Source organism: Desulfospira joergensenii DSM 10085, assembly GCF_000420085.1.
GTDB classification, from domain to species: Bacteria; Desulfobacterota; Desulfobacteria; order Desulfobacterales; family Desulfobacteraceae; genus Desulfospira; species Desulfospira joergensenii.
The window spans coordinates 54985-112655 of record NZ_ATUG01000002.1; the positions used below are offsets into that span (position 1 = coordinate 54985).

At 51.0% G+C, this 57671-nt stretch carries 48 protein-coding genes (2 of these 48 only partly in view); 24 read left to right on the plus strand and 24 right to left on the minus strand.

Going from position 1 to position 57671, the window contains the following annotated elements:
- The 4 genes in view from tsaA to F608_RS0112570 are tightly spaced (at most 34 nt apart) and all read right to left on the minus strand, a layout consistent with a single transcriptional unit that may run on beyond the window.
- On the minus strand, positions 1–421 hold the 5' portion of the coding sequence (gene tsaA / locus F608_RS0112555; protein ID WP_022665993.1) for a tRNA (N6-threonylcarbamoyladenosine(37)-N6)-methyltransferase TrmO. The gene continues 71 nt to the left of window position 1, outside the view; only the first 421 of its 492 coding nucleotides appear in the window; the start codon lies at positions 419–421; its stop codon lies off the left edge, out of view.
- A 34-nt stretch (positions 422–455) separates the two neighbouring features.
- A complete protein-coding gene (gene cbiD / locus F608_RS0112560; RefSeq protein ID WP_022665994.1) occupies positions 456–1547 on the minus strand; it encodes a cobalt-precorrin-5B (C(1))-methyltransferase CbiD in 1092 nt (363 codons plus the stop codon).
- A gap of 8 nt (positions 1548–1555) precedes the next feature.
- A complete protein-coding gene (locus F608_RS0112565; RefSeq protein WP_022665995.1) occupies positions 1556–2971 on the minus strand; it encodes a cobyrinic acid a,c-diamide synthase CobB in 1416 nt (471 codons plus the stop codon).
- Positions 2968–3597, minus strand: a complete 630-nt coding sequence (locus F608_RS0112570; protein WP_022665996.1) for a precorrin-8X methylmutase — start codon at positions 3595–3597, stop codon at positions 2968–2970. Before F608_RS0112570 ends, F608_RS0112565 begins: the two co-directional genes overlap by 4 nt.
- Positions 3598–3896: 299 nt before the next feature.
- Here F608_RS0112570 and F608_RS0112575 point away from each other — a divergent pair, with 299 nt between their 5' ends.
- Positions 3897–4589: an alpha/beta fold hydrolase gene (locus F608_RS0112575; protein ID WP_022665997.1), complete on the plus strand. Its 693-nt coding sequence runs from the start codon at positions 3897–3899 to the stop codon at positions 4587–4589.
- 166 nt (positions 4590–4755) lie between these two features.
- Positions 4756–5184 carry a hypothetical protein gene (locus tag F608_RS0112580; RefSeq protein WP_022665998.1) on the plus strand — a complete coding sequence of 143 codons (429 nt, stop codon included), beginning with the start codon at positions 4756–4758 and terminating at the stop codon, positions 5182–5184.
- A gap of 69 nt (positions 5185–5253) precedes the next feature.
- Here F608_RS0112580 and F608_RS0112585 read toward each other — a convergent pair whose 3' ends face one another.
- Together F608_RS0112585 and F608_RS0112590 are read right to left on the minus strand one after the other, a co-directional pair.
- Positions 5254–7200: an ATP-binding response regulator gene (locus tag F608_RS0112585; RefSeq protein ID WP_022665999.1), complete on the minus strand. Its 1947-nt coding sequence runs from the start codon at positions 7198–7200 to the stop codon at positions 5254–5256.
- Complete coding sequence (locus F608_RS0112590; RefSeq protein ID WP_022666000.1) at positions 7197–11132, minus strand: transporter substrate-binding domain-containing protein; 3936 nt, start codon at positions 11130–11132, stop codon at positions 7197–7199. The genes F608_RS0112585 and F608_RS0112590 overlap by 4 nt, the downstream gene beginning before the upstream one ends.
- Before the next feature lie 248 nt (positions 11133–11380).
- Between F608_RS0112590 and F608_RS0112595 the strand changes: the two genes are divergently transcribed.
- Positions 11381–12580 carry an aminotransferase class I/II-fold pyridoxal phosphate-dependent enzyme gene (locus F608_RS0112595; protein ID WP_022666001.1) on the plus strand — a complete coding sequence of 400 codons (1200 nt, stop codon included), beginning with the start codon at positions 11381–11383 and terminating at the stop codon, positions 12578–12580.
- Positions 12581–12591: 11 nt separating this feature from the next.
- Here the strand turns inward: F608_RS0112595 and F608_RS0112600 are convergent, their stop codons facing one another.
- The 5 genes from F608_RS0112600 to rdgC form a co-directional block, all read right to left on the minus strand.
- The gene (locus F608_RS0112600; protein ID WP_022666002.1) at positions 12592–13251 is read right to left on the minus strand and encodes a cytidylate kinase-like family protein; all 660 of its coding nucleotides are present in this window, start codon (positions 13249–13251) and stop codon (positions 12592–12594) included.
- Positions 13252–13516: 265 nt separating this feature from the next.
- Complete coding sequence (gene gyrB / locus F608_RS0112605) at positions 13517–15934, minus strand: DNA topoisomerase (ATP-hydrolyzing) subunit B (RefSeq protein WP_022666003.1); 2418 nt, start codon at positions 15932–15934, stop codon at positions 13517–13519.
- Positions 15931–17055 carry a DNA polymerase III subunit beta gene (gene dnaN / locus F608_RS0112610; RefSeq protein ID WP_022666004.1) on the minus strand — a complete coding sequence of 375 codons (1125 nt, stop codon included), beginning with the start codon at positions 17053–17055 and terminating at the stop codon, positions 15931–15933. The genes gyrB and dnaN overlap by 4 nt, the downstream gene beginning before the upstream one ends.
- A 294-nt stretch (positions 17056–17349) precedes the next feature.
- The gene (locus F608_RS0112620) at positions 17350–17901 is read right to left on the minus strand and encodes a hypothetical protein (protein ID WP_022666006.1); all 552 of its coding nucleotides are present in this window, start codon (positions 17899–17901) and stop codon (positions 17350–17352) included.
- Positions 17902–17904: 3 nt separating this feature from the next.
- Positions 17905–18519 (minus strand): recombination-associated protein RdgC, encoded by a 615-nt coding sequence (gene rdgC, locus F608_RS0112625; protein WP_022666007.1) that lies wholly within the window; start codon positions 18517–18519, stop codon positions 17905–17907.
- Positions 18520–18817: 298 nt separating this feature from the next.
- Here rdgC and nifJ point away from each other — a divergent pair, with 298 nt between their 5' ends.
- The 4 genes from nifJ to F608_RS31730 all read left to right on the plus strand — a co-directional run bounded on the left by nifJ (position 18818) and on the right by F608_RS31730 (position 26087).
- The gene (nifJ, locus tag F608_RS0112630; protein ID WP_022666008.1) at positions 18818–22336 is read left to right on the plus strand and encodes a pyruvate:ferredoxin (flavodoxin) oxidoreductase; all 3519 of its coding nucleotides are present in this window, start codon (positions 18818–18820) and stop codon (positions 22334–22336) included.
- An 80-nt stretch (positions 22337–22416) separates the two neighbouring features.
- Entirely contained in the window at positions 22417–22893 is a 477-nt protein-coding gene (locus F608_RS0112635) for a MaoC/PaaZ C-terminal domain-containing protein (protein WP_022666009.1), read from the plus strand.
- Positions 22894–22975: 82 nt separating this feature from the next.
- On the plus strand, positions 22976–23587 hold the full coding sequence (locus F608_RS0112640; protein WP_022666010.1) for a helix-turn-helix domain-containing protein: 612 nt from the start codon (positions 22976–22978) through the stop codon (positions 23585–23587).
- A gap of 73 nt (positions 23588–23660) precedes the next feature.
- Complete coding sequence (locus F608_RS31730) at positions 23661–26087, plus strand: radical SAM protein (RefSeq protein WP_022666011.1); 2427 nt, start codon at positions 23661–23663, stop codon at positions 26085–26087.
- 90 nt (positions 26088–26177) lie between these two features.
- Here the strand turns inward: F608_RS31730 and F608_RS0112650 are convergent, their stop codons facing one another.
- A complete protein-coding gene (locus F608_RS0112650) occupies positions 26178–26678 on the minus strand; it encodes a rubrerythrin family protein (protein WP_022666012.1) in 501 nt (166 codons plus the stop codon).
- 47 nt (positions 26679–26725) lie between these two features.
- On the minus strand, positions 26726–27139 hold the full coding sequence (locus tag F608_RS0112655) for a Fur family transcriptional regulator (RefSeq protein ID WP_244154288.1): 414 nt from the start codon (positions 27137–27139) through the stop codon (positions 26726–26728).
- 395 nt (positions 27140–27534) lie between these two features.
- Here F608_RS0112655 and F608_RS0112660 point away from each other — a divergent pair, with 395 nt between their 5' ends.
- Entirely contained in the window at positions 27535–28293 is a 759-nt protein-coding gene (locus F608_RS0112660; protein ID WP_022666014.1) for a class I SAM-dependent methyltransferase, read from the plus strand.
- A gap of 117 nt (positions 28294–28410) precedes the next feature.
- On the opposite strand, the gene F608_RS0112665 is transcribed toward F608_RS0112660, so the two are convergent.
- The 5 genes from F608_RS0112665 to F608_RS0112685 are packed head-to-tail and all read right to left on the minus strand — an operon-like array spanning position 28411 to position 33596.
- Positions 28411–28938, minus strand: coding sequence for a hypothetical protein (locus F608_RS0112665; RefSeq protein ID WP_022666015.1), 528 nt, complete (start codon positions 28936–28938; stop codon positions 28411–28413).
- Between the two features lie 36 nt (positions 28939–28974).
- Positions 28975–31095 carry a TonB-dependent receptor plug domain-containing protein gene (locus F608_RS0112670; protein ID WP_022666016.1) on the minus strand — a complete coding sequence of 707 codons (2121 nt, stop codon included), beginning with the start codon at positions 31093–31095 and terminating at the stop codon, positions 28975–28977.
- Between the two features lie 54 nt (positions 31096–31149).
- Entirely contained in the window at positions 31150–31491 is a 342-nt protein-coding gene (locus tag F608_RS0112675; RefSeq protein WP_022666017.1) for an iron hydrogenase small subunit, read from the minus strand.
- On the minus strand, positions 31488–32756 hold the full coding sequence (locus tag F608_RS31735) for a [FeFe] hydrogenase, group A (RefSeq protein WP_022666018.1): 1269 nt from the start codon (positions 32754–32756) through the stop codon (positions 31488–31490). The genes F608_RS0112675 and F608_RS31735 overlap by 4 nt, the downstream gene beginning before the upstream one ends.
- A 48-nt stretch (positions 32757–32804) precedes the next feature.
- Positions 32805–33596, minus strand: coding sequence for a hypothetical protein (locus F608_RS0112685; RefSeq protein ID WP_022666019.1), 792 nt, complete (start codon positions 33594–33596; stop codon positions 32805–32807).
- Between the two features lie 784 nt (positions 33597–34380).
- Here F608_RS0112685 and F608_RS0112690 point away from each other — a divergent pair.
- Together F608_RS0112690 and F608_RS0112695 are read left to right on the plus strand one after the other, a co-directional pair.
- A complete protein-coding gene (locus F608_RS0112690; protein ID WP_425248198.1) occupies positions 34381–34806 on the plus strand; it encodes a DUF3842 family protein in 426 nt (141 codons plus the stop codon).
- Positions 34799–34990 carry a CooT family nickel-binding protein gene (locus tag F608_RS0112695; RefSeq protein ID WP_022666021.1) on the plus strand — a complete coding sequence of 64 codons (192 nt, stop codon included), beginning with the start codon at positions 34799–34801 and terminating at the stop codon, positions 34988–34990. The genes F608_RS0112690 and F608_RS0112695 overlap by 8 nt, the downstream gene beginning before the upstream one ends.
- 128 nt (positions 34991–35118) lie before the next feature.
- On the opposite strand, the gene F608_RS0112700 is transcribed toward F608_RS0112695, so the two are convergent.
- A complete protein-coding gene (locus F608_RS0112700; protein ID WP_022666022.1) occupies positions 35119–36639 on the minus strand; it encodes a sigma-54 interaction domain-containing protein in 1521 nt (506 codons plus the stop codon).
- A gap of 163 nt (positions 36640–36802) precedes the next feature.
- Between F608_RS0112700 and F608_RS0112705 the strand changes: the two genes are divergently transcribed.
- Positions 36803–38011 carry a GAF domain-containing protein gene (locus tag F608_RS0112705; protein ID WP_022666023.1) on the plus strand — a complete coding sequence of 403 codons (1209 nt, stop codon included), beginning with the start codon at positions 36803–36805 and terminating at the stop codon, positions 38009–38011.
- A gap of 76 nt (positions 38012–38087) precedes the next feature.
- On the opposite strand, the gene F608_RS0112710 is transcribed toward F608_RS0112705, so the two are convergent.
- Positions 38088–38399 (minus strand): hypothetical protein, encoded by a 312-nt coding sequence (locus F608_RS0112710; RefSeq protein ID WP_027362706.1) that lies wholly within the window; start codon positions 38397–38399, stop codon positions 38088–38090.
- A gap of 295 nt (positions 38400–38694) precedes the next feature.
- On the opposite strand from F608_RS0112710, the gene cobU reads away from it, so the two are divergent.
- The 10 genes from cobU (at position 38695) to F608_RS0112770 (ending at position 50339) form a co-directional block, all read left to right on the plus strand.
- Complete coding sequence (cobU, locus tag F608_RS0112725; RefSeq protein WP_022666027.1) at positions 38695–39228, plus strand: bifunctional adenosylcobinamide kinase/adenosylcobinamide-phosphate guanylyltransferase; 534 nt, start codon at positions 38695–38697, stop codon at positions 39226–39228.
- A gap of 13 nt (positions 39229–39241) precedes the next feature.
- Complete coding sequence (locus tag F608_RS0112730; protein ID WP_022666028.1) at positions 39242–40186, plus strand: radical SAM protein; 945 nt, start codon at positions 39242–39244, stop codon at positions 40184–40186.
- A gap of 1 nt (position 40187) precedes the next feature.
- Positions 40188–40943 (plus strand): adenosylcobinamide-GDP ribazoletransferase, encoded by a 756-nt coding sequence (locus F608_RS0112735; RefSeq protein WP_022666029.1) that lies wholly within the window; start codon positions 40188–40190, stop codon positions 40941–40943.
- Positions 40944–40968: 25 nt separating this feature from the next.
- Complete coding sequence (locus F608_RS0112740) at positions 40969–42051, plus strand: pyridoxal phosphate-dependent aminotransferase (protein WP_022666030.1); 1083 nt, start codon at positions 40969–40971, stop codon at positions 42049–42051.
- A complete protein-coding gene (gene cbiB, locus F608_RS0112745; protein ID WP_022666031.1) occupies positions 42044–43012 on the plus strand; it encodes an adenosylcobinamide-phosphate synthase CbiB in 969 nt (322 codons plus the stop codon). Before F608_RS0112740 ends, cbiB begins: the two co-directional genes overlap by 8 nt.
- Positions 43009–43842, plus strand: a complete 834-nt coding sequence (cbiR, locus tag F608_RS31740) for a cobamide remodeling phosphodiesterase CbiR (protein ID WP_022666032.1) — start codon at positions 43009–43011, stop codon at positions 43840–43842. The genes cbiB and cbiR overlap by 4 nt, the downstream gene beginning before the upstream one ends.
- Positions 43843–43904: 62 nt before the next feature.
- Entirely contained in the window at positions 43905–44969 is a 1065-nt protein-coding gene (ispG, locus tag F608_RS0112755) for a flavodoxin-dependent (E)-4-hydroxy-3-methylbut-2-enyl-diphosphate synthase (RefSeq protein ID WP_022666033.1), read from the plus strand.
- A 26-nt stretch (positions 44970–44995) separates the two neighbouring features.
- Entirely contained in the window at positions 44996–46507 is a 1512-nt protein-coding gene (gene proS / locus F608_RS0112760; RefSeq protein WP_022666034.1) for a proline--tRNA ligase, read from the plus strand.
- A gap of 58 nt (positions 46508–46565) precedes the next feature.
- On the plus strand, positions 46566–48716 hold the full coding sequence (locus tag F608_RS0112765) for a RelA/SpoT family protein (RefSeq protein ID WP_022666035.1): 2151 nt from the start codon (positions 46566–46568) through the stop codon (positions 48714–48716).
- 303 nt (positions 48717–49019) lie between these two features.
- Positions 49020–50339 (plus strand): PhoH family protein, encoded by a 1320-nt coding sequence (locus F608_RS0112770; RefSeq protein ID WP_022666036.1) that lies wholly within the window; start codon positions 49020–49022, stop codon positions 50337–50339.
- Between the two features lie 72 nt (positions 50340–50411).
- Here F608_RS0112770 and rpmB read toward each other — a convergent pair whose 3' ends face one another.
- The 4 genes from rpmB to trxA all read right to left on the minus strand — a co-directional run bounded on the left by rpmB (position 50412) and on the right by trxA (position 52643).
- Positions 50412–50606 carry a 50S ribosomal protein L28 gene (gene rpmB, locus F608_RS0112775; RefSeq protein ID WP_022666037.1) on the minus strand — a complete coding sequence of 65 codons (195 nt, stop codon included), beginning with the start codon at positions 50604–50606 and terminating at the stop codon, positions 50412–50414.
- A gap of 90 nt (positions 50607–50696) precedes the next feature.
- Positions 50697–51374 (minus strand): outer membrane protein assembly factor BamD, encoded by a 678-nt coding sequence (locus F608_RS31745; RefSeq protein ID WP_244154289.1) that lies wholly within the window; start codon positions 51372–51374, stop codon positions 50697–50699.
- A gap of 15 nt (positions 51375–51389) precedes the next feature.
- Positions 51390–52304, minus strand: coding sequence for a thioredoxin-disulfide reductase (gene trxB / locus F608_RS0112785; protein WP_022666039.1), 915 nt, complete (start codon positions 52302–52304; stop codon positions 51390–51392).
- 12 nt (positions 52305–52316) lie between these two features.
- The gene (gene trxA, locus F608_RS0112790; RefSeq protein WP_022666040.1) at positions 52317–52643 is read right to left on the minus strand and encodes a thioredoxin; all 327 of its coding nucleotides are present in this window, start codon (positions 52641–52643) and stop codon (positions 52317–52319) included.
- 374 nt (positions 52644–53017) lie between these two features.
- Between trxA and F608_RS0112795 the strand changes: the two genes are divergently transcribed.
- The 3 genes from F608_RS0112795 to F608_RS31750 form a co-directional block, all read left to right on the plus strand.
- Positions 53018–53701 (plus strand): ABC transporter permease, encoded by a 684-nt coding sequence (locus F608_RS0112795; protein WP_022666041.1) that lies wholly within the window; start codon positions 53018–53020, stop codon positions 53699–53701.
- 92 nt (positions 53702–53793) lie between these two features.
- Positions 53794–54534, plus strand: coding sequence for an ABC transporter ATP-binding protein (locus F608_RS0112800; protein ID WP_027362709.1), 741 nt, complete (start codon positions 53794–53796; stop codon positions 54532–54534).
- Between the two features lie 4 nt (positions 54535–54538).
- Positions 54539–57671: the 5' portion of an FtsX-like permease family protein gene (locus F608_RS31750; protein ID WP_051148570.1), read on the plus strand. 1682 nt of this gene lie beyond the right edge of the window; 3133 of the gene's 4815 nt are visible here — the first part of the coding sequence; the start codon lies at positions 54539–54541; the stop codon falls past the right edge of the window.

The following is a 57671-nucleotide window of genomic DNA, read 5'->3' on the forward strand; positions in this document are numbered from 1 at the left end:
ATCCGGAGGCACTGACCTCCTTGGTATCAAACCTGGGCACATAGGGTTTGATATCCAGCAGCGGGGTCTTGTTCAGCACGTCAATCCCCTTTATAAAGATCTTATTCTTTTCCCGGCCCAGGATCTCCACGATGGACAGGCCGATGGGATTGGGCCGCCTGGGCGCCCGGGTGGAGAAGAGTCCCCGCTTTTGGGTATCCAGAAACGGGGTGACCATGAGATCAAATCCCCTGGATTTATTGAAATGGTAGAGCAGAATGATATGGGAAAACCCTTCCAGATCATTCAGCCCCTGTTCGTATTCCTGAAAGACCTCTATAATACCCTTTACATCCTTTGCCCCGGAAGGCTGGATGGGCATGCCTTTTAAATCGTCAAACGGGGTATGGATCGTCCCGATGGGTGAAAAATCAATACTCATAATGAATCTCTCCTGAACTTATAACCTAACATGTTTATGGATTTGAATCAAACGCCACCCGGCCTTCAAAATCGAGAATCACGGCCCGGAACCTTATTCTGCCGCCGGCAAACAGACCGGCGCTTTCCAGCATTTTCGAGCCCACATGGGCGATGAGGCCGGGGTGATCCGGATAGATATGGGAAAAGGCGTGGCGAGCCGTATTGGCCCGGCAGACATCCCCAGCCAGGGATGAATCTTTCGTAATTTTTTCAGTCCAGGAAGCCAGGCGCTTCAGAGTCAGCTCGGACTTGGCCGCATGGGTATGTTCAAACCCCAGGGCCATTTTAACGGCTTTTCCGAAAAAGACCGTATAGATGATCTCTTTGATCTCTTTCTTCACAGCCGCGTCTATGGCGGCCTTGAAAAAATCCCCGGTCTGGATAAAAGCCTCTTCCCCAAACCCCGGAAACATGTCCATGGCAAATCGTTCGCTCCGCCTTCCCGTGGTAAAAACCAGGGTATGGATATCTCTTGCCGCGGCCACGGCGATGCCGGCCCGGATGGTGGCGATATAGGCCTCGTGGGACAGGGGGGTGACAATGCCGGTGGTTCCGAGAATGGAGATTCCCCCCAGAATTCCCAGCCGGGCGTTCAGGGTTTTTTTGGCCAGCTCCTCTCCCTTTGGAACAAACACTTCTATTTCCACCCCTTTGGACGGGCCGCCGGAATACCCCTCCAATACCGCGTGGACGGCCCGGAAGATCATCTCTCGGGGCCCGGGATTAATGGCCGGCTCTCCCACCCCGAGCTCCAGGCCGGGTTTGGTAACCTTTCCCACTCCTTGGCCCCCGGTGATGGTGATTTTCAGATCTTCGGAATCCTTGAGAAGGACCCGGGCTCCGATCTCGGCTTTATGGGTAATGTCCGGATCATCCCCGGCATCCTTGATGATCACGGCTTCACAGCAGGAGGATGAGATTCTGGAAACCCTTTCCACGGGAACGGTCCGGGTCCCTTTGGTGAGAAAATCAATGACCACGGATTGGGGCGGATTTCCGGAAATCAGGGTTTCCAGGGCCGCTTTTACCGCTGCCGAGGCAGCCGCTCCCGTGGTAAAGCCTTTTTTTAATTTTTTTGAATCCATATCTGAGTTTACCGGTCCCGGACAAATGGTTGCCGGTTCTCTTTAAATACAGAACAGGCCCGGACAAAGGACCGGGCACAGGAGGGATTGGATCCGAAATGGACATGGAGGTAGGAGCCCAGGGTCTGGCCGGTCTGAAACCCTTTCAGGGAAATTTCCCGCCCGGCCCGGGAAGTGACATGGTAGACATTTTTTACCGGCCCGGTGGGTCCGGCCTGATTTTCTCCTTCCTTTAATGAGGAATAGTGAAATTCATGACCCCGGATGATATCCCCTTTCTGTCCGATAAGGGTGTCCTCCTTTAAAACGATTTCCCGGTACCCCAGGGAGCGCAGCCTTTTGGACATCTGAATGGAAAAATCAAAGCATCCGGCCATGGGATACTCCTTTTGTCCGTCCGACACCTCTTTGCTCAGGAACATGAACCCCCCGCATTCGCCGTAGATGGGCATGCCGGCAAGGCTTGCCCGCCGGATCTCATCCATGAGATCTTTTTTAGAAGACAAGTTTTCGGCAAAGATTTCAGGATATCCCCCACCAAAATAGATGCCGTCAATCCCTTCAGGCAGCCGATCCTGTTCCAGGGGGGAAAATTCAAGGATCTCTGCCCCTGCCTCCCGGAGCCGGTCCAGATTGTCCGGGTAGTAAAAGCAGAAGGCCTTGTCCTTTGCCACGCCAATGACCGGCCTTTTTTCCGGGGGATGAAGCCCGGGATCAGGCCTTTGGTCCTGTTCAAGGGAGACCGGCTCAAGATGGTCCAGGAGCTTGTTCATCTCCACATTCTCTTCCACCATGGAGACCAGGGTGGAGAGCACCTCTTGAGAAATCCCCCTTTCCTGGGCCGTGACAAGCCCCAGGTGGCGCTCGGGCATGACAATATTCTCCTTCCTGGGCATGCAGCCCAGAACCGGGGTTTTGCAATGCTGCTCCACGGCTGTTTTCAAATATTCGTAGTGAACCCTGGAGCCGGTACGGCTGAAGATCACCCCGCAGATGTCAAGGTCGGGATCAAAGGTTTCAAATCCCTTGACCATGGCAGCGGCGCTCCTTGCCATGCCTTTGACATCCACAATGAGAAGAACGGGCAGGCCTAGGATTTTGGCCATCTGGGCGGTGGAACCCAATTCAGATGTCCCGTCATATCCGTCAAACAGACCCATCACCCCTTCCACCACGGCAATATCCGCATCCCGGGCAGCTTTGGCAAAAAGGGTTTGATTGTACTCCTGGGTCAGCATCCATGAGTCCAGGTTGACACTGTCCCGGCCAGCGATCTTTGTATGATGGCCCGGATCGATAAAATCCGGCCCCACCTTAAAGGGGGCTACCTTTATCCCCTTGGAAGCCAGCCAGGCCAGGAGAGCCAGGGTGACCGTGGTTTTGCCGGATCCCGATCCTGCTGCGGCAATCACAAACCCTTTCATCCTTCCGCCTTCAGCCTTTTATCCGCTTCTATGGCCAGGGCATTGACAATACTGGCCGCCACATTGGAGCCGCCCTTCCTGCCCTTGTTGGTGATATAGGGGATGTCCATCTCCATGAGTTCGTCCTTGGATTCGGCGGCATTGACAAAGCCCACGGGAAAACCGATGACCAGGGCCGGGGAGGCGTTTCCCTCCCGGATCAATTCCATGAGGCGGAGAAGGGCCGTGGGGGCGTTTCCCACCACGTATATACCCCCGGACAGCTCATCACAGGCCATGTCCACAGCAGCCAGGGCCCGGGTGGTCCCGGTCTCTTTTGCCTTTTTTGCCACTTCCGGGTCGGCAATGAGACAGCGGACCTGCCCGCCGAACTGGGTGATCTCTTTTTTCCGGATACCCACCCGGGCCATATTGGTGTCCGTGAAGATCTGTTTTCCTTGGCGGATGGCCTTGATGCCTTTTTCAACGGCATTTCCGTTAAACCGGACGGATTTTATATACTCAAAATCCGCAGAGGTGTGGATCATCCTCCTGACAATGGGCCATTTTTCATCATCAAATCCATGGTCCCCGGCTTCATCTTGAATAATTTTGAAACTGAGGTCTTCTATTTCCTGGGGTTTCATCTGATTTCCCTGTCTGTTTAAAGAATTGGTAAAACTGAGGGCCAAGGTACCATTTTTAAAAAGGGTTTTGCAAATTCAATTTGAACCGGACAGGAATATATTATATCTTTAATTTTACAACGGTTTTCCAGCCCGGATTTTTCCTGACTCGAGTTTTACCCATCTATAAATTGACGGGCATGCAGCTCTAATCGTTTGTCCCAAATGTCCGGGTTTTTTTGTCCGTTTTTCCGTAATACCGGACACGTTTATCTGTTCAGAACAAGGATACGGCTTCAACCAAAAACAAAGGAGGAATCATGGAACAGCCGATCACCCCAACCCGTCTTTCATTTTTGTATTCATGGGTTTGTCTTGTTTTGGCCCTGTGGGTTTTTGTGCCCGGTGCATTTTCCCGGCAGGCCTCATATGAAATGCCGTCTGATATTGATCCTTCAGCCAGGTACTTGTTTTTTCTCCATAATTATTATGTTGAAAAGAACGGGCCCGGCGGTGACTGCAGATACCAGGATATTCTCAGGGCCTTTGAAGAAAAAGGCTTTACCGTCATCAGCGAACTTCGCTCCGGAAAAATTATTCCCTGCACCTATGCCGCCGTTGTGACGGCACGGGTAAAAACCCTTTTGGAATCCAATGTCCCTCCCCGGAACATTGTTGTGGCAGGACACTCCAAAGGAGGAGTCATCGGTCTGTGTATGGCCTCCCAACTGGAGAATTCCAAAATCCAGTATGTGATCATGGCCGGCTGTGAAATCGCCTCTGTTAAAAAATACAAGATGTACCCGGATTTTAGAAAACTCAAGGGACGGATCCTCTCCATCTATGCCGAATCCGACAAGATTGCCGGAAGCTGTAACCAGGCCTTTTCACACGCCGCCAAAGGATTGTCCAATACAGAAATAAAATTAAAAAGCAATGCCGGACACCGGCTGTTTTTCACACCGGATGACATCTGGCTTTCTCCAATGTTTGAATGGATCAAAAGGAATTGATACCGGGCAATCCCTGAACCTTGGGGATGGGTCTGCATACTTTTTAAAATCCCTTGAGCGGATCTTCTCTCTTTGTTTTAGTTTATTTTTAATTCTTTTTTAGGAGGCCTTTGCTAGGATGGTTTTATAGAAAATTCTCCTCTAACCCAATTGCCGGAGATGTATCATGATACCCGCAGCCAAAAAAGGCAGGGTCCTTACCCTGGCGTTCATGCTTTTTGCCATCAGTGTTCCGCTTTTTGTGAGCCTTTATTTTTCCGATCCCAGTACAAATTCTTTGTTTCAAGGTGTACGGCAACGAAAAGCGGGTACGGATTTCACTAAAAAGTCCAAGGAGGTAAACGGCCAGATTTTCCTCTTAAAAGACAGTCTTTTTACCATTAAAAACCTGAGACTGACCTTTAAAGGGATAAAAAAACAGGTGATATACATGGAGGTTTACCTGCTGGAGCTTGACCCCCAGACCGCTTATCCGTACACTCTATCAACAGCAGAAGCCAGGGCGGGAGTCCGCCTGGGAGATTATAAACTCCGGCTCATATCGGCAAATAAAAATCTATTAAAGATCAAAGTGGAGGATCTATACGGGACTTAGAGGAAGACCCGGTTCAAGCCCCGGGCTGGAACCCGGGGTTAAGATGTTCAACCTGCTTTCAACCCTTTTCTATTCTTTCCCCTTGAAAATCGATTTCAGGGCGGCGGCCATCTGGGAAGGCGAGGCCGGCTTCTGGAGAACCGAACAGACGCCTTGTTTTTTGGCGCTTTCCTGGGCAAGTACTGCGCCAAAGCCCGTGGACAGGATAACGGGCAGGTCCGGACGAATCTCCAACACCTTTCTGACCAGTTGAATGCCGTTCAGCCCGGGCATGGTAAGATCCGTGATCATACAATGAAATTCTTCCGGATTCCGGGTGATCAGTTCCAGGGCCTGAAAACCGTCTTCAACAGCGGTGGGGCAATAGCCGAGAACGGTAAGAAGTTCCGTAACCATTTCACGGTAAAGGTCATCATCATCCACAACCAGAACGGTTTGGCTCTTCCCGTAGACCATTTCTTCGGATTCGGGCTGAAAAGACCGGACGTCTTCATCCAGACAGGGAAGATAGACCTTGAAGCAGGTTCCCTGATTTTCCCGGCTCTGGACAACAATGTTTCCGCCATGGCCTTTTATGATTCCCTGGGCAAGGGAAAGTCCCAGGCCGGTTCCCTGGTCCATGGGCTTGGTGGTAAAATAGGGTTCAAATATGCGCTCCAGAAAAGGGGCCTTGATCCCGGTCCCGGTATCATGAACTTCCAGAAGATTGTATTCCCCGGGGCTCAGGGAAAGCTCTCTTATCTGTGAATCTTCAAAAAGGGCCAGGGGATTGAGCTTTACGGTCAAAACCCCCTTTTCTCCCATGGCGTGAAAGGAATTGGCACACAGGTTCATGACCACCTGATGGATCTGTGTGGGATCGGCCAGAACCGGCTTACAGGCTTGAATTTCTGTTTTGATCTCAATGGATGCCGGGCAGGAAGCCTTGAGCAGGTTCAGGGCCTCCTCGACAATGGGATCAATTCTTACGGCTGTTTTCTCCTGTTCGGTCTGGCGGCAGGAGGTCAGTATGTGTTTGATCAGGTCTTTTGCTCTCAAGGCCGCTGTTTCAACGGCCTCCAGATGCCCGGAGATAGGGGAGTTGTCCTCCAGTTTCAGGGCGGCCATGTCGGCATGGCCCAGGATCACCCCCAGGATATTGTTGAAATCATGGGCAATTCCTCCGGCCAGGGTACCGATGGCCTGCATGCGCTGGGCCTGTCTGAGCTGGGTCTCCATATTTTTGCGGTTTTCTTCGGCATCCATCCGGTCGGTGATGTCTTCCAGGACTACAATTCCGTACATGGAATCGTCCCGGATATCCCTGGCCGTTGAGATGGTCACCCGGCCCCAGAGCATGTTCCCGTCTTTGGGAAGATATTTTTTTTCCCTGCGGAGTTTTGAAATCCGGCCGGCAAAAAGATCTTTGGATTCGGCCCGGTCTTTTTCCCGGTCATCGGGATGGACCAGATCCGTCAGGTTCAGGCTGTGAAAATCCCCTTCTTCATACCCCAGGATCTGGCAAAAGCTCTGGTTGACCCTTAAAAAGGAACCGTCCGCCCGAATATGGGCCATGCCCACGGCGGCATTTTCAAAGGTCTGGCGGAATCGCTGTTCACTGAATTCGGCTTTTTCCCTTAACAGGTTCTGAAAAGAGGCTGCCTGGAGATGGGTTGTAATCCGGGCTTCCACCTCTTCGATCTGAAAGGGCTTTTCAATATAATCCACCCCGCCTTTTTGAAATCCCAGCACCTTGTTAAAGGACTCGCTCAGGGCGCTGATAAAGATCACGGGAATCCGTTCCAGGTCCGGATCTTTTTTAAGGGCTTCACATACCTGGTATCCGTCCATATTCGGCATGTGAATGTCCAGCAAGACCAGGTCCGGGGAAGATCTGCGGATGCTGGCCAGGGCCTGGGCACCATCCATAGCCACCCGGACATCGTATTTTCCTTCTTCCAGCATTGAACTCAATACCTTGAGGTTGTCCGGATTGTCGTCTGCGATCAGGATGACGGGTTTGTCTGTTATATTCATTCTTCTGGATCTCCTGTTGATTTTCCATGGCCCGGAAACAACCGCCCCAGAGCACTAAAATCATATCGGTCTGCCAATGTTTTTAACGAAGCAGAAAGTTGAGAATCATGGCTTCGGATCTGCTCGATTATCTGGTGGACGGTTTTCACGTGACCGAGCTCCAGTGCATTGACCATCCCATCGTAAACGGACTGGGGAATCTTTTCAAGTTTTTCATGGAGGTCAGGGTCATTGGATCCTGAATCGGCATCTGAAGGATCGGACAGGGCGGCATAGGTAAACCTGACCGCGTCCGAGGCCTCCATGAGCCCGAAGAGTTCAGGCTCCCTGAAGGGCTTGCCCAGAAAACGGTCTGCCCCTGCGCTGAGGACGGCCTCCTTGTCCTGCTCCAGGACGCTTGCTGTAACAGCGATGATCAGGGGCCTGTCTCCCTGGGGAAGGGTCCGGATCTTTTGAATGGCCCCAAGACCTCCCAGGCCGGGCATGACAATATCCATTAAAATGATCTGGGGAGCCCAGGATACAAAAATCTCAACGGCCTGTTCCCCGGATTCCGCCTCTTTAACGAGAAAACCGGTCCGTTCCAGCATCTGGCGGAGAAGATCCCGGTTCACGGGCCTGTCATCCGCAACCAGGACCCGGACCTCAGTTCCGGCATCAAGGCCGGCCACCTGTATTTGGGGGCGGGCCGCCTGAACAAGGGCGCCATCCCCCGGGGCTACCGTACAGAAAAAGGTGAATACGGCTCCCTTTTCCTTCCCGTTTTTAACCTGGATATCCCCGGACATCCGGCGGGCATATTCCCGGGAAATGGCCAGTCCCAGGCCGGTTCCCCCTTCCGGATTTTCAGCCGGGGCCTGTTCGAAACTTTCAAAAATCTTGTCCAGATAGGATTCCGGGATCCCGGGACCGGTGTCTTCCAGTTCAAACATGAGCCGGATTTTATCCCCGGCCCGGCCGCTGTTTTCATCCATGTTTTCAGAGGATACAAAAAGCCGGATTCCGCCGGTCCGGGTAAATTTAACGGCATTTCCCAGCAGATTGATCAGAATCTGTCTAATTTTTCCTTCGTCCGCATAAACGTAGCGGACCAGATCCGTCGCAAAATCCAGGTTCAGGGAAAGCCCCTTTTCCCGGGCCGGGATCCTGAAAATCATCTCAAGATCTCCCAGTAAATGATGCAGGTCAAACACCGCAGGTGAAAACTCGTGCTTCCCGGCCTCAATCCTCGATATTTCCAGTATATCGTTGATGATGCCCAAAAGATGTTCTCCGCTCCGGTTAATGGCCTCAAGTCCTTTTTTCTCTTTTCCGGTAAGGCCGGCGGTCCGTTTCAGTAACTGGGAATACCCCAGGATGGCATTCATGGGGGTCCGGATCTCATGGCTCATATTTGCCAGGAAAACGCTTTTGGATCGGTTGGCCTTTTCCGCCTCCTGCTTGGCCAGGATGAGTTGTTTTTCCGTCTCTTTTCTCTGGAAAACCTCGGAGTTCAACCGCCTGATCCAGTAAAGGAACAATAAAAAGAGGAAAATGACCGGGATAAAAACCTTGAAAAATAATGCGAAATCCGTTCCATGCTCGTATTGAACGGAGATCCATTTCTGGTAGATGATATTTTTTTCAGATTCCGGCAGGGCAGTAAAGAACTTTTCAATGATATCCCGTAAGGGGGCCATATCTTTTCTCACGGCCATGGATACTTTGAGGGTGTAGGGGCTTTTTCCCGCAACTTTTATGGAGGTGGTTTTTCGTTTCCCCAAATAGTATCCTGTGGTCAGGATGCTTCCCATGAAGGCTGAAACCCCCTTTTTTTCCAGAAGTCCCAGACCCTGTTCGATGTTCCTGGCCGTAATAATCTCCATGGCAGGGTACTCCTTTTTCAGAAATTCTTCCACGGCATATCCCTTGACGACCCCTATTTTTTTATTTTTTAACTCGCTAACATCCCCTATATAGGGCATATCCTGGCGGGTAAAAATCACAATGGGGATATCCATGTAGGGCTGGGTAAATATGAGGTTTTCTTTTCGGGCCCGGGTCTCCGTGGCAGCGGAAAGAAGGTCCAGTTCCTTGGTTTTAAACAAAGAAAAGGCCTTTTCCCATGTATCTGATTCCTGGAATACAAAGCGGATGCCCAGATACTTCTCCATTAAACCCAGATATTCAACTGAGATTCCGGACCATATTCCCTTTTTGTTTTTAAATTCCACCGGCGCCCATCCGGGATCGGCGCAGACCCGGATCACCGGGTGATTCTTTAACCACTCCTTTTCCCCGGCCGATAGAAATGTTTTAAATTGAAGGGGCCTTGAATCCGAGGCAATGGGAAGCCATTTATTGAGAAGGGCCGTTTTTTGTTCCGTGGGAAAAGATTTCAATGCCTTGGAAAGGATCTTTTCCAGTATGGGCCAGTCTTTCCGGACCCCCATGGACAATCCGGTTTTTTGTTCCGTGTACTGGCCCGCCACCCGGAGATTGCTGATGCCGTTCTGCCGGATATAATAGGTACTGACGCCCAGAACGCCCACATAGGCTTTTGCCCGGTTCATGGAAACGGCCATCAGCCCTTCCAGGGGAGTGTCCACGGTCACGGGAATAATCTGGGGATTCTTCTTGAGTACCTGCCGGGTATGGACAGATCCTCTGACCAGGGCCACCCGTTTATAGGCCAGGTTAGGGGAACTGAAAATTTCGTCTTCATCGTTCCGGGTCAGTATGGTCAGGGGAGTGGGCAGATATATGTCTGTAAATTTTAAATATTTTTTATTTTCCCGGGTCGGTGTCGTTGCCGGGATCAGCTCCAGGCCGCCGGTTTTTGATTTTTCCAGAATCTGGGCGCGGTTCAGGTCCGGCACCGGGTAAAAGGTAAGTCCGGTGAGCTTTTCCAGCTCTTTCATCATATCCGGAACAAGGCCCCTGAAATTTTTATCCCTGTCCCTAAAACTATAGGGAGCATAATCCGGATCCATACCGCACCGGATCACCGGATGGTTTGAAATCCATTCAAGTTCCCGGGGAGTCAGGATGGTTTCCGGCAGCACCGGCAAGGGAACCATGGTTTCTATGGGAAACCATTTTCTCTGGATCAATTCCCGCTCCCGGGGTGAAATGGATGCCAAGGCCCTGTTGACCAGGTCCCGCAATAGTAAATTCTTTTTTGGAAATGCAAAGGAAAGGGTTTTGGTCTCCTCTGAAACATAGGAGGTTATTTTCAGATTGGACAGGGCATGCCGGCCAATGAGACGGGTGGCAACGGCCATGTTCCCGATAACGGCGTCCAGTTTATCATTGGAAAGGGCGATCAAAGCCTGGCGAAATGTGGGGAAAATGACCGGATTAATTCCGGTTTCCTCCCGGATATAGCCGTAATGGGAGCTGTCTTTCTGGACACCCACCTGCAGCCCTGAAAGATCGTTTATCCCTTTTATATCATCCCCTTTTCTGGATATGATCACCCGGGGAAATGAAAGATAGGGGTGTGAGAAGATAAAATGTTTTTCCCGCTCCCGGGTTCTCCCCATACAGGGAAGCATATCCAGCCGGCCCTGGCGGACCGAGGATACGGCCTCTTCCCAGCTCAGGCCGGTTACGGGGACAAATTTTATCTGAATCCGCTTACCCACCAGGCGGACAAAGTCTGCGGCAGCTCCTGAATATCCCTTTGATTCATCATGGAACTCAAAAGGGGCAAATTCCGGGTCAAATCCGAACCGGATTACGGGGTGGTCCCGGACCCAGTTCTTTTCAGAAGGGGTCAGGTCAATTTTATCTCTACCCTGTCGGGAGTTCAGGCCCGGGTCAGGGGAAATAGATGCTGTCTCTCCCTTTTTTTTGGCTGCGGGACTTGAATGAACCGGGGAATAGCAGGCAAAGAAAAGGCAGGCAAACAGGCATATCACTCGAAAGAAAAATTTTTGTTTTCTTTCCATGGGCTATCCTGGCTGGCAAGCAAATCATTAGTATCAGAAAATGACTCCATCAATTTATCAGATAAAACAGGTTTTTAAAATGCTTTTCTCACACTCTCAAATCACCTAGCGAAAATGCGATATTTCTTACACTTTTTTCATGACAGAAAGTCACCCATCCTGATATTTTACTTTTGCTGTAACAAGAAAATCTGTTATGATTCTTGCCTTACAATTTAATTGCTCGATTATTAGAAAGGAGCCTGGTTTTGGAAGACAAAAATATCATTCGTTTTGCCACCCGGATGGAACAGCTGCCCCCTTACCTATTCGGTATGATAAATAAGATGAAGATGGAGAAACGGCGCAACGGGGATGATGTTATTGACCTTGGCATGGGAAATCCCATGGACCCCACACCGGATGCGGTCATCGACAAACTGGTGGAGGTGGCAAAGGACCCCAAGGCCCACAGGTATCCTGAAAGTTCGGGCATGCCCCACCTGAAACTTGAAATTTCAAAGTATTACAAACGCCACTACGACATCGACCTGGATCCGGACAAGGAGACCTATTTCACCATCGGGTCCAAGGAGGGGATCTCCCACCTCTGCCTGGCCATCATGGGTCCCGGGGATTCTGTTCTGGTTCCGGCCCCGGCCTTTCCCATCCATATTTATGCCGCAGTCATTGCCGGGGCCAATGTCATGAAAATCCCCATTGAGCCGGAAACCAGTTTTCTGGACCGGATCATCAATATCTGTGAATCCTGCTATCCCAAGCCCAAGGTGCTCATGCTCAACTATCCCCACAATCCCACCGGCGTGGTCACGGATAAGAATTTTTTCAGGGAAATAGTGGCCCTGGCCAAGCGATTCAAGTTTATGGTCATTAATGATTTTGCCTATTCAAAAATCACCTTTGACGGGTATGAAGCCCCCAGTTTTCTCCAGGTGGAAGGGGCCAAGGATGTGGGCGTGGAATTCGGATCTTTTTCAAAGTCCTATAACATGGCCGGATGGCGAATTGGATACTGTGTGGGCAACGAACAGATTGTCCAGGCCCTGGGCAAGATTAAGGGATACTTTGACTATGGGATTTTTTCCGCCATCCAGGTGGCCGGCATCATTGCCCTGCGGGACTGTGACCCCACCATTCCGGAACTTGCCAAGGTCTATGAAACCCGGCGGGATGTTCTATGCTCCGGCCTGGAACGGGCCGGGTGGAACGTACAAAAACCCAAGGCCGGCATGTTTGTCTGGGTAAAAATTCCCAAACCCTTTGATAAGATGGGATCCATGCAGTTTGCCGTGGAGATGATGAACAGGGCCAACGTGGCCCTGGCTCCGGGAATCGGTTTCAGCGAAGAGGGAGAAGGATTTCTCAGGCTGGCCCTGGTGGAAAATGAAGAGCGCCTGAAACAGGCCATCCGGCAGATGAGAAAGGCCATGGAGCAGATGGAGGTATGATCATCCTATCCTTACCCGATGGCGCATTGAATGGTCTGAACCGCTTTATCAACAGATAAAGTGCCGGTATTGAGAATCAAATCGTAATTGGAAGGATCATTGGCATCGGAGTTAAAATACCGTTTGACAAAGGCGGTCCTGTTGGCGTCAATGCTGATCATGAGATTCCGGGCATCATCAGGGGATAAATCCCGGGCTTTCTGCAGATACTCCCGCCGCATAGCATCCGGCGCCACAATTCTCACCCTGAGGGTGTTGCATTTTTTCAGGGCGCAATTGCCTCCCCGGCCCAGAATAACGGCATTGCCGTGTTTTCCAATGGTATTGAGAATCCTGAGCAAAAGTTTTGAATATTCATCGGGCCAGAGATGATGCTCATGAACCAGGGCCGATACAATATCGTCCACGATGTTCATGGCTTTTTCATCCAGGGTCTGTAAAAGGGCTTTGCTGTTTTTACTGGTTTCGATCATGGCCTCCAGAATCTCGTGGTGAAACAGGTCAAACCCCAGTTTTTTGGCCAGCTTTTCCGCCACTTCCTGACCCCGGCTCCCGCATTCCCGGGAAATGGTAATCACGTTAATGGCCTGGACCAGGGCCGGAGATTCTTTTTTCCCCAGTTCCCATCGTCTGATCTGTTCGTCGATGATTTGATGAATGGATCGATTCATGATGCCCTCCTTAATTTAAAAGGATGAAGGATAAGGGCTGAAGGATAAACCTTCAGCAATATTTTTTTTCAGCAAAAACTCGTCGGCAACCGGTATAAATTCAGATATATGAATACTATTTATATAATAAATAGTATTCATTATTCAGTCAATAGGATGGTGTTGAGAAGGATTTTACAGGAATAAAGGATTTGATTTAAAAAAAGGAATTTAAATTAAAGGATGAAGGTAAGATGATCTATTTTATCCTTCATCCTTTAATTTTTTAGTAGTCCAGGGAGGAAACCTCCAGGGCATGCTTCTGAATAAAATTTCGCCTGGGTTCCACCTCTTCGCCCATGAGAAGGGTAAAAATTTCGTCTGCTTTTTCACCATCCTCAATATTCACCTTCAGCATATTTCTCTTTTCCGGGTTCATGGTGGTCTCCCAGAGCTGGTCGGCGTTCATTTCCCCCAGACCTTTGTACCTCTGGATATTGATCCCCTTCTTGGCTTCCCCCATGATATATTCGTAAAGAAGGTCTATGGAAAGAAACTCATGTCTGATACCGGCCTCGGACTGTTTGGAAACGATATTAAAGGGAGGTGTGTCAAACTCTTCTATTTTTTCATAGTTTCGGATCATCCTCTGGTAATCGTTGGTGGCCAGGAGTTCCCGGCCTACCCGGACCAGAAAGTTTTTCCCGGTTTTATCGTAAATATCCATCTCAAAGATGTTGAGTTCCTGGTCATAATCAATTTCGCCAGGTGAATATTCCGCCTTTTCAAGTTCCTGGCACAGGGCAACGTAATTGCTTCTCTTTTCCACAAAGAACTTATCTTTTACCCCGTTTTTGATGAGGCAGAGCAGAAGGCCGGTATCAAAATCCCTTTTTTTCAGCTGGTTCACGGCGGAAAAATAGTCGGTCATATCCAAGAGAAGCTGATAAAAACCTTCTTCTTCCATGGGGGCGTCGCTGCCGTTCAGGAAGATATCCTTCTGGGAGGATATCCGCTTTACCAGATGGTCTGAATACTCTTCCTCGTTTTTCAGGTAAACCCCGTTTTTCCTGGATCCCACCCGGAAAAGGGGGGGCTGGGCAATGTAAAGGTATCCCCGGGAGATCAAATCCGGCATCTGACGGTAGAAAAAGGTCAAGAGCAGGGTTCGGATATGGGAACCGTCCACATCGGCATCGGTCATGATCACGACCTTGTGATAGCGGATTTTCTCCACATCGTACTCTTCCCTGCCGGCCCCGGTTCCCAGGACCGTGATGATATTCTTTATTTCATCGCTTCTCAGTATTTTGTCAAACCGGGCTTTTTCCACGTTCAGGATCTTACCCTTGAGGGGGAGAATGGCCTGGAACCGCCTGTCCCTGCCCTGCTTGGCGCTCCCGCCGGCAGAGTCACCCTCCACGAGGAAGAGTTCCCGCTCAGCCGGATCTGCATACTGGCATTCGGCCAGTTTGCCGGGCAGGGTGGAATCCAGAAGAGTCCCTTTTTTCCTGGCAAGCTCCCGGGCCCTTTTGGCGGCATCCCTGGCCCTTGCCGCATCCACGGCTTTGGCGATAATCTTCCTGGCAACGTTGGGGTTTTCTTCCAGAAACTGGCTCATCTTTTCGTTGAGCAGGGATTCCACGATTCCCTTGACTTCGTTGTTGCCCAACTTGGTTTTGGTCTGTCCTTCGAACTGGGGTTCCATGAGCTTGACGGAAATAACCACGGCCAGGCCTTCCCTCATGTCGTCCCCGGAGATCTTGATGTTCTGCATGTTTTTGGGAAGGTTGTTGGATCCCGAGGTCACATAGGAGTTCACGGTCCGGGTCAGGGCTCCTTTAAAGCCGGAAACATGGAATCCGCCTTCAATGGTCCGGATATTATTGGCAAAGGAGTAGAGTTTTTCCTTGAAGGTGTCGTTGTACTGGATGGCCACCTCGATCTGGACATCTTTCTTATCCCCCTGGATGTGGATGGGGTCGTGCAGAGCCGTGCAGGACCGGTTCAGATACTCCACAAAGGATACGATCCCGCCTTCGTAAAAGAAGTCATCCTTTTCCATGGAGCGTTCATCTTCGATGATGATCCGGACCCCCTTGTTCAGGAAGGCCAGTTCCCGCATCCGCCTGGACAGGGTTTCATAGATAAATTCATTTTTATTCATGATTTCAAAATCAGGAATAAATTTGATTTTCGTCCCTTTTTTCACCGTGTCCCCGGCAATAGTCAGGTCGGTAATCTTGTTCCCCTTTGAATAGGTCTGCTGATAGATCTTCCCGTTTTTATAGACTTCCATTTCAAGCTTCTGGGAAAGGGCGTTGACCACGGATATGCCCACGCCGTGAAGGCCGCCGGAGACCTTGTATGAGTCCTTGTTGAACTTGCCCCCGGCATGGAGTTTGGTCATGACCACTTCACAGGCCGGCTTATTTTCCTCCTCATGCATTTCAATGGGGATTCCCCGGCCGTTGTCTTCCACACTGACGCTCATGTCGGGATGGATGGTCACAAGGACCGTATCGCAATGACCGGCCATGGCCTCGTCAATGCTGTTGTCTACAACCTCGTAGACCAGGTGGTGAAGGCCTTCCAGGTCCACATTTCCGATGTACATGGAGGGTCTTTTCCGAACAGCCTCCAGGCCTTCCAGGACCTTGATGCTGCCGGCATTATAATCATTTGTTACGGTATTATCTTTCATGATATGTGCATCGCCATTATTACGCAGATAAGATTATCATCATCAAGGGCCTTGATGATGCAGGGGCTTTTCCCGTCCTTAATATGCAGGGTCACGGTGGGGTCCTGGAAAAGACCCAGGGCGTCCATAAAGTACTTTGGATTAAAGGCGCCTTTGATCTCCTCCCCGGAAAAACCAATCATGAGGCGTTCCTTTGACTCTCCGATTTCCGGGTTGGTGATGGTGACCACCAGTTCATTTTCTTTAAAATGGAGGATCACACTCTTATAATCTTCCGAGGTGAGGATGGATACCCGCCGCATCAGGGTGGAAAACATGTTCTTATCCATTTCAACGGGTTGTATTTCCTGGTAGTTTAAGACCGGCTTATACTCGGGGTACTCCCCGTCCAGGAGTTTGATCATGACGGTTTCGTTGGCCCGCTGGAAAATAAAATGATTATCCTTAATTCCCACCTTTATGGATTCTGAACTGTTTTCAATAAATTTTCCCAGTTCGGAGAACCCCTTTTTCGGAACAAGAATCCCCTTCTCAGGCAGATCAAGGCTTCCATGAAATTCTGCATCAAAGGCGTTAAGCCGTTTGGAATCCGTGGAAACCACCCTGAGTTTTTCTCTGCCTTCCTTATCTTCAATTTTTTCGATGAGGGAACCCAGAACATAGATTCTTTTTTCTTCACCGGAATAATTGACAATGGACGACACCTCGATCATCTTCTTGAGATCTTTGGCAGAAATTTCGATAAAAGGAATGTCTTCAATCAGGGGCGTTTCCGGAAAGTTTTCATAATCAGAAGAGACAATGTGAAACAGGCTGTCGTTTTTTCCGATTTCAACCCACCGGTTCTCCACCTCATTCACATGGATCTCATTGTCAGGATATTCCCGGATGATCTCAAAGAACTTTTTTGAGTTAATGGACAGGATGCCTTCGGTTTCCACCTGTGCCTCGTAGCTGCCCGAGAAAACGGTTTCCAGGTCATTGGCGGTAATAGAGATCTGGGAGCCCATGGCTTTGATAAGGATATCAGAAGTGATGGTTAGATTTGTTTTCCTCCCGGTTATTCCCTGAATCCTGGAAAGGACTTCAAGTATCTCTTTTCTGTCAAACGAAAACTTCATTTAGTTTCCCTTTATTAAGTTTGTATATCCTTGAAACTCTATATCAAATTGCTTTAATTATCAATCTATAAATCCCCTTGTTTATGGTTTAATATATATTTAAAAAATTTAATAATATTAGTAAGGGGTGTTGAAATGTTCAAATCTTTATAAGTCTTTTTTATAAAAGAAGATCTTTTTCTTTAACCGGTTTAAAATCCGGTTGATTTTCAGGATAAAACATCCTGGTTTTGTGCCGATATTTTTCCATGTTTAAAACCCGGGTTGTTTTGAACATGTTTTCATTCAAATCCATCAGGAAAGAATCCAGGTCCTAATCTCTTGAAGTTCCTTGTTTTTCCACTCTTCCGAGATTCTTTTCTCAATAAATTTTAAAAACAGGGTGTCAATAACCTGGGTAAGCTTTGATAATAAAAAGGCTTTTTCAAGAACCATCCCCTCTATCTCGTCTTCTGATCCGGATTTTGCCGTTGCAGGCGGTTTCAGCCCGGTCAGGCCGAAGCTTTCTCCCTTGATGGTAAATTTATAGGCATCCTGGTCCTCCTGGCCCTGGTTCTGGCCCAGGCGGCAGATGAGATTGATCTGGGTCACCACAGCCCCCTTTCTCAGGGCAGTGGTCCCCTCCTCCAGTCCGGCCTGATCCCCCTTGATGGTGATCCTTTCCTTTGACTTGTCTCCCAGGGAGTTTTCAAGAACAATGGAATTTCCGATCTCAAAGGATACCTCCTCCTTGGATGCCATAATTTCGGAGATGTTTTTTTCCGTTTCAATGAGATACCAGATCCAGGTCAGGAACTCATTTCCAAGGAACTTATACTTATTGTACGCAGTTGCAATATCAAGCATGGTTTACCTCTTGAATTTTAAGGGGGAAAGGGTGAGTATTCTATCTTTTTCCTGGGCAGTGAATGAAGATTTTTTTTCCACCAGGGTATAGGGGAAAATCCGGACGGGCTTCAGGTTAAAGGATTTTAAGAATATGGTTTCAAAAAATTCATTCACGGCCTTCTGGGTGGTAAACAGCATCAGGCTCTCCTCTTCATAGTTCCAGAGTACGTCATAGACGTTTGGAACTGAAGGGATCTTATGCATGAGAAGATCGATTACCATCTCCTTGATTTCCGACTTTTCATTTTTTGAAATAAAATCTCTTCCTGATTTTTCCTTTTTTTTCTCAATTTCAATGGCCATATGCTTTTGAACCAGTTTGGCCGGAACCGATTTTTTATCTATCCTGAGGGAAAAGAGGAAAAATGTGCCGAAGATAAAAGAGAACTTCTCAAAGTCGGGGTTGTAGGGGCTTTCAAAGGGAACCCAGCCTGCGGAGATCTCTTCGTACTCGCTCTCTATTTTTGGGATTGCATTCTTGATCAACCCGTTTCTGATGTTGTCCATGACCTGATTTTCAAATTTTCCGTCAATGTGGTAGCGGCTCATGGAATGGGAAGCCGATAAAAAACCCATGGGATCTCCTAAATAAGTATTTATAATTATTATAAATAATAACAATATTATCAATCCGGTCAGTATATCATAATTTTAAATAAAAAAACAGAAACCTTACCAAAGGCAAGAAGAGAATCAGGGATTATAAATTGAAGGATGTAATCATCTTATACTGAATTTTATTTATTTTATTAGTTAAATTTAAATAAAAAATATTGTTTGGGGCCTATCTTTACAATTTGGCCCATTTATTATATTGAGAGAGCGTTATATTGGGATTTAATTGTTCTCATTAATATACAGCGAGGTGAAAAGGATGAAGAAAAGAATGCAGACCATTGACGGAAATACTGCTGCAACCCACGTGGCCTACGCCATGAGCGATGTAGCAACCATATATCCGATTACCCCTTCAAGCCCCCTTGGAGAAATTGCCGATTCATGGGCAGCCAAGGGAAGGAAAAATATATTCGGTCAGGTATTGGAAATCAAACAGATGCAGTCCGAGGCCGGAGCCGCAGGAGCGGTTCACGGATCCCTTTCTGCAGGTGCCCTCACCACGACCTTTACCGCATCCCAGGGGCTTCTGCTGAAGATTCCCAATATGTACAAGATTTCCGGTGAACTTCTCCCTTCGGTTTTTCATGTGACCGCCCGTGCCATATCCGCCCATGCCCTGTCTATTTTCGGGGATCACCAGGATGTAATGGCCGCCCGCCAGACCGGGTTTGCCATGCTCTCATCCTGTTCCGTACAGGAAGCCCAGGACCTGGCCCTGGTGGCTCATCTGGCCACTGTCGACGCCCGGGTTCCCTTTCTTCATTTCTATGACGGGTTCAGAACCTCCCATGAGATCCAGAAGATCGAGATGATTGAATATGAAGACATGGCCAAGCTTTTCAACTACAAAGCCTATCAGGAGTTCAAGGAAAGGGCTGTGAACCCGGAACATCCGGATACAAGAGGAACGGCCCAGAACCCGGATATTTATTTCCAGGGCAGGGAAGCGGCCAATGAGTATTACCTCAAGGTTCCGGCCATTGTTAAAAACTATATGAAAAAGGTCGGCGAACTGACCGGCCGTGAATACAATCCCTTTGATTATGTGGGCGACCCCGAGGCCGACCGGGTGATCGTTGCCATGGGCTCGGCATGCGAGGCCATTGAAGAGTCCATCAAACAGCTCAACTCCCAGGGCGAACGACTGGGCCTGGTAAAGGTCCGTCTGTACAGACCCTTTGACGTACAGGAATTTTTAAATACAATACCTTCCAGCGTGGAAACCATTTCGGTTCTGGACAGAACCAAGGAACCCGGCGCCATTGGGGAACCCCTTTACACGGACGTGTGCACCGCCTTCATGGAGTACGGTGAAGGGCCGAAAATCGTTGGCGGACGGTACGGACTCTCCTCCAAGGAGTTCAATCCCTCCATGGTCAAAGCCGTGTTCGACGACATGAAGTCCATGAGCCCGAAAAATCACTTCACCGTGGGGATCGAGGACGATGTCACCCATACTTCCCTCAAAGTGATCAAGGGATTTGATCCGGCTCCGGAAGGCACCATTTCGGCAAAGTTCTGGGGTCTGGGCTCCGACGGAACCGTGGGCGCCAATCAGTCGGCCATCAAGATCATCGGAGACAATACAGATAAATATGCCCAGGGCTATTTTGCCTATGATTCCAAAAAATCGGGGGGCCTGACCGTATCCCATCTCAGGTTCGGGGACGTGCCCATCCAGTCCACCTATCTGATTGAATCCCCGGATTTCGTGGCCTGCCACAAGTCCAATTACATGGAGATCTACGATGTCCTCAAGGGCATCAAGGAGGGTGGCACCTTTCTGCTCAACTCCGAGTGGTCTGTAAAAGAGATGGAGACCTTTATTCCCGGAGATGTAAGAAAGACCATCTACGATAAAAAACTCAAGTTCTATAATATAGATGCCGTAAAAATTGCCTCTGAAGTCGGTCTGGGCAACCGGATCAACATGATCATGCAGACCTGCTTTTTCAATTTGGCCAATGTCCTGCCCGTGAAGGAGGCCATCACTCTTCTCAAGGAAGACATCAAATTCAAGTTCGGCAAAAAAGGGGACAAGATCGTCAACATGAACATCGAGGCCGTTGACAAGACCCTGGACAACCTGATCAAGATCAAAGTACCCAAATCCTGGAAAACAGGGATCAGGGAAGAAATGGAAATGGAAAAGGCAACGGATTTTGTGGAAAATGTCATGCGCAAGATCAATGCCCAGGGCGGGGACGACCTTCCCGTATCCGTATTCACCCCGGACGGGGTGTTTGAACAGGGGACGGCCCGGTATGAAAAGCGCGGTGTGGCCATCAACGTGCCTGAATGGATCCCTGAAAACTGCATCCAGTGCAACCAGTGTTCCTTTGTCTGTCCCCATGCCGCCATTATTCCCATTATGGCAACAAAAGAAGAGCTGGCCGGAGCCCCCAAGACCTTTACCTCGGTAGAGGCCAAGGGCAAAGGCATGGACGGCCTGAAATTCAGGATGCAGGTCAATCCCCTGGACTGCCAGGGATGCGGCAACTGTGCAGATATCTGCCCGGCCAAGACATGCGCCCTGGAGATGAAACCCCTCTCCTCCCAGGTGGATGTTCAAAAGGTCAACCATAAGTTCTCTTTGAAAATTCCCTTTAAAACCGATCTCATGAAAAGGGATACCCTCAAGGGCAGCCAGTTTTTTCAGCCCCTGCTTGAGTTCTCGGGTGCCTGTGCCGGCTGCGGTGAAACCCCCTATGCCAAACTGATCACCCAGCTCTTCGGCGAGAGAATGACCATTGCCAATGCCACGGGCTGCTCCTCCATCTGGGGCGGTTCTGCACCTTCCACCCCTTACTGCGCAAATGCGGACGGCCATGGACCGGCCTGGGCATCTTCCCTGTTTGAAGATGCGGCAGAGTACGGATACGGTATGATGCTGGCCACAAAGGCCCGGAGAAACAAGCTGGCCGATAAGATATCCCAGGCCCTTAAAACCGATCTGACAGATGAGGTCAAAGAGGCCCTTGAAGGTTGGCTGGCCGGAAAGGATAGTGCCGAGGAATCCGCAAAGTACAGCCTGGCCATGAAACTGGCCCTCAAGGATGAGAAAGAAGGACTGCTCAAAGAGATCTATGACGAAAAAGACGTCTTTGTAAAAAAATCCCACTGGATCTTCGGCGGGGACGGCTGGGCCTATGATATCGGATTCGGCGGCGTGGATCATGTCCTGGCCTCCGGGGACGACGTCAATATACTGGTCATGGACACGGAAGTTTATTCCAACACCGGGGGGCAGTCTTCCAAGGCAACCCCGACAGGGGCCATTGCCAAATATGCGGCCTCGGGAAAAAAGGTCGGTAAAAAAGACCTGGGCCGGATGATGATGAGCTACGGCCATGTCTATGTGGCATCGGTTTCCATGGGTGCCAACAAGAACCAGACCCTAAAGGCCATTGCCGAGGCGGAAGCCTACCCCGGACCCTCCCTGATCATCGCCTATGCCCCCTGCATCAACCAGGGCATCAAAAAGGGTATGGGGAAATCCCAGGAAGAGGGTAAACTGGCCGTTGAATCCGGTTACTGGCCCCTGTACCGGTACAATCCCCAGATGGTAGAGGAGGGGAAGAACCCCTTTACCCTGGACTCCAAGGCTCCGGACGGAAGCCTCCAGGATTTTCTGGGGGGCGAGGTCAGATTTGCCGCCCTTGAAAAGAGCTTTCCCGATGAGTCCAAACGTCTGAGAGCCAAAATAGAAGAGGAAGTCAACAACAAGTATGATATGTTCAAAATGATGGCAGAGTCCGGCAAGGAAGAAAAATAATCGGATATCTTCTGTATCAGATTGACTAATGTAAAAGGGGCTGGTTTTTCCAGCCCCTTTTTGTTTAAAAGGACGGCAAAATGACCCATTCTTTCCGGAAAAAAGCGGTCCAGGGCCTGAAACCCGGGGATTGTTTTGTGTATACCCGGCAATTTTCCAAGGAAGAGTCCTGGGCCTTCGGGGATCTGACCCGGGATTACAACCCGGTTCACTATGATTCCCGGTGGACCGGGGCCAAAGGTTTCAAGGGCCTGATCTGCCACGGGCTTCTGGTGGGCGGGATGATCTGTGAATTCGGCGGACAGGTGGGGTGGCTGGCCACGGGCATGGAGTTCAAGTTTATCCGGCCGGTCTATTTTAACGACAGGATCGAGTGCAGGGTCACCCTCACCCGGATAGAGGAAAACGGCAGGGCCGAAGCTGAAGCCGAGTTTTTCAACCAGGAGGGTATAAGGGTATGCCTGGCGCGGCTGACCGGCCGTCTTCCCCTGGAAGATGAAAAACAGATTCTTTCCCGGATGATGGAAGAGGGGGATCCGACCAACAAGCTCAGTTAAAAAATTTTGCATTGATCGGAAAGTTCCACCATGCTAAACTTTTTTTAATAATTCTAAAAAAACTCCATGGAGCAAGGATAGGATGCCGCCCCGGATAGAAACCAGAGTCAAAGAAGAGGTTGCCGCCCTGAACCTGGGCAATAAAATCAGAAACTTAAGAAAGCACCGGGCCCTGACCCTTCAGGAGGTCTCCAACCTTACCGGACTTTCCAAACCCCTTCTTTCCCAGATTGAAAACAATATTGCCGCCCCGCCCATTGCCACCCTGATCAAGATTTCCACGGCCCTTGGGGTGAAAATTTCCCATTTTTTCCAGGACCATGAAATGGATGATAGGATCGTGGTGGTGAAAAAAGAGGAGCGGTACAGCGTGAAAAGACTCTTCCATCATAAGGACGAGACCCGGATCGGATATCGGTGGGAGTCCCTTGCCTATCCCATGGTGGGCAAGCAGATGGAACCCTTTGTGGTGGAGATCGAGCCCCGGGATGAACAGGATCTGCTGTTCAACGATCATAACGGGGAAGAGTTCCACTTTGTCCTGGACGGGGTTGTGGAGTTCAGGAGCGCCGAACAGACCCACTGCCTGAAAAAAGGGGACAGTATCTATTTTGACTCCAGTATTCCCCATGCCCTCCGCGGTATCGGCGGTGCGGCAAAATCTTTGATCGTTATCTTCTCCCCCCGGGTATAAAATCCCCCCAAAATTAAACCCTATTTTATGGAGCCAAGCTCTTCTGCCTGAACAGAAGAAAGAAAGGATATGTATGAAACCGGGGCAGATTGAGTTTGCCGGCAGAATCATAGAAACAGCGATACTGGAAACGAGGGCCATCTTTTTTTTTAAAACCCATGGAAGCCTGAACCTGCTCGGTCCCGAAATATGGAATCATATCCGTTCAAGCGCTCCGGAACAAAAATTTGGTGCCTTCCGGGCCGCCTGCGGATATAAAGAGGATCCGGCCGGTTTTTTCATCCGGATATCCGGTCTGATACAAAAAAGACATCCCGTTGTCATCCATACAATTAAAGTGCCGGTTGTTTTTTTGACCGCTCTGCTGGAGGTGGTTTATCCTGAAGACCGGTCCATATCCGTTAGATCCATGGATCAGATGGACTCCCTTCTGCCGTGGGGTCCAGGCAGGGAAGACAAAGAAAAAATGGAAAAGATCCTGGATCTCTACCCGGTAAGACTCTCCGATCATGTGATCCGCCAGTCCATGGTCTCAAGGGCTGTGTCCGATCAATACCTTCCCTTTGAAGGGGAACTGGATCCCTGGGGTCTTGCCTCCACCTTTGAAGGCCATTTCAGAAAGGGAATCATGGAGCAGATGTACCGGAACCGGGTGATCTTTCTTCTGGGCATGGAATGCCCGGTCTATTGCCGGTTCTGTTTCAGGAAACATAAAGACCTGCGACGGGAAAAATCCCCGGACAGAAAGGATATCCTCTCGGCCCTGTCCCAAGTGAGAAAAAACAAGGATATCCGGGAGATCCTCATCACCGGGGGAGAGCCTTTTCTTTACCCGGGCAGCCTGGAAGCGGCCCTGGACGGGTTGACGGAAATGGATCATATCCAGGTCATCCGCATTGCCACAAGATCTATTTCCTATTTTCCAAAGCTTTTTTTGAAAAATAAGGGGCGGTTGATCCAATATCTCCAGGAAAAGCATTTGATTGTCAGGGAGAAGGGAAAGCAGCTGGAAATCGGAGTTCATTTTATCCATCCCGATGAGATTTCCATCCAGAGCCTTTCCATCATCACCCGGCTGACCCGGGCCGGGATCCGGGTCTATCTCCAGACCCCGTTTCTAAAGGGGGTGAACAATGAGGGCCCTGTCCTGGCCACCCTGTTCTCCAGGCTCCGCAATGCCGGTGTAAAGATCTACTATATATTTACCCCCTGCCATCCCATCCAGGGAACAAAAAAATTTGAGACCTCCATTTCCGATGCGATTGAGGCATTTCAATACTTACGGGCCCATCTGTCCGACCGGGCCATGCCCAAATTATGCACGGCCACCTCTTTGGGAAAGATCGAATGGGAGACCAGCGGATGGGCCGTGGAGCCGGACTCCGAATTTATCTGGATCCGCACCCCCTATACCCTGGAGTATTTTAAGGGATTTACCCCGGACCAGGACTCTCTTCCCCATGTCCGGGAAAACCGGGAAGGAACACTGGATGTGAGAATGCTGGCCCGGGCCGGGGATCTGGATCTGTTCAGGGGAAAAAGGGGCCTGGCCTCCCTTGCGAAAACCCCGGCCAGAGAAACGGTAGAGCCTTATCCTGAAATACCCGGACCGGATATTTTTGATAGGATTCATGACCCAGGACTGAGCGGGGCTATCCGCCCCGATACATCCATGATCCGGACCCATAAAACCCGGGTGGAAATAGATCTGTCCGGAGATGCCCATGGCTTGGAATATATCCGGTCCCATCCGGAGATCACGGATGTGGTGATCCGGGGAATGGATCTTCAAGACCCGGACCCGGTACTGGACCGGGCAGACAAGCTCGCACAGGGTTTGAAAGAAATAGACTCTATCACCTGTATCCGGATCTGCTGTGCCGGGTTTGCCCGGCATCCGGAAGCCCTGACCCGGAACATTTTGGACCGGATATCCCAATGGGGCCGGTTCAGTCTGGCAGATCCCGTGGGAATTGAAATTGAAACCTGGTTTGTCCGGCCGGAAGAGATTGGAGGGGCCCACGCAGAGGCAGTCCGGGAAATCAGATCCTTGGGCTTGGAGATCTATGCCAACCTTCCCCTGATCTCCGGGGTAAACAACACCCCTTCCATCATGGTTGAAACGGCCCACAACCTTCGGCGGGCCGGCATCGAATTCCACCATCTCTATGCGGCAGGCCTTGATATCCAGAACCGATTTAACCGGACTGATCCCATAGAAACGGAAACCATCATCAATATCGCATCCAAAATCAGGAAGGAATGCTCGGGAAGAGAGATCCCCCTTTATATGATTCAGACCCCCCTGGGAGAGGTGGATTTCGGCCTCTGCTCAAGTTTAATTGAAAAAGAGGGCAGGATCTATGTGGGCCTGGAGCCCTATGATCTTGGGTATTTCAGGGCTACGGCACCCGGTTTAGAATTTTCCGATAATGTGATTGAGGCACCTGACGGGAAATTATATGTGGGAATTCAGGGGCTGGCCCTTTCTTCCGGGTAAAAGGAGAGGCATGGCTATTTTTTAGGTTGGATTCTGTGGATAGATAAAAGAACCGCAGCGGCCCTTGAAAGACCGCAGCGGTTTCTCTGGTTAGCTCACTTCAAAAAACTTGTCTCCGGGAACATTGCAGACCGGGCAGGTATCCGGGGCCTCTCCCTCTACGGTGTTGCCGCAGACCGGACAGACATAGATGGAGGTTCCTTCCAGGTCCTTTCCGCCTTTCACGGCCTCAAGGGCTTTGGAGTAAAGATCATGGTGAACCCCTTCAACCTCCAGGGCGTTCTTAAAGGATGTTTCGGCCTGTTTGTGGCCTTCTTCCTTGGCCTGGGCCAGAAAGGGAGGGTACATTTTATTGAACTCATACCCTTCACCCTCAATGGCCTCTTCCAGGTTTTCCAGGGTGGTCTTGATCCCGCCCATGGCCTTGAGATGGGCGTGGGCATGAATGGTTTCGGCTTCCGCAGCTGCACGGAAAAGCTTGGCCACCTGGGGAAGATTGTCCTGATCCGCTTTCTTGGCAAATGCAAGGTATTTTCTGTTGGCCTGGCTCTCGCCGGCAAATGCTGCCTGAAGGTTGTCTGTGGTTGTCATCTTGATAAAATCTCCTTTGTGTTATGGGTTTTTGGTTTTTTGCATTGTTATGAATCGGAGCAGTCTTTGCAGACGCCCTTTACCGTGACCTGGAAATCATCGGCCCTTCCCATATCCTTGATCTGATCGGGGAGGTTAAGTTCATCCAGTTCCCGGCTGTGAAAATCATATGTGGATCCGCATCGGCTGCAGACAAAATGATGGTGGGGATGGATATTGCCGTCAAACCTTGTCCGCTCCCGGGATACGCCCACGGTGGTGATCAGCCCCAGATCCTTGAGCAGCCACAGGGTCCGGTATACCGTGTCCTGGGACAGGGTGGGCATTCTCTCATGAACCCCCCGGAACACGGATTCCGCATCCGGATGGGCTTTGCTTCCGGCCACCTCCTTAAAGATCTCCATACGCTGGTGGGTCAGTTTAATCCCTGCGTTTTTGCAGACCTCATTAAAGCGGGTCATTTTTTGTTCCATATTTATATTATATGTTTCCATAGGTTGATTCCTAAATAAGAATTAAATCTTAAATAGGAATAAACCATAAAATAATCCAGGCGTCAATACTTATTATTAATTCCTTTTAAATAGATCTTACAAATCGTGGATTTTGTTACCCTGTCAAGAGAATAGTATTCTGCTTGACTATCCCATGATGATTTAATATAGAAAGGAAAATTTGCCAGAAGGCAGATGTTTCAGTCAGATTCTCAAGACCTGCCAAAGCAGCCGGAATTCAGCCTGCCTGCGGCACCCATAAAAAAAATAACCATGAAGGTTCAGGCCGTTAGTGCATGTCGAACCTTTGTGGTTTTTTTTTGGCATGCCGCACAATACGATCGAGACAGGAGGAAAAATCAATGGCAGTCTGCGGCAGGGACAGACTTAAAAACAGAATTGAAAGATACTGGAACTGGAGAAGTGCAAGTTACGAACTGGATCTGGCCAAATCCATCGAGACGGTAAAAAACTGGGAATCCACCATTAAGGGTCTGGTGTCCCATGTTCGGGGAAAAGGTCTTCGGGCCCTTGATGTGGGAACAGGTCCTGGACAATTGGCATTTTACCTTGCCCGGGAAGGGTTTGAGGTTACGGGAATTGATATTTCCCCGGGCATGATCCAGCGTGCCGGCCTGAAAGCCAGAGAATTGGGGCTTGGTGTGGACTTCAAGACCGGGGATGCGGAAAAACTCCCCTATGAAGACAACACCTTTGACGTGGTCGTCACCCGGAACCTTGTGTGGACTCTTCCCAATCCCGAGGTGGCCGTTAAGGAATGGCGCAGGGTTTTAAAACCAGGGGGCCGGATCATTATCTCCGACGGTTATTGGCGCAATACCACCTGGTCCAGAATTCACCATCTGTTGTTAAAAACAATAAAAGGGTTTCTCAAGACCCGCAGTCTTATCCCATGCCGGTTCTTTTCCCATTATGCCTCCCTGATCCATACCCTTCCCCTGTATGAGGGCGTGACCCTGAAGGACGCCGGCCGTCTGATGAAAAAGGCCGGATTCCAGCAGGTTCTTTCCTGTGACATCCGAAAGCATTTCGGGGTTAATCCCTATGGAGAAAGCAGGTATTCACCGCCCCCGTTTTTTATTGTCTACGGGAACAAATAAGAGCCTTTATTTTAAATTTTTTTAATCGGATTGCCTAAGAAAAAGCAAAAATGGAAAAAATAGATATGTGGCTATGTGAGTTGTGATTTCCCGGGTCTTTTCTGAAATTTCAGGTACTCAGTTTTCATACCAATATTTTTTAAATTCCTTGGACGCGTTCCGGGCGGGACAGGGTGCCTGGGAAAGACGCATGTGCCAAATCTCCCGGTGGATCCGCCAGACAGCCCTGGTCACCGCCCCCTGCACAAGGTTAGAAATCCCGTAGGTTTCGGTGTGAAGGGGGTTGATCCAGATAAACACCAGGCGGCCGGGAAACCCTTCGGCCAGTTTCGTCTGGGCCAGGGCCAGGGCTACTCCCCGGATCTCAGGAAAGCATTTGGCCATCCACTCCAGATTCCGGTCAAAGACAGCTTGATCCCAGATATGGAGGGTGCCCGGCCTCCCGGAAAGATCGAGAGCCCCGGTGATAACGGCCAGGTCCACACCCAGAAGATAACCTGCGGCAAACCGGGTGTCGCAGCCCAGGTAGGCAAAATCGACATCCTTACCGGAAACGGTTTCAGCCATCTTTTCCAGGACAGCGCATCCGGCGCCCATATCCCCTTTCAATACATCTCCCAACCCCATGATCATGATTTTTTTCATTGCTTCCTCCAGACAGGTTCGGTATCGGTACCGGGGCTAGAATTGAACCTTATAATGGCAGAACAGGCTGATGCCGGCTTCCTTCAGTTCCAAACCCCGGGATGTGGCCAGGAAATTGCTGTAATCCTCGTTCAAGAGGTTGGCTACACCGAAACTCAGTTCATGATCCAGGGTTAGGGCCCGGAATCGGCAGCCGGCGCTGAGATCCAGGGTCTGCCAGCTTTCGGACCCGGTTTGACCGGAAGGCACCCGGTCCTGGGCTGCGGCCCACTCATGGGTCAGCTCGCCCCACCATCCCTTTGCCGCCTTTCCGGATTGTTCCTCCCACACCAGAGAGACCCGGGTATTCAGGGGAGATATATAGGGCAGGGCTTCACCCGTGGTTTGGTTGTCCCCCCGGGTCCATGCCAGGCTGGTCCGGGCCCTGAGCCCGGAAATGATACGCCATTCCCCGGAAAGCTCGCTGCCGTATATCCTGGCCCGGTCTATATTCTCCATTTCAATCCGGGTTGCGCTGACCTGATGTTCCGTGATCATGTCCCGGAGGCGGTTGCAATAGAGTGCGCCTGTAATCCTCAAGTTCCGGGAAATGTAATGGACACCGGTCTCGAAAAAAAGGGACTGTTCCGGTTCCAGGTCCGGGTTGCCGTAAAGGCTGACTCCGCTTCCCAGGCTCACGTACTTGAACCGGTCCATGAGATCCGGAGGACGGAAACTGGTTGCGGCAACGCCTGTGGCAGACCATCGGGGGCCCACCTGCCAGGTCAGGCCGATCTGGCCCTGGAAACTGGCGTCCTCTTCAATTTCGCCCTCCCGGACCCGGGTGATGCGTATCGCCGGGGACGGGGGAGAGATCCAATTGTAAAGATCGTCGCTCTTGACCCGTGTGGCATCCAGGCGTCCGCCCAGATTCAGTTCCAGGCGATCGGAAACAGGCCAGGTATCCTCGACAAAGATTCCTCCCACGGCTTGGGCAACCTTGCCCAGGCTGGAGTCGATTCCCGTAAGGCCGCTTTTGAGGGTTTTGATCCGTTCCGTGTCATCGATCTTCCACTGCCAGACTTCAAAACCCACAACAGGGGCGTGATCCCCTAAGGATAGATGGTTGGTCCAATTCAGGCCCAGGGTGGCATGGTCTGCCCCGGGTTCTGCCGATACCAGGGCCGCTGAGGAGGGGAAGGCGTCCAGCCGGACCTTCCGTTCCACCTCCTGGAAGAAAAGCCTGAGCCGGGATCGGGTCAGGACGCTGCCTTCCGGTGTCAGGGTCTGGGTGACGGATCCCAGGATGCGTCGGGTAAGGGGATATGTGGCGTCGGGGCCTTCGCTCAAAGCCAGCCCCTTTCCCGGGATACCGATATTCCGTCCCTCCATGACCTGAATGTTGATTTCGGTCTCGTTTTCAGCGTTCCATTGGCAGCCGGTACCGAACCGTCCGTAGACATCCCTGTACTGGCTGTTGTGAAGGAGGGTTTCCCCTGCGCTTTTCCGTTCGGCATAATCCCGGTACCCTCCGGAGCCCAAGAACCAGGCATCGGGGCTTTCGTACAGCTCCGTTCCGTAGACCCCGTATCCCTCCGGGTTGGACATGGCCTGTGCCCTTATCTCTCCCCTTGTCCGGGCAGTTCCGGTATATTCCCCTTTCCGGGTGATTACATTGACCACCCCGCCCATGGCCCCCCATCCGTAAAGGGCGGAGATGGGTCCCTTGAGCACCTCGATACGGCCAATGTCCTCGGGATTGAGCAGGCCGAACCGGGCGTTGATGTCCGTGGCCGTATTGATTCTGCAGCCGTCGATGAGGAAAAGGACGCTGTTCCGGCTCAGCCCTCTGATGTTGATGTCCGAGCCCCAGGGAGAGTCTGTGGTTTTTTCCACCCCTGGAATGAAACGGGTGATGTCTGTCAGGCTTACCGGACGGGTCCGGTCAATCTCATCCATGGTCACCACACCCACACTGCCCGGAGTCTGGGAGGCGAAACCGGGTGTTCCCCGGGCCGTAACCACCACAGGGTCAAGATCCGTGGCTGAGGTTTCGGTCGATTCCGGAGTCAGGCCCATGGCCTGGGGGAGATAAAGGGCGAGAACAAAAGTGATCACGCTGAAAAGGATCCGGAAGCATGTGGGGACAGTGCGGAGTGAAAAGAGGACCGGCGTCATGTTGAAATTTTCCTATTGACCGCCGGCCCTGACAGGACCGGCGGTTTTTCCGGGTTACAGGCTCAGTTGAAAGCCCTTTTCTTTTAATGCTTTTATCCGTTCGCTTCGGTCCACATAATGGGTATGAAGCAAATGGTGGGACATGTGGCCGCCGGGCCCGTCATGCAGAAATCCGTGTTTGGGGTCATAGAGCTTTTGAACCATGGGATTGTCCTGGGACTTCCGGATCTTGTATATTTTGGTATCTGCCTGGTACACCGATTTTTGACGGGTACCCACAAAATCGATTTCAGCAGCCCCGGCCATGGGGATCAGGGGTGCACCGATGGCCGCGTATCCTGCTGCTAGGCTGACAGTTTTAATGAAGCCGCGTCTTGAGACATGTATCTTTTTCATATAATCTCTCCCTTCTGAATAGCGGATCCGGTCCGCCGGGTCATGGCAAGTCTGATCTTGCGGGCAAGTGAAGCCGTCCGCACTTCCGGGTCCACGGGCTGACCACCGCCGTTGACGCATCCGCCCGGACAGGTCATGATCTCGATAAAGTGATAGTCCGCCATTTTGGCCCGGACCTCATCACAGAGTTTGGCGGCATTTGTCAGGCCGCTGGCCACTGCCACTTTAACCGTCCCAAAATTGGGCACATCGATTTCGGCCGTATTGATGCCCTCACGGGTACGGACCAGCTTGATGGCCGGGTCCTTCAGGGTTTTGCCGGATAATTTTTCATAGGCCAGCCGCAAGGCCGCCTCCATGACTCCGCCGCTGTTGCCGAAGATGGTGGCTGCACCCGTGGACTGACCCAGGATGGGATCCGGCTTCCGGTCCGGCAGGGTTTCAAAATTGATACCGGCCCGTTTGATCATATAGGCCAGTTCCCGGGTGTCGATGGTGGCGTCGATGTCCCTGAACCCGGAGTCGGCCATTTCCTGGCGGAGGCCCTCGTACTTTTTGGCGATACAAGGCATGATGGATACCGTGTAGATTTTTTCCGGCCGGCAGTGGGTTTCATGGGCACCATAGGTCTTGGCCAGGGGGCCGAGCATGGCGATGGGGGACTTGCAGGTGGAGACATGGGGCAGGAGATCCGGATAGAAAGACTCCACAAATTTAATCCAGCCGGGACAGCAGGACGTGAACTGGGGAAGGGGTTTTTCCTTGTCAGGCTTTGCAATCCTTTCGATCAGTTCTGTTCCTTCCTCCATGATGGTGACGTCTGCGGTGAACTCGTTGTCCCAGACATAGTCGAATCCAAGTGCCTTAAGAGCAGCATGCATCTTGCCGCCGGCATAGGTTCCCACCGGGCGGAGGAAACATTCGGCCAAACCATAGCGCACTGAAGGTGCTGGCATGGATACCACTATGGTATCCGGGTCTTTGAGCTTTTCAAAGATTTCATTCACATAGCTGACGCCTTCGTAAATGGCGCCGTAGGGACAGTTGATAAGGCATTGGCCGCAGTTCATACAGGCAGCCGGATTCAGTACCTGTCGGATGCCTTCATCGTTGATCGGCTGAATGGCCCCGGTGGCACAGTGGTTCTCACACTCCCCGCATGCCTGGCATTTGGTGGCATCTACCTGGACAAAAAAGATAGTATCCGGATCCGAGCCTAGAGGGGGCGCATTTTTTACGTACATGACATTTTCCATTTCCTGCATAAGCGTTTACTCCTTTTGTTAAAGGTTGTTGAGGTTTTCAACTGCGCGTCAGGCAGCTATTTTTTTGGCAAGAGGTCGAAAAACCCTATCCATGGTGCTGTAAAGCTGTCTGGATTCATCCTCGGAACCCGTGAATCCGGACCAGCACTCCCAGACCTGATCTTTTGACTGAAACCCTCCCCAATCGTGCATTTTGAACAGATCCGTTTCTCCGTGGTCAAAAATATGGAGAAACAGGGCCAAGAGACGGATTACCCGAGCCTCGTCAGATTCCCCTCCCAATTCCCGGTAGGTTTGAATGAGGTGATCCCTGACCGCTGGATAGAGATAAGTCCTGAAATCCTGAAGAGTTCGGGGCAGGCCGGCCATAATCCAGTCATGGTTTTTATGAACCAGTTCGCTGCGCAACCGGGACTTGTGATCCACAATGGAAGCCTGAATTTTTCGTTCAAGATCCTCTGTAGAGGAATTGCTTTCCTGGGGAAGATAGCTCTCGCGCCACTCGTTCAGGTTCTTTAGGGTTTTTCTGCAGGTCTCTTTATCGGGAAAAGCCTTTTCCAACCCACCTGTGACTGGCTCAAGGGCACGGTCAAGGTCCAGGAATCGCTCCTCAACGGCAAATCCCCAGGTCCGGCCGGATTTTTTATCCGTAGTTCGGGTTTCCACAAGCCAGGCGCATTGAAGTTTAACCCGGCCGCATGGATTTCCCAGAACTCTGAAGCCAAAATGTTTCGTGACAAAGGGCCGGGTTTTGAACAGCCCCCGGGAATGGAGATCAAAAATGCAGGGGACCCGGTACTTGGGCTGGTAGATGATAAAAAAATCGTTTGGAATTTTCATGGGCATCCTTTCCCCATGCGCCGGCCCCGGCTTTAAGACTCTTTAACCGGTATTTTTGTCCGGTCGGGAGTCAGAGGGACCAAACGCGACAAAGGGGTATGGCAGGCAGAAAATAAGGGGCTGCGTCAAAGGAAAGCCACCCATGATTGACACCTTCAGATGATGGTGTTAAAGAAAAGGATAGGCTCTCCGTTCTGCCCATGAGGGTGCGACACGGGGCTTGCCCGGGGAAGGCGGCACGGGATATTTGAGCGGACAGTTGTGCTGCCTTCCCTGTTTCTTATTTCATACCTGTAAAGTTAATATTTTACAGCATCCTCCTTTTCGGAAAATAAAAAAGCCAAGAGATCCTGCTTCACATCAGGCCTTCTTGGCTTATATACATATAACTTATGAAAAAATCGCAAATATAATGGTGCAATTTCAATCACACCAGCTTGAGTGTTGTTCTTACTTCAATGATTCTGTCATTGTCAAGCCTTAACTGATGTCTTCTTTTTTTATAAAGATTGTGGCGGATACTTCTGGCCGGAGTTCGGGCTACCCAATCATTTTTTTAAAACAGCACGGCATACAAGATACCCACATCGGCGAGGCTAAAAGCTAAAGACGGGTTTCCCCATGGGCTCGATCTTTGGATTGACATGCAACTCCGGATCTGGCATAAAATTAACTCATCAGATACCAAGAAGGTATTCTTTTCTAATTCGATAGCGGAATCAAAAACGGCCAAGAAGGTTGGTGGAAGTGTAACCTTTATGGCTTTTTTTATGGGAAAGGTGTTATGCCGATGGTATCTGTTTGTGTTATTGATGGTCAGGGCGGCGGAATTGGCGCAACGCTTATTAAGTATGTAAAGACAATCTTCGGTGAGTCTCTGGAAGTGATTGCCCTGGGCACCAATGCCATTGCAACTGCCCAGATGATTAAAGCCGGTGCCAATCGGGGTGCCAGTGGTGAAAGCGCGATCTGTTATACGGCGCCCAGGGTTGATTTCATCCTTGGGCCCATAGCCGTGACCTGGGCCAACGCCATGCTTGGCGAGGTGACGCCCAAGATCGCAGAGGCAGTAATTTCCAGCCCGGCTGTTAAGATCCTTCTCCCCTTTTCCAAGGAGCGGGTCAAAATAGTCGGTATCGTTAAAGAACCGCTGCCTCATTTGGGACAGGAAGCGTTGGAAAAATTAAAGGAGATGATACCCCATGTGTGAAGCAAATGCGTATATAGTTCAGGACAATGAAGAACAACTGCTGCTCGAGTCTGTCGATATTGTGGAGCCTGAAGGGCCGGATTCCTGGCGCATCGTGGATATATTTGGTGATCAGAAAATCATCAAGGCCCGTATTAAAGGGATGAATCTGGTCGACCATAAAATCTTGTTTGAAAGGGAATGAAGATTAACCGATCTCCCGTAAAAGAGTGCTGCGGACTTTGATCGGAGACATGATATTCATCAAATATCCTTGATGTTCCCCATTTATTGAAAGAATTTATCTCTTGTACTAAGAATCCAGGATTCTGCCTAGCGGTAATCTTTATAGTTGATGTTGTACCGGGCCGCCTTGTAGGAGAATTTTCTCACCGTGATGTTGATGAGTTTGGCCGCCTTTTTGATGTTTCCCCGGGTGTTTTTCAGGGAGTCCATGAGGATCTCTTTTTCCAGGTTGCCCACGGCCTCTTCCAGGGAGAGGGGCAGGGTCTTGGACTTGGTGCCGGTCTGGAGGGTGGCGGGCAGGTGATAGGAGTGGACGGCCCCTTCATTGCAGAGGATCACGGCCCGTTCAATGCAGTTTTCCAGCTCCCGGACATTTCCGGGCCAGTGGTACTCCATCATCATGTCAATGGCCGGGGTGGTGATCCGCTTGATCTCTTTTCCATGCTCTTTTCTGTATTTTTCCAGGAAATGGTCGGCCAGAAGGATGATGTCGGTTTTGCGCATGCGCAGGGAGGGAATGTAGATGGGAAAGACATTGAGCCTGAAGTAGAGGTCGTCCCTGAACTTTCCCTGCTGGACCATCTCCTCCAGGTTGGCGTTGGTGGCTGCCACGATCCTGACATCGGTTTTGATGGGTTTATAGGAACCCACCCGCTCAAATTCCTTTTCCTGGAGCACCCTTAAAAGCTTGACCTGGGCGGAAAGATCCATGTTTCCGATCTCATCCAGGAAAATGGTGCCCGTGTCGGCCATCTCAAACTTCCCTTTTTTCTGGTGGGAGGCCCCGGTAAAGGCGCCTTTCTCATGGCCGAACAACTCGCTTTCAATGAGGTTTTCCGGGATGGCCGCGCAGTTGATCTTGATAAAGGGCTTGTGATGCCGGGCCGAGTTGTAGTGGATGGAGTTGGCCACCAGCTCTTTTCCCGTTCCGCTTTCCCCCCGGATCAGGACCGTGGCCGAAGAGGACGAGACCTGGGAGATCATCTGGAGGACCTCCCGCATCTTGTTTGAATTTCCGATGATATTGGTAAAGCTGTACCGGTTTTCAAGCTCGGACTTGAGCCTTAGGTTTTCGGTCTTAAGCTGTTCCTTTTCCACCCGGATCGTCTCGATGTTGATCACATGGTGGGCCACCATGGCCGCCACCACGGACAAGAGTTTTTCTCCCTGTTTTAAGGGCTGTTTTCCTTCAAAGGGGCGGTCCGCACTAATGGCGCCCACCACCCGGTTTTCCTTTTTGATGGGAACGCAGATAAAGGAGTATTCCTGGCCTTCGGTAATTTTTCTGGAATGGGTCTTGTCAAGAAAAAGGGGTTCCTTGCTGATCCTGGGAACCACGGCCGGTTTTCCCGATTCAATGACCTGGCCGATGACCCCTTCCCCGGGCAGGTATTTGATCTGTTTGGTGGTTTCCTCTGAAATACCGTGGGCAATCTCGATCCGGATCTCCCCGGTTTCCGAGTTGGTCAGGAAGATGATCCCCCTGACCAGGCTCAGGGATTCGGACAATACGCTCAAGACCTTGAACAGGGATTTTTTCATGTCCATGTGCTGGTTCAGGGCTTCACTGATTTCATATAAAAGGGAGAGTTCTTCAATGGATTTCATAAACGGTCTTCCGTGGGCTGTTTAGCGGCAACCTCTATATTGTTATTTATTGCTACTCATTTAATAAAACACTTGTTATACTATTTGTCTATACCCTGTTCATGCATTATGGCATAAAAACAGAGTATTCAACAAGGAATAATGATTTAGGGGAAAGTAAAATATGAAAGATGAGCCCTGGAAACCCCTGCCAGAAAGGGATCACTATGAGAGCCTGGGGATTCTTTTGGAAATATCCGAGGCCCTGGTCAGCACCCGCAACCTGGATGAATTGTACAGGGCCATTCACGCTTCTCTGGGAAAAATTTTTCCGGTGAATAATTTTTGTATTTCCCTTTTCAATGAAGACCGGGACACCCTCACCTTTGCCTACCGCGTGGACGAAAAAGAAAAATGTCCGCCCGACATTCCCCATTTAAGCCGGACCGCTTCACTTACCGGAGAGGTGATCCAATCCTGTCAGCCCATAATCTTTTATGAAAAAGACATCATTGAATTTGCCCGGCAGCGGAAGAGTGAGGTCATCGGCCAGGTCAGCAAGGTCTGGCTGGGCGCGCCTCTGATCATCAGGGACCGGGTGATCGGGGCCATGGTGATTCAGGACTACCACTCTGCCGATACCTATCAGCCCAGGGATCTGGAGCTTCTGGATTCGGTTTCCCGGTATGTGGCCCTGGCCATTGAGAGAAAAGAATCTGAAGAGAAGATCAATCGCCAGAGCCTGGTGCTGGAAAAGATTCTGGAGTCGTCCCCCGTGGGGATTGCCCTGGTCGAGGACCGGGTATTTAAATGGGTAAACCAGGAAATGGTCAGGATGTTCCGGTATGAATCCAAACAGGATTTTCAGGACAAAAGCTCCAGGATGATCTACAAAAACCTTGAAGATTATGAACTGGCCGGGGATATCATCCATAAAGAGTTGACCAGCCACGGGATTTCAGACTATGAGATTGAAGTGGTCAGAAAAGACAAGACCACATTCCCGGCCAATATCCGCCTCAACAGCTCGGACACCAAGGATCCCATGAACTGGACCATTGCCATTGTCACGGATATTTCCCAGAGAAGGGCCAGTGAAAAGGAGACGGCTGAAAAAGAGAGGCTCCAGGGGGTTCTTGAAATGGCAGGAGCGGTCTGCCATGAGATCAACCAGCCCCTTCAGGCCATTATCGGTTTTTCAGATCTGCTTTTATTGGGAACAGAGGATGAGGAAACCGTGGACAGGGGCTTAAACGCCATAAAAAGCCAGGCCGACCGGCTGGGAAGAATTACCCAAAAGCTTTCCAATATCACCCGGTATAAGACGGTGGAGTATCCGGGCAATAAAACCATTGTAGACATATGGAATGCCGGAAGTGAAAGCAATAATTAAACCCCAACGCGGCATAAAAATTTAAGAAAAAGATGAAAACCTTTCTGATTTTTGCAAGGTTGGGGCAAAGAAAAGATCATGCAGGAGGGGCTTCGGATTCCGGGTCATCCTCGGGCTCGGGTTCTGGTTTGGCTTTGACGGCCAGGGCATCCAGATGGCTTTCAACATGGGCCCTCAGGTTCCGGTCAGGGTCGAGTTGTTCCGAATAATAGTTGAGAACCCACCAGAGGCGGTTGAGTTTTTCCTTGTCTTCCTTCCACCAGGAGATAGATTCGATAATAGAGTCCGGCGTTTCCAGTTCAGAGTTGATTTCAATATAAAAATCGTAACACATCTTGCGGGTTACGGGTTTCAAATTTAGAATCTTAACAGTACTGCGACTGATCACACCTGCCTCCTAAAAAAATTAAATATGAAAGAAGCCGGAACTGCACCGGAATAGTTCTTCCTGAACCATTCTATATCCAGGATTTTCATGTCTTGTTCTGACTCTCGGTCATTGGGTATAGTCCTACATGAATCAATATAACTTGTAAACATAATAATTCTTTCCAAATCGTTTGGATTCATGGAAAGTTCCGGGTATGTCCCGGAAAAAGTTTTAAAATTTTCAGTTGCGGTGCAAAGGTTGATCCGTTATTCTTGGTCTGCTTTATAACGGAATCATAACAAAGGACAGTCTTTTGGACCATAAAATTACCCTGGTTATCGGAGGATGCAGAAGCGGGAAGTCGGGTTTTGCCCTGGATGAGGCCAATGGGATCGGTGGACCGGAAAAGATCTTTTTGGCCACCTCGGTTCCCAGGGATCCGGAAATGGACAGGCGGGTGGCCAAACACCAGGCTGAGAGGGGAAAGGACTGGCAGACCGTTGAGGAGCCCGTGGATATTCATGAAGTCATTGAAACCCGTTCTGAAAAAGCAGACGTCATCCTGGTGGACTGCCTGACCCTCTGGACCTCCAATCTTATGGTCCAGGAAGAAGATGAATCAAAGATCTTTGAATATACGGAGAAACTGGTTAAGGCCTTGAAAAAAAGCCAGTGCCCTGTTTTCCTGGTGGCCAATGAAGTCGGAACCGGGATCGTCCCGGACAACGCCCTTGCCCGGCAGTTCAGGGACCTTGCCGGTTTTGTGAACCAGAGAATCGCCGGGGCGGCAGACCGGGTGGTTCTGACCGTGGCAGGGATCGGCGTCCAGATTAAGCCTAAAGAGTAGATATGGAAGCTTCATGAGTTATAAACATATTTTCGGTCCGGTCCCTTCCCGGCGGTTGGGGCTCTCCCTGGGGGTGGACCTGGTCTTTCACAAGGTCTGCAGCCTGGACTGTATCTATTGCGAATGCGGTCAAACCACGGATTTGACTTTGGAGCGCCGGGAGTATGTTCCCTTTGAAGCGGTTCAAAAAGAACTGGATCATTATTTTGAAAACCATCCTGATCCGGATTATGTGACCTTTTCCGGTTCCGGAGAGCCAACCCTGAACATCAGCATCGGCCGGGTAATCGACCATATCAAAGAAAAGAAACCCAATACCCGGGTGGCCGTACTGACCAACGCCACCCTGCTGGGGGATCCAGGAGTCAGAAAGGACCTGTCCCGGGCCGATCTTGTGATTCCCTCCCTGGACGGAGTGAGCCAAAAGACCTATAGAAAGATAAACCGCCCCGGCAGGGGACCCGGCGTGGATGAACTGATCCGGGGTCTTAAGACCTTTGCCCGGTCCTTTACGGGAAAGATCTGGCTGGAGGTGTTTATCCTGCCCGGGATCAATGATTCAAGGCAGGAGCTTGAAAGACTTGGGGAGATCATCCGGGAGATCCGGCCGGACCGGGTCCAGCTCAATACCCTGGACAGGCCCGGCACCCTGGCCGGTCTTGAACCGGCATCAAAAGAGGAATTGGAGCGGGTTGCCCGGATCCTGGATGCCGGGAATATCGAAATCATCGCCAGGGTAAAAGACCTGAAATCAGGGCATGGGAATTTGGATCAGGATATGGAAGCCATGGTGGTGGAGACCATCCATAGAAGGCCCTGTACGGTTCAGGACCTTGGAACGGCATTGAACCTGGATATCGGGGAGCTTGAGATTCTGTTGAAACGGCTGGTCATGGAAGGCCGGATCGAATCAACGCTCCAGCAGCGCGGAATGTTCTATCAGACCCGAAAAGAGTAATATGAAATCAAATTTTTTATCCGGCCTACGATCGGCTCTTCTGTTTATCACCATCCTTCCGGCGGGAAAAGATGTTGCCTGGTCCCCCATGGCCATGATCCGGTTTTTTCCGGTGGTGGGGATGATCTTGGGGGGACTCCTGATCCTTGCGGATCTCCTGGTTTCCCGGCTGTGGGCTCCGCCCGTGGCCGCGCTTTTGGACGTGGTTTTTCTTTTGGCCGTGACCGGGGCCTTTCATATGGACGGCCTGGGAGATGCGGCCGACGGGATATTCAGCCACCGGCCCAGGGAAAGGGCCCTTGAAATCATGAAAGACAGCCGCATCGGAATGATGGGGCTGGTGGCCGTAGGGGCTGTTCTGGCCCTGAAGCTTGCCGGCATCTATTCCCTGAAGACCACCCTGGCCCCCTTTCAAATCATAGTCCTGCTGCTGATCGTCCCGGCATATTCAAGGGCTTCCATGATTTTCGGCATCCGGTTTTTAAATTACGGCAGAAAAGGGACAGGCACGGGACTGGATCTGTTTGAACGGGCCATCGGCCTGAAAGACTTTTTTTATTGCCTGATTCCCCTGTTGTTCTCTCTGTTCCTGGGAGTTAGGGGACTGGTTTTAAATCTTTTTTTTATCATCGGTCTGGTATTGATACTGGGCTTTTACAAAAAAAAGATGAACTGCATCACCGGGGATATGCTGGGTGCCATGACCGAGGTCATGGAGGCGTTGCTTTTTCTGGGCGCCGGAGCTGCATTCAACTGAGACTTCAATAATAAGGAAACGAGCTATGATTATCGGTCACGGAGGCAACAAGCAGGAGCTGGCCCAAAAACTGGGATGCCCTGTCCAAGAGATCATTGACATGAGTTCCAATCTGAATCCCCTGGGACCGCCCCCTGAGATTTCAAACATGATCGAGAACAACCTTGGGACCCTTCTTTCCCTGCCCGAGCCCGATGCCCTGACCATGAGAAAGGGCTTTGCAAGATTCCATGCCATTGATCCGGACCAGGTCATGGCCGGCAACGGCACCACCTGGTTCATCTATGCCGTTCCCATGGCCCTGAACAGCAAAAAAGTCCTGATCTGCGGTCCCACATATTCGGATTACAAAGATGCCTGCGCCATGCACGGGATCGAGTACACCCATGCCCTGGCCCGAAGCGAACAGGGATTTCAGCCCGATATGGATGAAATTTCCGATCTGGCCGGGCAGGCTGACCTGGTCTTTTTCTGCAACCCCAACAACCCCACCGGAGCCCTGGTATCCAGGGATAGGATCGAGTTTCTGCTCAAGCGCCATCCTGGGACCTGTTTTGTGATTGACGAGTCCTATCTTCCCTTTGCAGACCTCGCAGATGAGATCTCCCTGGTTTCCCGGACCCGGTATTCCAATCTTCTGGTTCTTTCCTCCATGTCCAAGATCTTTCGAATCCCGGGGTTGCGGACCGGCTTCTTAAGCGGGGACAGGGCCCTGATCGAAAAGCTCTTCCGCTATTACCAGCCCTGGAGTGTGAATTCCCTGGCCCAGAGCGTCATCTCCAGGGTCTTTGACCAGCCTGAATTTATCCTTTCCTTTTATGAAGCCACACGAGAGTTTACCTTCAGGGAAAAACAAATCTTTACGGACGCCGTAAAAGAATGCCCGGGGCTTAAGATCTATCCCGGTTCCACCTATTTTATCCTGGCCGAGCTTCAAGGCTTCACAGCCCCGGAATTCTGTGCCAGGGTGGGCCAGGACAAGATCCTGATCCGGGACTGCACCAACTTTTACGGGTTGACCCGGCAGTTTGTCCGGTTTTCCCTTAAGACCCGGGAGATCAATACAAAACTGGCTGTGAGCATAAAAAAGGTGATTCAAAATGGCTGAACACTCCGGATACCCGGCCATCCTTTTGATTGCCTTTGTCCTGGACGCCCTGGCCGGGGACCCCAGATGGCTGCCCCACCCGGTGGTCTGGATGGGCAGGGCCATCTCCTTTTTTGAAAAAAAATTCAGGGCTGCTTTTACCAACCTCTTTTTATCCGGTCTGGTCTTTGCCCTTTTTCTCATCGCTGTGGTATGGGTTGTCTCTCTGGGAGTGGTGAAGCTGGCCCTTGCCGTTCATCCCGTGGTAGGAATAATTGTCCAGGGGGTACTTCTTTTTTATTGTTTTTCCGTTAAAAGTCTTGTTACGGCCGCCCATGATGTGGCCATTCCCCTTATGGCCGGGGATCTTCCGGAGGCCAGGAACAAAGTGGCCATGATCGTGGGCCGGGAGACCCAGACCCTGGACCGGGAAGCCGTGACCCGGGCCGCTATTGAGACGGTGGCGGAGAACTTTGTGGACGGTTTTTTATCCCCCCTGTTTTTCTTTCTTCTGCTGGGGGTTCCCGGAGCCCTGGCCTATAAGATGATCAATACCTTGGACTCCATGGTGGGATATAAGAATGATGCCTATATATTGTTCGGCAGGGCTTCGGCCCGGATAGACGACATGGCCAATTATATTCCGGCCCGGTTCTCCATGTTCGTGATCTCCGGGGCTGCATTTATCCTCTCTCCCAAAAGGGGAGTAACGGCCCTGAAGACCGCCTTTGAAGAAGCCCGGAATCACAAGAGCCCCAATGCCGGGTTTCCCGAGGCCGCCTTTGCCGGGGCCCTGGCCATGAGGATGGGCGGTCCCAATGTATACCACGGGCAGATGGTGGATAAACCCTATATCGGAGCCCGGTTCCCGGATCCGTCCGTATCAAAGATCAGGATGGCCTGTGAGCTGATGATGCTTTCCGCCCTGGTCGCTGTGGTTGTCGCCCTGGCAGTTATTTTTCTAATCGGGTGGGCGGTATGAAAGCCGAAAGTCAAAAGCCGAAAGCCGGAAGCAAGGGGGAAAAACCCGGAAAGCCCTTCCGCCTTGGAACCACTTCTTTTATCTTTCCGGATTACATCCTTCCCAACGTGAAAAAACTGGGCCCCGTCTTTGATGAGATTGAGATCCTGGTTTTTGAAAGCTTGCCCGAAGAGGTGCTGCCCTCCAGGGCGGAAGTGACCGAGCTGGCCCTTCTTGGCCGGGATCTGGACCTGACCTATAATATTCATCTTCCCGTGGACGTCAGCCTTACCGCCCCGGCCCGGCCGGACCGGGAAAGGGCTGCACAGACCCTGCTCAGGTTGATGGAGAGGCTTGAGCCCCTTTCCCCCACCACCCATACCCTTCACCTGGAAAGGCCCGAAGGGGGAGGTCCGGACTGGGAAGACCGGGCCATGGACGGCATGGATCTTTTCATTCCCAGGCTCGACCGTCCGGAAGCCGTATCCGTTGAAACCCTGGATTATTCCCCGGTCCTTCTGGATCCTTTTTTGGAGAAGTATCCGATCCGTCTATGCATGGATGCAGGCCACCATTTCAAGTACGGCCACGATCTTGAAAGGACATTTGAGACCTACCCTGCCCGGCTGGCCGTGATCCACCTCCACGGGGTGGATTTTTCAGGGCCCAGACCCAAAGATCACATCGGCCTGGACCGGCTGCCCCGGGAGTTGTTTGCCCGGACGGTCCGGATCCTGGAAAGATACTCCGGAACCGTTTCCCTGGAAGTGTTTAACCTTGAAAACCTGAACCGGTCCCTGGAAGTACTTTCTTCCGTTTTCAAGGGCATTCCATGTAAATTATTTGAATAAGCACCCCTTGATGTGGTATTTTATTCATATGTATTTATCAAAATAGAGCAGGAAATTCCCCAATGTCTTTGGTTAAAGAGAGAAGAAAAACCCGGCAGATCAAGGTCGGAAGCGTAGGGGTGGGCTCGGACTCAATTGTGTCGGTCCAGTCCATGACCAACACCTATACCCGGGATGTCGAGTCAACGGTTCATCAGATCCATGGACTTACCCGGGCCGGATGCGACATCATCCGGGTGGCGGTTCCGGATATGGAGGATGCCCGGGCTATCCAGGAAATCAAGGACCGGATCAATATCCCTTTGATCGCAGATATTCACTTTGACTTCCGGCTGGCCATTGCCTCTGCCGAAGCCGGTGCCGACGCCCTCAGGATCAATCCGGGCAATATCGGGGATGAAAAAAAAATCAAAAAAGTGGTCGACTGCGCCAGGGCCCATTCTTTGCCCATCCGGGTGGGGGTCAATGCCGGTTCCCTTGAAAAACAGATCGAAAAAAAACATGGGACCACGGCCGAGGGAATGGTCGAGAGTGCTCTTTCCAATATCCGCATTCTTGAAGATCTGGGGTTTTATGATATCAAGGTCTCCCTCAAGGCCTCGGATGTGGAGCGCACGGTACGGGCTTACGAGATGCTGGCCCCGAAGACCGATGTGCCGTTTCATGTGGGGGTGACCGAGGCCGGCGGGCTTTTTGCCGGTATTACCAAATCTGCCTTAGGCATCGGCATGATTCTGTCCAAGGGCATTGGGGATACCATCCGGGTTTCCCTGACCCGGGATCCCGTGGAAGAGATCCGGACCGGATACGAGATTTTACGGGCCTTAGGGCTCCGCAGCCGGGGACCGGAACTGATCTCCTGCCCCACCTGCGGCCGGTGCCGGATCAATCTCTTTAAAATCGCAGAGGATGCAGAAAAAGCTTTACTTGAGCGCTCCCAAGAGATTAAAGTTGCTATCATGGGGTGTGTTGTGAACGGGCCCGGTGAGGCAAAAGAGGCCGATATCGGCATTGCCGGAGGAGACGGCCGGGGCATCCTGTTTAAGAAGGGAAAGATTGTCAAAAAAGTGGACCAGGACCGGCTTGTTGAAGTTCTGCTGGATGAAATAGACAAAATGGAAAAATAGAATCAAATTGTTTTTGGAGGAAGTGAATGGCAAAAAAGAGTAAGGCGGCAATCTCTCCCACAAGGGAGGAAGATTATCCCCAGTGGTATCAGGAGGTCATCAAGGCATCGGACATGTCTGAAAATTCACCGGTACGCGGCTGCATGGTGATCAAGCCCTGGGGGTTTGCCATATGGGAAAATATCATGAATCAGATGGATGCCATGTTCAAGGAAACCGGGGTGAAAAATGCCTATTTCCCTCTGTTTATTCCCCTAAGCTACCTTGAAAAGGAAGCCGAGCATGTGGAGGGATTTGCCAAGGAATGCGCCGTGGTCACCCACCACAAGCTGGAGCAGGGACCGGACGGTACCCTGATACCGGCCGGGGAACTGGCAGAGCCCCTGATTGTCCGCCCCACCTCTGAAACCATCATCGGCGAGTCCATGTCCCGGTGGACTTCCTCCTACCGGGATCTGCCTATTCTCCTCAACCAATGGGCCAATGTGGTCCGCTGGGAGATGCGGACCCGGATGTTTCTGCGGACCAGTGAATTCTTGTGGCAGGAGGGGCATACGGCCCATGCCACCAAGGAGGAGGCCGAGAAACGAACCCTGGACATGCTCGACCTGTACACGGATTTTGTGGAAAACTGGCTGGCCATGCCCGTGATCAAAGGAGAAAAATCTGAATCCGAACGCTTCCCAGGGGCAGACAACACCACCTGTATTGAGGCCATGATGCAGGACAAAAGGGCTCTCCAGGCCGGGACCTCCCATTTCCTGGGCCAGAATTTTGCCAAAAGTTCCGAAATCAAGTTCCAGAATGAAGAAGGCCAGGAAGAGTACGCCTGGACCACGTCCTGGGGAACCTCCACCCGGATGATCGGCGGTATGATCATGGTTCACTCCGATGATGACGGCCTGGTGGTCCCCCCCCGGGTGGCTCCGGCCCATGTGGTGATCCTTCCCATTGTCAAGAAAGGCTCGGACAATTCCCAAGTCCTGGAAAGCGCAGAGCAACTCAAACAGGCCCTGAACAAGAAAGACTTCCACGGCCGCAGGGTGACCGTGGAGATAGATGACCGGGACATCGGCGGTGCCCGGGGATGGGAATGGGTAAAAAAAGGCATTCCCGTCCGGGTGGAACTGGGACCCAGGGACATTGAAAACAACGCCGTATTCATGGCCCGCAGGGACAAGGCACCCAATGAAAAAGAATCCATGGACCGGGACGGATTCGTGGAAACCATCACTGATATCCTGGATGATATCCAGAAGAATTTCTTCCAGAGGGCCCTGGCCTATCAAAAAGAAAACACCTTTTCCATTGATTCCAAAAAAGAGTTCTACAGCCTCTATCAAAAGGCCGGGGGATACAACAATGGGGCCTTTGTCCATGCCCATTGGTGCGGCTCGGGAGAGTGCGAAGAAAAGATCAAACAGGACCTTTCCGTGACCATCCGGTGCATTCCCTTTGACAGCCCCGAAGAAGAGGGCAGGTGTATCTGCTGTGACAATCCCAGTAAGAAAAGGGTTTTATTTGCCAAAGCCTACTAGCCGGGTTTGGACGGACAATGTTTTTCACCCAGGCAACAACAGGGTAAGATCAGTGTAAATGATCCGAATTACCGATATACTGGATAAGATTTACGAGTACAGTCCGGATGCAGACCCGGACATCATAGACCGGGCCTATATCTATTCGGCCCGGGTCCATGACGGCCAGGTCCGCCTTTCCGGAGAGCCTTATCTTTCACATCCCCTGGAGGTGGCCCACATCCTCGCCGACATGAGGCTGGACCTGGAATCCATTGCCGCGGCCCTTCTCCACGATGTCATTGAAGACACTCCTGCCACCAAAGAGGATATCACGGCCATGTTCGGCCCCGGAGTGGCCCATATCGTGGAGGGGGTGACCAAGCTGTCGGCCCTTCCTTTTTCCACCAAGATCGCCCAGCAGGCCGAATCCTTAAGAAAGATGATCCTGGCCATGGCCGATGATATCCGGGTGATCCTGATCAAGCTGGCCGACCGGGTTCACAATATGCGAACCCTCAAGTACCACAGGAACGCGGATAAACAGGCGGCCATTGCCCAGGAAACCCTGGACATCTATGCCCCCATTGCCGCCCGCCTGGGGATCTTCTGGATGAAGCACGAACTGGAGGAGATCGCCTTTTACTACACCCTGCGGGATGAGTATGAGCGCATCGACGCCCTGGTAAACCGGGCCAGGCATGAAAAAGAAGAGTATATCAAAGAGGTCAGCACCCGGCTCCACTATAAGATGGAGGAGATGGAACTGCCCTGCGAGATCAAGGGACGGTACAAGCAGCACTATTCCATCTACCAGAAGATGATCTCCCAGGACCTGGATTTTGAGGAAATTTATGACGTCATTGCCTTCAGGATCATCATGGATACGGTTCCCCAGTGTTATGCGGCCATGGGGGGAATCCATTCCATGTGGAAGCCCATCTACTATAAGATCAAGGATTATATCGGCAACCCCAAACCCAATATGTACCAGTCCATCCACACCACGGTGATCGGTCCCAGCGGGGAGCGGGTGGAGATCCAGATCCGGACCCATGAAATGGACCGGATTGCCGAATCCGGCATTGCCGCCCACTGGAGTTACAAAGAAGGAACAAAGGTGGAAGAAAACACCGGGGAATTGTTTGCCTGGATCCGGAATCTCGTGGAAAACCAGGAAAATTACAATGACCCGGATGAGTTCCTTGAGAATGTCCGCATTGACCTTTACCCCGATGAAATTTACGTGTTCACCCCCCTGGGGGAGATTAAGACCATGCCCAAGGGGGCCACGCCCGTGGATTTTGCCTATAGCATCCACACCGAGGTGGGAGCCGAATGTACCGGGGCCAAGGTCAATGGGAAACTGGTGCCCCTGGCCCATGAACTTAAAACCGGGGATACCATTGAAATCGTCACCACCAAGGGCCACGCCCCCAGTTCAGACTGGCTCAACTTTGTCAAGACCGTCAAGGCCCGGACAAAGATCCGGGCATGGATCAATGCCCGGGAAAAGGAGAGATCCTTTTCCCTGGGCCGGGAGATGTGCGAGAAGATCTTTAAAAAGAAGAATCAGAATTTCAACAGCCTGGTAAAATCCGGAAAGATCCGGGAGATCGCCGAAGGGTACGGATTTAAAACCGTTGACGACCTCATTGCCCATGTGGGGTTCGGCAAGCTCACCCCCCTCCAGATTTTAAACCGCGCCCTGCCCGATCTGGAAAAAGAAGACAAAGAAGAAAGCCTGCTCCAGAAAATTGTGGGCCGGAGGCGGAAAAAGACGGATACCGGCATCATTGTCAAGGGGCTCAACGATATCCTGGTCAAATTTTCAAAATGCTGCAACCCCCTTCCCGGAGATCCTATTATCGGATATATCACCCAGGGCCAGGGCGTCACCATTCACCGGAAAAACTGTCTCAACGTCATGAAGATGAGCAATGAACGGCAGATAGAGGTCCAGTGGAGCAAGTCCTATTCCGAATCCTATCCGGCCAGCATCAAGATCAAGACCGACGACAGGTTCGGGCTTCTGGCCGACATTGCATCGGTGATTTCAAAGAACAAGTCCAATATTTTAAGTGCAAAGACCGAGACCTCTGAACAGGGGATCGGACTCTTTTATTTTACCATCATGGTTGAGAGCTCGGACCAGCTCAGGAAGATTATGTCCGAAGTGAGGAGGGTGAAAAAAGTCACCGATGTCAAGCGTGTGGTTAGAAATGATTAGTTCCGCTGTTTCCGAAAACATCTGCCGAGTCTCATCATTATATAACAAATCGGTTTTAAAATACTGGATAACTCCGGGAAAATTTATTATGGTAAAATCGGAGTATTTGGATTAGGATCAAAAGAGTTCCATATTACTAACCCTTTTTGGACACCTTATGGGCCCAAAATACTTTTTATCACCCCAAGCCCCAAGAGAGATTCTGCTGCCCGGCGTTTTCCTGCCAAAAACCTCCAACCCCATTATCCGGTATCCGCATATAGTTGTACAATGCGGAAGACCCCCTTATTTGCGGAGATCCCTATGAGAAAAATCTTTATCCTGGATACCAATGTAATCCTCCACGACAGTTCCTGCATTCACCAGTTCAAGGACAATGACATCTATATCCCCATAACCGTCATTGAAGAGCTGGATAAGTTCAAAAAGGGGAACAACGTCATCAATGCCAATGCCCGGGATTTTTTAAGAAACCTGGACGCCCTGTCCAGCGATAAGATGCTCAACGGCGGCGCCCCCATTGAAAACGGAGAAGGAACCATTGCCATTCGTCTCGACATGGAGCTGGATCAGAAGATCAAGGAGAATTTCAATGAAATCACCCCTGATATCAAGATCATGAACATCGCCTATGTCATTGCCAAGCAACACGATTTCAAGAACGTGATCTTTGTGACCAAGGATGTCAACTTAAGGCTTCGGGCCAGGTCCATCGGTCTGAAAACCGAGAATTACAATTCCAAGTATGTTGAAAATTTATCGGATATGTATACGGGCCTGAAAACCATTGAAAACGTGGGGGCAGACGTATTTGAAGATTTGTATGCCAAACCCCATGAAACGGACAAAACGAGGCTGAGCCCGGATCATGAATTTTATATAAATGAAAACATGATTTTAAAGAACGGGTCAAAATCGGCCCTTGCCTGGTTTGACGGGAGTACCGAAACCATCCGCCTGGTCCAGCCCCAGGTCTGTTACGGGGTCAAACCCAGGAACGCGGAGCAGGCCTTTGCCCTGAACGCCATGCTCAATCCGGATATCCCCCTTGTCACGGTTTCGGGCAAGGCCGGAACCGGGAAGACCTTGCTGGCCCTGGCAGCCGCCCTGGCCAGAAAACGGTATTACCGGCAGATCTTTGTGGCCCGGCCCGTGGTCCCCCTGAGCAACAAGGACCTGGGCTATCTGCCCGGGGACGTGGCTTCAAAACTGGATCCCTATATGCAGCCCCTGTACGATAACCTGTCGGTTCTGCAGAGCCATTCCAATGAAGCCAATTCCGAATCAAAGAGAATTCATGAGCTCATTGAAGAGGAAAAAATCGTGATCACCCCGATTTCCTATATCCGTGGCAGGAGCATTGTCAGGGTGTTTTTTATCGTGGATGAGGCCCAGAACCTGACCCCCCATGAGGTAAAGACCATCATTACCCGGGCCGGAGAGGGGACAAAGATCGTTTTTACCGGGGACATCTTCCAGATCGACCACCCGTATCTGGACAGCCAGACCAACGGACTGGCCTTTATTATTGAAAAGATGAAGGGACAGAAGCTTTACGCCCACGTCAACCTTGAAAAGGGGGAAAGGTCTGAACTGGCCGAGCTGGCCTCGAAGATCTTGTAGAAACAGCAAAAGGACCTGTGAAACGTTGCTCACAGGTCCTTTCTGGAAATATGTATCTGCCGTGTACCCTTTTTAAGAGGCTTTGGTGACCTTGCCGGCTTTGATGCAGCTGGTGCACACGTCGATTTTTCGAACACACCCCTCTTTGACAACGGCACGAACCCTCTGGAGATTGGGGTTGAATCTTCTCTTATTCAGGTTGTGGGCATGGCTGACATTATTGCCCACCAGGGGCTTTTTTCCGCAAATTGCGCATTCTTTGGACATTTCAATACTCCCGGAGAAATCTCTCTTTTATTTCATCAAAAATATAACCCGCAATAAGTACACCCATATCCTTTAAAAGTAAAGGAAAAATTAATCTTCTTTCTCTTCTTCTGCTTTGGCCAGTTCCGCTTCCTTTACAAGCTCGGTGCATTCCGGAATTTTTTCCAGGGCTTTTTGGCTCTGGGGGGCCTGGGGGTAAAATTCGACAATGTACTGGTATCGCTTTAAGGCGGCCTTATATTTTTTTGTTTTTAGATAAAAATCAGCCACATAGAGTTCATGGCCTGCAATATTGTTAATGCATTTTTCGATGTTATCCGGGGCGTCCTGGGCATATTCGCTTTGGGGAAACTGCTCCATGAGACGACGGAACTGGGCCATGGCGTTCATTGCCGGGGCGTGGTCCCGGTCAACCGTTCCGATCTGGTTGAACCAGCACAGGCCGGTCTGATGGATCACGTAGGGAACGGCCTCGTTTCTGGGGTGAAGTTTTTCAAAATCTTCATAGGCAAGGACCGCTTCATCATACTCTTCCAGGCGGAAATGGGCGTCCGCGATTTTAAGCTCGGCCAGAATGGCGTATTTGGAAAAGGGATACCAGTCCTTGAGATCCGTATAGGACCGGATGGCGGCCGTGTAATTTTCGTTCATGAATTCAGATGCCCCTTCTGCGGCAAGCTGCTCGGCATTTTTTTCCATCTGACGGGGCCCGTCGTCGTCAAAAAAACCGCAACCGGAAATCAACAGGGCCAGGAATAGGCCAGCCAATACTTTTTTCATAATTTATAAGTTCTCAATATAATGTTCTGCAGAAACAGCGGCAATGGCGGCATCACCAACGGCGGTGGCGATCTGTCGCAAAGGCGTGTCCCTTACGTCTCCCACGGCATAGACCCCGGGTACATTGGTCTGCATATGGGCGTCGGCCATGACGAATCCAAACGCATCGGTTTTGACCTGGTCATTGATAAAGTCTGCATTGGGCTCAATACCGACCCAGATGAAACAGCCGTCTGCCTTCAGGGTTTTTTCCTCATGGGTTTTGACATTTTTCACCCTTACCCCTTCAATGCCGAAAAAGCCCTCAACTCCTGTGGCGATCGTATCCCATACCATTTCTATTTTATCGTTGGCAAAGGCTCTTTCCTGGAGGATCTTGGTGGCCCGAAGTTCGTCCCGGCGGTGAACCAGATAGACCTTTTTGGCAAATTTGGTCAGGAAGATGGCTTCCTGCACCGCCGTATCCCCTCCGCCCACGGCCACCACGGTCTTATCCCGGAAGAACGGGGCATCACATGTGGCACAGAAGGAAATCCCCTTGCCCATGTACTTGTCTTCTCCAATGCCCAGCTTCTTGGGGGAGGCACCCGAGGCGATGATCACGGATTTGGCCGTGATGCTTCTGCCCTTGAGGATGATCTCCTTGGAATCTTCAGACAGGTTCAGGGAACGGACTTCTGCGGTTTCAATTTTCAATCCCAGGCTTTCGGCCTGGATCTTCATCTTTTCGGCCAGATCATACCCCGAAATCCCTTCGGGAAATCCGGGATAGTTCTCCACCCAGTCGGTGACGATGATCTGGCCGCCTGGAACGGCTTTTTCCAGAACCAGGACCTTCATCCGGGCCCTGGCCGCATAGATGCCTGCCGTTAACCCGGCCGGCCCTGAGCCGATAATGACGAGATCGTAATCTGCCATGGCAATTGCTCCTTACACCAGTCCCTGGATGGTCTCCTCGAGTTTTTCCTTGGCCACCATGCCTACGATCTGCTCGGCAATTTCCCCGTCCTTAAAAAAAATCAGGGTGGGAATGGCCTGAACTCCGTATTTGCTCGGGCTGACCGGATTTTCATCCACATTGAGCTTGGCAAAGGTCATCTTGTCGCCGTAGGTGGATTCAAGGGCTTCCACGGTCGGGGCAATGGCCTTACAGGGACCGCACCAGGGTGCCCAGAAATCAACCATTACAGGCTTATCGGATTTTAATATTTTTTCTTCAAATTCGTCATCTTGGATCTCAACAATATTTTCTGCCATGGATTCATCCTAAATTAAGGTTATAATTGCCAGTAAATATAAGGGTATCTTTATTCTTTGTCAAACACTCAGTGAACAGGCGTCGAACACGGTTTCCTATTCATTTTTTTGTCACGGATACTGACATGCCAGGGACCAAAAATCAATAGGGATTGAACCTTCCGGCCTTTTATTGATATACTGAAAGCCGGACTGCAGTCTGTAACAAGCCGGCATATCAAAGATCAGGGGACCGGATGAACCGAAGCGCCGGATCTTCCGATATGGTTTTTCAAGCAGGATCCAGAACCACCACTCGATATTCTTCCAATTGTTCTGGAAAGCCCCTTCGTCTTGGATTCATGGGGACCGGATAAAAGAGATATAGGAAACCAATGCAGCGTTTAATAAGATCAAAAAAACCCGTCCCGGAAAAACAGGTGAAACTCCCCTTTGTAAAGTCCCTTGAAATTGCCCTTAAAAGCATAAGGATCCGGTTTTTCAGGACCTTTATTACGACCATGAGTCTGATTCTGGCCATATCCTTTTATTCCTATATTCAGACCAACGCCATCCTGATTTCGGGTGTGGTCAGCGCCCAGGAAACGGTCGTCCTTCAAAAATTGTCCCAGCAAGGATATGATTTACCGGAACCGGGCACCCCCTATACCACGACCCCCAAGGAGAGGTGGATCTTGTTTTTGTCCCTTCTGGTCTGCATTGTCGGAATTGTAAACACCCAGCTCATGGCCGTGACAGACCGTTTCAGGGAAATCGGAACCATGAAATGCCTGGGGGCCCTGGACCGCTTTGTTTTGAGACTCTTTCTCATAGAGGCCTCCTTGCAGGGACTGGTGGGCTCTCTGATCGGGGTTGTTCTGGGGAGCGCCATTGCCCTGTCCTCTTCTTTTTTTAAATTCGGCAGCCCGATATTTGAACATTTGGATATGGGACTTATGTTTATTACAATGGCCTCAGCCGTAGGGCTGGGTTGTTTCCTCAGCATTCTCGGGGTCCTGTACCCGGCGCTCCTGGCCGCCGGAATGCAGCCGGTGGAAGCCATGCGGGGAAAGGATTGATACAAAAAATCAAAAAAGCATCAACGGGGGCGGCAGGAGTGGAATAGATTCTGTAAAAATCAGTGCGGCGAAAAGAGTTAATGGGTATGGATATGGCTGAACCTAACAATATCGTCCGGGTATCTGGTGTGATCAAGGATTTTTCCCTGGGGAAAAACATTGTCCATGTATTAAAAGGCATTGATCTTGAAATAAAAACCGGAGAATATGTTTCCATCATGGGACCGTCCGGTTCCGGAAAAACCACCCTGTTTAACATGATCGGAGGTCTGGATAAGCCCACGGACGGGGCTGTATTCATCGATGAAATCGATATTTCCCAGCTGGATGCCTATGAACTGGCATGGCTGAGGTGCCGGAAAATCGGCTATATCTTCCAGACCTTTAATATTATCCAGGTCATGACGGCCCTGGAGAACGTCACCCTGCCCATGACCTTTGCCGGTGTCCCGGATGAAGAGGCCCGGGAAAAAGGCATGGCGCTTTTGGAAGTGGTGGGCTTGGAAAAAAGATTTCAGCACAGGCCCTTTGAACTGTCCGGCGGACAGCAGCAGAGGGTTGCCGTGGCCCGGTCCCTGGCCAATGATCCGGCCATTATTCTGGCAGACGAACCCACGGGAAATCTGGATCTGGCAACCGGGGAAGAGATCATCAAACTCCTGAAAATGCTCAGCCGGGAAAAGGGCGTCACCATTATTTCAGCCACCCATGATTTAAAAATGCTCAATGTTTCAGACCGGGTCATCTGGGTCAGTGACGGCCGGGTGGAAAAAATAGAGCGCCGGGACGAACTCTCCATCTCCCTGGGGCAGATCAATGAAAAATGGCGATAGACCCATGTCATTAAAAATAAAAATCTCCCGGATGCTGTCTTGTCTTCTCTTGATTCTCGTCTTCCCCTTGTCAGGCTGGTGCCGGGCCGAATCTTTTCAGAACACCCGGTTTTCGGACCTGATTGAAACCTTTGCCGGGGTTCATGACCGGAGCTCCGGCACCCGGGGGGCGGAACAGTCCGCCGAATTTATCTATTCCCGTTTTAGAGCCCTGGATTTTTCCCATACCGGTTTCCATTCTTTTCAAAATCCGGTTCGCCGAAAAAAACAAACCCAGATGATCATCAACGGGAAGATCTTTGAGATAGACCTTTTTTTGTCCAATGTCATCTCACCGGATACTGTTCCCAAACCCGGAATGACCGGCCGTCTGGTCTATGCGGGCAGGGGGGAGATGAAAGACTTTAATCATAAGGAGATTAAGGGCAGCCTGGTCCTCATGGATCTCGATTCCGGAGGGAATTGGCTGAACGCCCTGGCCCTGGGTGCCCGGGCCGTGATCTACCTTTACGAAGGGGTGCCTGACAAGTTTCTGTTCCAGGACAAGATGGAGTTGTCCCCGGTCAAATTTCCCCGGTTTCTTGTTTCCAAAAAAAATTTCCGCGAATTTTTTTTGGGAACCGCCGGGAAAGTCCTGCCCGATGAAATAGTTACAGCCACCATTATTTCAGAGGTCAAATGGGTTCAATCCCATGCCAGAAACGTTTTCTGCCTGGTCAAGGGAAGGGACAGAGCCCTGGAAGACGAGCTGATCGTTGTGGAGGCGTTCTATGATATCTCTGCTTTTGTTCCGGGAACATCCCCTGGGGCGGATCAGGCCTGTTCCATTGCATCTCTCCTGGATCTTGCCGGGTTTTTAAAAGAGAATCCGCCCGGACGATCCGTCCTTCTGGTGGCCACGGCCGGTCACGGCAACGGCCTGGCCGGCATGCGCGAGATGATCTGGAGTCTGAATACCAAGTCTGAAGATCTTGAAAAACAAATTTCCCGATACGGAAAAATCATTGCTCAAAAAGAAGAGATCCTTGATTTCATCCGCCGGTTTACCGGGAAAGAACAATTGGAGCCCCAAGAAAGCCGGGAGGTTCAAAAGTGCATACTCGATGTTGTCAGGGCAAAGATTGACGCCCAGAGCGATCGTCTCATGCAGCTGCGCCTGGAAAAAGAACCAAATGAAAAGCAGATAAAGACCATTGCCGCCCGGCGGATGACCCTGAAGCGGCTTGAAAGCCGAAACAATTTGTCCGGTCTGACCCCTGAAGAAACCGGAATCATAGAGGGCTTGCTTCCCGAGGCCGTGGCACGGCAGAACAGGCTCCGGGACAATGCCCTTGTCCGCAGGGCTGATCTGGAAGAGGCCCTGGCCTTTACAACCCTGGCGAAAAAGAAAAAGATTCAAACGATTGTCTCTCTGCATCTGTCCAGCCATGGAAGCGGGATCGGGGCATTCAACAGCGGATGGCTGTACGATATAAAAAATGCGATCAATCCCTTTCCCCCCTATGTGAAACTGGACGATGCCCTGAACATGGCCGGCAAGGAAGCCTCCCTTGCCCTGGGCATGGAAAACATATTCCAAGACACCTTGAGGCCCTCCCTGCACCGTTCCTGGAAAAGCCATTTCAAGGACACGCCTGCCCTGGGGGGTGAAGTCAGCCGCCTGGCCGGCTTTCTGGGAATCTCCCTGGTCAGCATCAACGATGTCCGTCTGTTCTGGAATACACCCTGGGACAGCCCTGAAAAAGTCGATATTCAAAGGGCGGCCGGCCAGAGCCGGTTCATATCGTCTCTGATCCATACCCTGTCCCGGGTGCCGGACCTGGGCGGCTCAAGAACCCCCAAGAACGGATTTGCCGAGCTAAGGGGCCGGGCCAATTTTTTAAGACACGGGGCCGTGTTTGCCGATGCCCCCTCCCCGGGCAGCATGGTCCTGGCATTCCAGGGACCGGCCCTTTACACCCAGATGGTGGATGAATCGGGATTTTTTCATATCAAGGGCATTGCCACGAAAAAACTGACCCTTCACAAGGTGATCCTGGACGGATATAAATTTGATCCGGTTTCAGGGGAGACCGTCGCTGCGGTGGATAAAAAGAAAACCACAATAGACCGGTACCGGGTCAAGGTCAGCAAGGAGAAGATGGAGACCGACCTGATCATGTTTCATTGCAGCCAGACAACCGTCCTGAATCTGCTGGAGCCCAGAACCTTCCGGTATCTGACAAAGATCCGGATTCTGGATGCCCGGACAGATGCCCTGCCGGTCCGTCACTGGTACAGCCGGATCGATACCCGGTCCTCCCTGATCAACTCCATCTATCTTCAGCCGGGAACCCGGCTGAAACTGGCCCTTTCCGATACCCTGCTGACCCAGAAGATCATCCTGACCCATGCCCGGGAGGGTCATCCGGCCGGTACAGGGTACAGGGTCGATGAAACCCCTATCATTGCCCCGACCCAGTTTCTTGCGGCAACGGACATGTGGTCCCTGGTCAATCCGAGAATCAACAACCTTGAGGAAAAGGGAATCAACAATCAGAAGATCCGGGATCTTCAGGCCGCCGGCAACCAGGCCCTTGATGATGCGGAACAGGCCCTTGCCTCCCAAGAGTATGACCGGTTCTTCAAGGCATCCGGTGATGCCCTGGCCCTGGCAGGGCGGGTCTACGACCATGTTGAAAGCATCCAGAAAGATGTCCTTTACGGTGTCCTGTTCTATATCGTTCTGTTTGCTCCCTTTGCCTTCTGCCTGGAACGCCTGGCCTTTGCCTTTATCAGTATATATAAGAGGATTGTCGGATTTATAGGGATTCTTATTGCGCTCATCGCGGTGATCTACCAGGTCCACCCGGCTTTTGAGCTGGCCTACAGTCCCATCGTAATTATCCTGGCTTTTTTCATCATCGGACTCTCCTCCATCGTCACCTGGATCATCTTCCGTCATTTTGAAAACGAGATGAAAGGGTTCCAGAACCAGGGCAGAAGGGGAAATGAGGGGGAAATCAGCCTGTTCAAGGCTTTTTTTGCCTCCTTTTTCATGGGAATCAACAACCTCCGCCGCCGGCGGGTCAGAACGGCTCTGACCTGTACCACCCTGATTATTCTGACCTTTACCATCATGAGTTTTACCTCGGTAA

Excerpts from the sequence above, each read along its gene's own strand:
- cbiD (WP_022665994.1), bottom strand. The coding sequence starts at position 1,547 with ATGGATTCAAAAAAATTAAAAAAAGGCTTTACCACGGGAGCGGCTGCC.
- F608_RS0112565 (WP_022665995.1), bottom strand. The coding sequence starts at position 2,971 with ATGAAAGGGTTTGTGATTGCCGCAGCAGGATCGGGATCCGGCAAAACC.
- F608_RS0112570 (WP_022665996.1), bottom strand. The coding sequence starts at position 3,597 with ATGAAACCCCAGGAAATAGAAGACCTCAGTTTCAAAATTATTCAAGAT.
- F608_RS0112575 (WP_022665997.1), top strand. The coding sequence starts at position 3,897 with ATGGAACAGCCGATCACCCCAACCCGTCTTTCATTTTTGTATTCATGG.
- F608_RS0112580 (WP_022665998.1), top strand. The coding sequence starts at position 4,756 with ATGATACCCGCAGCCAAAAAAGGCAGGGTCCTTACCCTGGCGTTCATG.
- F608_RS0112585 (WP_022665999.1), bottom strand. The coding sequence starts at position 7,200 with ATGAATATAACAGACAAACCCGTCATCCTGATCGCAGACGACAATCCG.
- F608_RS0112590 (WP_022666000.1), bottom strand. The coding sequence starts at position 11,132 with ATGGAAAGAAAACAAAAATTTTTCTTTCGAGTGATATGCCTGTTTGCC.
- F608_RS0112600 (WP_022666002.1), bottom strand. The coding sequence starts at position 13,251 with ATGAATCGATCCATTCATCAAATCATCGACGAACAGATCAGACGATGG.
- gyrB (WP_022666003.1), bottom strand. The coding sequence starts at position 15,934 with ATGAAAGATAATACCGTAACAAATGATTATAATGCCGGCAGCATCAAG.
- dnaN (WP_022666004.1), bottom strand. The coding sequence starts at position 17,055 with ATGAAGTTTTCGTTTGACAGAAAAGAGATACTTGAAGTCCTTTCCAGG.
- F608_RS0112620 (WP_022666006.1), bottom strand. The coding sequence starts at position 17,901 with ATGCTTGATATTGCAACTGCGTACAATAAGTATAAGTTCCTTGGAAAT.
- rdgC (WP_022666007.1), bottom strand. The coding sequence starts at position 18,519 with ATGGGTTTTTTATCGGCTTCCCATTCCATGAGCCGCTACCACATTGAC.
- nifJ (WP_022666008.1), top strand. The coding sequence starts at position 18,818 with ATGAAGAAAAGAATGCAGACCATTGACGGAAATACTGCTGCAACCCAC.
- F608_RS0112635 (WP_022666009.1), top strand. The coding sequence starts at position 22,417 with ATGACCCATTCTTTCCGGAAAAAAGCGGTCCAGGGCCTGAAACCCGGG.
- F608_RS0112640 (WP_022666010.1), top strand. The coding sequence starts at position 22,976 with ATGCCGCCCCGGATAGAAACCAGAGTCAAAGAAGAGGTTGCCGCCCTG.
- F608_RS31730 (WP_022666011.1), top strand. The coding sequence starts at position 23,661 with ATGAAACCGGGGCAGATTGAGTTTGCCGGCAGAATCATAGAAACAGCG.
- F608_RS0112650 (WP_022666012.1), bottom strand. The coding sequence starts at position 26,678 with ATGACAACCACAGACAACCTTCAGGCAGCATTTGCCGGCGAGAGCCAG.
- F608_RS0112655 (WP_244154288.1), bottom strand. The coding sequence starts at position 27,139 with ATGACCCGCTTTAATGAGGTCTGCAAAAACGCAGGGATTAAACTGACC.
- F608_RS0112660 (WP_022666014.1), top strand. The coding sequence starts at position 27,535 with ATGGCAGTCTGCGGCAGGGACAGACTTAAAAACAGAATTGAAAGATAC.
- F608_RS0112665 (WP_022666015.1), bottom strand. The coding sequence starts at position 28,938 with ATGAAAAAAATCATGATCATGGGGTTGGGAGATGTATTGAAAGGGGAT.
- F608_RS0112670 (WP_022666016.1), bottom strand. The coding sequence starts at position 31,095 with ATGACGCCGGTCCTCTTTTCACTCCGCACTGTCCCCACATGCTTCCGG.
- F608_RS0112675 (WP_022666017.1), bottom strand. The coding sequence starts at position 31,491 with ATGAAAAAGATACATGTCTCAAGACGCGGCTTCATTAAAACTGTCAGC.
- F608_RS31735 (WP_022666018.1), bottom strand. The coding sequence starts at position 32,756 with ATGCAGGAAATGGAAAATGTCATGTACGTAAAAAATGCGCCCCCTCTA.
- F608_RS0112685 (WP_022666019.1), bottom strand. The coding sequence starts at position 33,596 with ATGAAAATTCCAAACGATTTTTTTATCATCTACCAGCCCAAGTACCGG.
- F608_RS0112690 (WP_425248198.1), top strand. The coding sequence starts at position 34,381 with ATGCCGATGGTATCTGTTTGTGTTATTGATGGTCAGGGCGGCGGAATT.
- F608_RS0112695 (WP_022666021.1), top strand. The coding sequence starts at position 34,799 with ATGTGTGAAGCAAATGCGTATATAGTTCAGGACAATGAAGAACAACTG.
- F608_RS0112700 (WP_022666022.1), bottom strand. The coding sequence starts at position 36,639 with ATGAAATCCATTGAAGAACTCTCCCTTTTATATGAAATCAGTGAAGCC.
- F608_RS0112705 (WP_022666023.1), top strand. The coding sequence starts at position 36,803 with ATGAAAGATGAGCCCTGGAAACCCCTGCCAGAAAGGGATCACTATGAG.
- F608_RS0112730 (WP_022666028.1), top strand. The coding sequence starts at position 39,242 with ATGAGTTATAAACATATTTTCGGTCCGGTCCCTTCCCGGCGGTTGGGG.
- F608_RS0112735 (WP_022666029.1), top strand. The coding sequence starts at position 40,188 with ATGAAATCAAATTTTTTATCCGGCCTACGATCGGCTCTTCTGTTTATC.
- F608_RS0112740 (WP_022666030.1), top strand. The coding sequence starts at position 40,969 with ATGATTATCGGTCACGGAGGCAACAAGCAGGAGCTGGCCCAAAAACTG.
- cbiB (WP_022666031.1), top strand. The coding sequence starts at position 42,044 with ATGGCTGAACACTCCGGATACCCGGCCATCCTTTTGATTGCCTTTGTC.
- cbiR (WP_022666032.1), top strand. The coding sequence starts at position 43,009 with ATGAAAGCCGAAAGTCAAAAGCCGAAAGCCGGAAGCAAGGGGGAAAAA.
- ispG (WP_022666033.1), top strand. The coding sequence starts at position 43,905 with ATGTCTTTGGTTAAAGAGAGAAGAAAAACCCGGCAGATCAAGGTCGGA.
- proS (WP_022666034.1), top strand. The coding sequence starts at position 44,996 with ATGGCAAAAAAGAGTAAGGCGGCAATCTCTCCCACAAGGGAGGAAGAT.
- F608_RS0112765 (WP_022666035.1), top strand. The coding sequence starts at position 46,566 with ATGATCCGAATTACCGATATACTGGATAAGATTTACGAGTACAGTCCG.
- F608_RS0112770 (WP_022666036.1), top strand. The coding sequence starts at position 49,020 with ATGAGAAAAATCTTTATCCTGGATACCAATGTAATCCTCCACGACAGT.
- rpmB (WP_022666037.1), bottom strand. The coding sequence starts at position 50,606 with ATGTCCAAAGAATGCGCAATTTGCGGAAAAAAGCCCCTGGTGGGCAAT.
- trxB (WP_022666039.1), bottom strand. The coding sequence starts at position 52,304 with ATGGCAGATTACGATCTCGTCATTATCGGCTCAGGGCCGGCCGGGTTA.
- trxA (WP_022666040.1), bottom strand. The coding sequence starts at position 52,643 with ATGGCAGAAAATATTGTTGAGATCCAAGATGACGAATTTGAAGAAAAA.
- F608_RS0112795 (WP_022666041.1), top strand. The coding sequence starts at position 53,018 with ATGCAGCGTTTAATAAGATCAAAAAAACCCGTCCCGGAAAAACAGGTG.
- F608_RS0112800 (WP_027362709.1), top strand. The coding sequence starts at position 53,794 with ATGGCTGAACCTAACAATATCGTCCGGGTATCTGGTGTGATCAAGGAT.